The 55,888-nt window shown below is 64.2% G+C and carries 54 protein-coding genes, 1 other RNA gene and 1 pseudogene (1 of these 56 cut by a window edge); 22 read left to right on the top strand and 34 right to left on the bottom strand.

Features of this window, described 5'->3' with window-relative positions; genetic code table 11:
- Nucleotides 1-1,645: the 5' portion of a xanthine dehydrogenase family protein molybdopterin-binding subunit gene (locus ASC78_RS09930; RefSeq protein ID WP_055800155.1), read on the bottom strand. It extends 686 nt beyond the left edge of the window; only the first 1,645 of its 2,331 coding nucleotides appear in the window; the start codon lies at nt 1,643-1,645; its stop codon lies off the left edge, out of view.
- Between the two features lie 224 nt (nt 1,646-1,869).
- Here ASC78_RS09930 and aat point away from each other — a divergent pair, with 224 nt between their 5' ends.
- From aat to ASC78_RS09915, 3 genes are read left to right on the top strand one after another with little or no spacing between them, the layout of a single operon-like run.
- Complete coding sequence (gene aat / locus ASC78_RS09925; protein ID WP_055800151.1) at nt 1,870-2,625, top strand: leucyl/phenylalanyl-tRNA--protein transferase; 756 nt, start codon at nt 1,870-1,872, stop codon at nt 2,623-2,625.
- Entirely contained in the window at nt 2,622-3,455 is an 834-nt protein-coding gene (locus ASC78_RS09920; protein WP_055800097.1) for an arginyltransferase, read from the top strand. Before aat ends, ASC78_RS09920 begins: the two co-directional genes overlap by 4 nt.
- Nucleotides 3,456-3,485: 30 nt before the next feature.
- Nucleotides 3,486-4,325: an IclR family transcriptional regulator gene (locus ASC78_RS09915; protein ID WP_055800095.1), complete on the top strand. Its 840-nt coding sequence runs from the start codon at nt 3,486-3,488 to the stop codon at nt 4,323-4,325.
- Between the two features lie 53 nt (nt 4,326-4,378).
- Here ASC78_RS09915 and ASC78_RS09910 read toward each other — a convergent pair whose 3' ends face one another.
- The 7 genes from ASC78_RS09910 to ASC78_RS09880 form a co-directional block, all read right to left on the bottom strand.
- The gene (locus ASC78_RS09910; protein WP_055800092.1) at nt 4,379-5,548 is read right to left on the bottom strand and encodes a serine hydrolase; all 1,170 of its coding nucleotides are present in this window, start codon (nt 5,546-5,548) and stop codon (nt 4,379-4,381) included.
- A gap of 108 nt (nt 5,549-5,656) precedes the next feature.
- Nucleotides 5,657-7,195 (bottom strand): 2-isopropylmalate synthase, encoded by a 1,539-nt coding sequence (locus tag ASC78_RS09905; RefSeq protein WP_055800088.1) that lies wholly within the window; start codon nt 7,193-7,195, stop codon nt 5,657-5,659.
- Between the two features lie 59 nt (nt 7,196-7,254).
- Complete coding sequence (gene leuA, locus ASC78_RS09900) at nt 7,255-8,961, bottom strand: 2-isopropylmalate synthase (protein ID WP_055800086.1); 1,707 nt, start codon at nt 8,959-8,961, stop codon at nt 7,255-7,257.
- 184 nt (nt 8,962-9,145) lie between these two features.
- Entirely contained in the window at nt 9,146-9,970 is an 825-nt protein-coding gene (gene pssA / locus ASC78_RS09895; RefSeq protein ID WP_055800083.1) for a CDP-diacylglycerol--serine O-phosphatidyltransferase, read from the bottom strand.
- Between the two features lie 181 nt (nt 9,971-10,151).
- Complete coding sequence (gene ilvC / locus ASC78_RS09890) at nt 10,152-11,168, bottom strand: ketol-acid reductoisomerase (protein ID WP_055800079.1); 1,017 nt, start codon at nt 11,166-11,168, stop codon at nt 10,152-10,154.
- A 45-nt stretch (nt 11,169-11,213) separates the two neighbouring features.
- On the bottom strand, nt 11,214-11,705 hold the full coding sequence (ilvN, locus tag ASC78_RS09885; protein WP_055800077.1) for an acetolactate synthase small subunit: 492 nt from the start codon (nt 11,703-11,705) through the stop codon (nt 11,214-11,216).
- Nucleotides 11,706-11,809: 104 nt separating this feature from the next.
- A complete protein-coding gene (locus ASC78_RS09880; RefSeq protein WP_055800074.1) occupies nt 11,810-13,594 on the bottom strand; it encodes an acetolactate synthase 3 catalytic subunit in 1,785 nt (594 codons plus the stop codon).
- Between the two features lie 283 nt (nt 13,595-13,877).
- Here ASC78_RS09880 and ASC78_RS09875 point away from each other — a divergent pair, with 283 nt between their 5' ends.
- Genes ASC78_RS09875 through ASC78_RS09850 form a run of 6 tightly spaced genes read left to right on the top strand, consistent with a single transcriptional unit; the run spans nt 13,878 to nt 17,358 of the window.
- Nucleotides 13,878-14,444, top strand: a complete 567-nt coding sequence (locus ASC78_RS09875; protein ID WP_055800071.1) for an RNA polymerase sigma factor — start codon at nt 13,878-13,880, stop codon at nt 14,442-14,444.
- On the top strand, nt 14,441-14,863 hold the full coding sequence (locus ASC78_RS09870; protein ID WP_055800067.1) for a DUF3619 family protein: 423 nt from the start codon (nt 14,441-14,443) through the stop codon (nt 14,861-14,863). Before ASC78_RS09875 ends, ASC78_RS09870 begins: the two co-directional genes overlap by 4 nt.
- Before the next feature lie 12 nt (nt 14,864-14,875).
- On the top strand, nt 14,876-15,751 hold the full coding sequence (locus tag ASC78_RS09865; protein ID WP_055800065.1) for a DUF3106 domain-containing protein: 876 nt from the start codon (nt 14,876-14,878) through the stop codon (nt 15,749-15,751).
- Between the two features lie 14 nt (nt 15,752-15,765).
- Nucleotides 15,766-16,332: an RDD family protein gene (locus tag ASC78_RS09860; protein WP_055800062.1), complete on the top strand. Its 567-nt coding sequence runs from the start codon at nt 15,766-15,768 to the stop codon at nt 16,330-16,332.
- Entirely contained in the window at nt 16,329-16,736 is a 408-nt protein-coding gene (locus tag ASC78_RS09855; protein WP_055800059.1) for a diacylglycerol kinase, read from the top strand. The genes ASC78_RS09860 and ASC78_RS09855 overlap by 4 nt, the downstream gene beginning before the upstream one ends.
- Before the next feature lie 31 nt (nt 16,737-16,767).
- Nucleotides 16,768-17,358: a TIGR00730 family Rossman fold protein gene (locus ASC78_RS09850; protein WP_055800056.1), complete on the top strand. Its 591-nt coding sequence runs from the start codon at nt 16,768-16,770 to the stop codon at nt 17,356-17,358.
- A 42-nt stretch (nt 17,359-17,400) separates the two neighbouring features.
- On the opposite strand, the gene ASC78_RS09845 is transcribed toward ASC78_RS09850, so the two are convergent.
- On the bottom strand, nt 17,401-17,739 hold the full coding sequence (locus ASC78_RS09845; RefSeq protein WP_055800053.1) for a P-II family nitrogen regulator: 339 nt from the start codon (nt 17,737-17,739) through the stop codon (nt 17,401-17,403).
- A pseudogene (locus tag ASC78_RS09840) lies at nt 17,736-17,963 on the bottom strand (NAD+ synthase); the annotation flags it as partial. The pseudogene ASC78_RS09840 and the gene ASC78_RS09845, both read right to left, overlap by 4 nt.
- A 125-nt stretch (nt 17,964-18,088) precedes the next feature.
- On the opposite strand from ASC78_RS09840, the gene ASC78_RS09835 reads away from it, so the two are divergent.
- Nucleotides 18,089-19,270, top strand: coding sequence for a GNAT family N-acetyltransferase (locus ASC78_RS09835; protein WP_055800048.1), 1,182 nt, complete (start codon nt 18,089-18,091; stop codon nt 19,268-19,270).
- A gap of 69 nt (nt 19,271-19,339) precedes the next feature.
- On the opposite strand, the gene ppa is transcribed toward ASC78_RS09835, so the two are convergent.
- A complete protein-coding gene (ppa, locus tag ASC78_RS09830; protein WP_055800043.1) occupies nt 19,340-19,867 on the bottom strand; it encodes an inorganic diphosphatase in 528 nt (175 codons plus the stop codon).
- Between the two features lie 254 nt (nt 19,868-20,121).
- Here ppa and ASC78_RS09825 point away from each other — a divergent pair, with 254 nt between their 5' ends.
- Both ASC78_RS09825 and ASC78_RS09820 read left to right on the top strand, forming a co-directional pair.
- A complete protein-coding gene (locus ASC78_RS09825) occupies nt 20,122-22,323 on the top strand; it encodes a sodium-translocating pyrophosphatase (protein WP_055800147.1) in 2,202 nt (733 codons plus the stop codon).
- Nucleotides 22,324-22,336: 13 nt separating this feature from the next.
- Nucleotides 22,337-22,705, top strand: a complete 369-nt coding sequence (locus ASC78_RS09820; RefSeq protein ID WP_055800039.1) for a nuclear transport factor 2 family protein — start codon at nt 22,337-22,339, stop codon at nt 22,703-22,705.
- A 15-nt stretch (nt 22,706-22,720) separates the two neighbouring features.
- On the opposite strand, the gene ASC78_RS09815 is transcribed toward ASC78_RS09820, so the two are convergent.
- The gene (locus ASC78_RS09815; protein ID WP_055800036.1) at nt 22,721-23,356 is read right to left on the bottom strand and encodes a TetR/AcrR family transcriptional regulator; all 636 of its coding nucleotides are present in this window, start codon (nt 23,354-23,356) and stop codon (nt 22,721-22,723) included.
- A gap of 110 nt (nt 23,357-23,466) precedes the next feature.
- Between ASC78_RS09815 and ASC78_RS09810 the strand changes: the two genes are divergently transcribed.
- Complete coding sequence (locus ASC78_RS09810) at nt 23,467-24,309, top strand: metal-dependent hydrolase (protein WP_055800034.1); 843 nt, start codon at nt 23,467-23,469, stop codon at nt 24,307-24,309.
- Here the strand turns inward: ASC78_RS09810 and ASC78_RS09805 are convergent.
- The 8 genes from ASC78_RS09805 to ASC78_RS09770 form a co-directional block, all read right to left on the bottom strand.
- On the bottom strand, nt 24,306-24,887 hold the full coding sequence (locus tag ASC78_RS09805) for a hypothetical protein (RefSeq protein WP_055800031.1): 582 nt from the start codon (nt 24,885-24,887) through the stop codon (nt 24,306-24,308). The genes ASC78_RS09810 and ASC78_RS09805 overlap by 4 nt on opposite strands.
- 219 nt (nt 24,888-25,106) lie before the next feature.
- On the bottom strand, nt 25,107-25,337 hold the full coding sequence (locus tag ASC78_RS09800; protein ID WP_055800144.1) for a hypothetical protein: 231 nt from the start codon (nt 25,335-25,337) through the stop codon (nt 25,107-25,109).
- On the bottom strand, nt 25,324-25,692 hold the full coding sequence (locus ASC78_RS09795; RefSeq protein ID WP_055800028.1) for a hypothetical protein: 369 nt from the start codon (nt 25,690-25,692) through the stop codon (nt 25,324-25,326). Before ASC78_RS09795 ends, ASC78_RS09800 begins: the two co-directional genes overlap by 14 nt.
- 17 nt (nt 25,693-25,709) lie before the next feature.
- Nucleotides 25,710-26,609, bottom strand: a complete 900-nt coding sequence (locus tag ASC78_RS09790) for a DUF6999 family protein (protein ID WP_055800023.1) — start codon at nt 26,607-26,609, stop codon at nt 25,710-25,712.
- Nucleotides 26,593-28,545 carry a beta-ketoacyl-ACP synthase III gene (locus ASC78_RS09785; RefSeq protein WP_055800021.1) on the bottom strand — a complete coding sequence of 651 codons (1,953 nt, stop codon included), beginning with the start codon at nt 28,543-28,545 and terminating at the stop codon, nt 26,593-26,595. The genes ASC78_RS09790 and ASC78_RS09785 overlap by 17 nt, the downstream gene beginning before the upstream one ends.
- Before the next feature lie 3 nt (nt 28,546-28,548).
- Nucleotides 28,549-29,508: a fatty acid desaturase gene (locus ASC78_RS09780; RefSeq protein ID WP_055800019.1), complete on the bottom strand. Its 960-nt coding sequence runs from the start codon at nt 29,506-29,508 to the stop codon at nt 28,549-28,551.
- Entirely contained in the window at nt 29,492-30,280 is a 789-nt protein-coding gene (locus tag ASC78_RS09775; protein WP_055800016.1) for a sterol desaturase family protein, read from the bottom strand. Before ASC78_RS09775 ends, ASC78_RS09780 begins: the two co-directional genes overlap by 17 nt.
- 9 nt (nt 30,281-30,289) lie before the next feature.
- Nucleotides 30,290-31,864 (bottom strand): phospholipase D family protein, encoded by a 1,575-nt coding sequence (locus ASC78_RS09770; protein ID WP_055800013.1) that lies wholly within the window; start codon nt 31,862-31,864, stop codon nt 30,290-30,292.
- A gap of 151 nt (nt 31,865-32,015) precedes the next feature.
- On the opposite strand from ASC78_RS09770, the gene ASC78_RS09765 reads away from it, so the two are divergent.
- Complete coding sequence (locus tag ASC78_RS09765) at nt 32,016-32,570, top strand: peroxiredoxin (protein WP_055800009.1); 555 nt, start codon at nt 32,016-32,018, stop codon at nt 32,568-32,570.
- A 20-nt stretch (nt 32,571-32,590) separates the two neighbouring features.
- Here ASC78_RS09765 and ASC78_RS09760 read toward each other — a convergent pair whose 3' ends face one another.
- From ASC78_RS09760 to ASC78_RS09750, 3 genes are all read right to left on the bottom strand, one after another.
- Nucleotides 32,591-34,018 (bottom strand): HlyD family type I secretion periplasmic adaptor subunit, encoded by a 1,428-nt coding sequence (locus tag ASC78_RS09760; RefSeq protein WP_082517491.1) that lies wholly within the window; start codon nt 34,016-34,018, stop codon nt 32,591-32,593.
- Nucleotides 34,015-36,222 (bottom strand): peptidase domain-containing ABC transporter, encoded by a 2,208-nt coding sequence (locus ASC78_RS09755; RefSeq protein ID WP_055800003.1) that lies wholly within the window; start codon nt 36,220-36,222, stop codon nt 34,015-34,017. The genes ASC78_RS09760 and ASC78_RS09755 overlap by 4 nt, the downstream gene beginning before the upstream one ends.
- A gap of 212 nt (nt 36,223-36,434) precedes the next feature.
- A complete protein-coding gene (locus tag ASC78_RS09750; RefSeq protein WP_162246096.1) occupies nt 36,435-38,018 on the bottom strand; it encodes a DUF4214 domain-containing protein in 1,584 nt (527 codons plus the stop codon).
- 177 nt (nt 38,019-38,195) lie between these two features.
- On the opposite strand from ASC78_RS09750, the gene ASC78_RS09745 reads away from it, so the two are divergent.
- The 5 genes from ASC78_RS09745 to moeA all read left to right on the top strand — a co-directional run bounded on the left by ASC78_RS09745 (nt 38,196) and on the right by moeA (nt 43,673).
- Nucleotides 38,196-39,629 (top strand): aldehyde dehydrogenase family protein, encoded by a 1,434-nt coding sequence (locus ASC78_RS09745; protein WP_055799996.1) that lies wholly within the window; start codon nt 38,196-38,198, stop codon nt 39,627-39,629.
- An 84-nt stretch (nt 39,630-39,713) separates the two neighbouring features.
- On the top strand, nt 39,714-40,475 hold the full coding sequence (locus tag ASC78_RS09740; protein ID WP_055799994.1) for an SDR family oxidoreductase: 762 nt from the start codon (nt 39,714-39,716) through the stop codon (nt 40,473-40,475).
- A 77-nt stretch (nt 40,476-40,552) separates the two neighbouring features.
- Nucleotides 40,553-41,710: a GTP 3',8-cyclase MoaA gene (gene moaA, locus ASC78_RS09735; protein WP_082517488.1), complete on the top strand. Its 1,158-nt coding sequence runs from the start codon at nt 40,553-40,555 to the stop codon at nt 41,708-41,710.
- Complete coding sequence (mobA, locus tag ASC78_RS09730; RefSeq protein WP_055799991.1) at nt 41,707-42,354, top strand: molybdenum cofactor guanylyltransferase MobA; 648 nt, start codon at nt 41,707-41,709, stop codon at nt 42,352-42,354. Before moaA ends, mobA begins: the two co-directional genes overlap by 4 nt.
- Nucleotides 42,351-43,673: a molybdopterin molybdotransferase MoeA gene (gene moeA, locus ASC78_RS09725; RefSeq protein WP_055799987.1), complete on the top strand. Its 1,323-nt coding sequence runs from the start codon at nt 42,351-42,353 to the stop codon at nt 43,671-43,673. The genes mobA and moeA overlap by 4 nt, the downstream gene beginning before the upstream one ends.
- Before the next feature lie 113 nt (nt 43,674-43,786).
- On the opposite strand, the gene rnhA is transcribed toward moeA, so the two are convergent.
- Nucleotides 43,787-44,236: a ribonuclease HI gene (gene rnhA / locus ASC78_RS09720; RefSeq protein WP_055799984.1), complete on the bottom strand. Its 450-nt coding sequence runs from the start codon at nt 44,234-44,236 to the stop codon at nt 43,787-43,789.
- 52 nt (nt 44,237-44,288) lie between these two features.
- Nucleotides 44,289-45,035 (bottom strand): class I SAM-dependent methyltransferase, encoded by a 747-nt coding sequence (locus ASC78_RS09715; protein WP_055799980.1) that lies wholly within the window; start codon nt 45,033-45,035, stop codon nt 44,289-44,291.
- Between the two features lie 19 nt (nt 45,036-45,054).
- On the opposite strand from ASC78_RS09715, the gene gloB reads away from it, so the two are divergent.
- Both gloB and ASC78_RS09705 read left to right on the top strand, forming a co-directional pair.
- Nucleotides 45,055-45,834 carry a hydroxyacylglutathione hydrolase gene (gene gloB, locus ASC78_RS09710; protein WP_055799977.1) on the top strand — a complete coding sequence of 260 codons (780 nt, stop codon included), beginning with the start codon at nt 45,055-45,057 and terminating at the stop codon, nt 45,832-45,834.
- A complete protein-coding gene (locus tag ASC78_RS09705; protein ID WP_055799974.1) occupies nt 45,831-47,462 on the top strand; it encodes a transglycosylase SLT domain-containing protein in 1,632 nt (543 codons plus the stop codon). The genes gloB and ASC78_RS09705 overlap by 4 nt, the downstream gene beginning before the upstream one ends.
- Nucleotides 47,463-47,487: 25 nt before the next feature.
- Here the strand turns inward: ASC78_RS09705 and ASC78_RS09700 are convergent, their stop codons facing one another.
- From ASC78_RS09700 to dnaX, 7 genes are all read right to left on the bottom strand, one after another.
- Nucleotides 47,488-48,321 (bottom strand): ABC transporter permease, encoded by an 834-nt coding sequence (locus tag ASC78_RS09700; protein WP_055799971.1) that lies wholly within the window; start codon nt 48,319-48,321, stop codon nt 47,488-47,490.
- Entirely contained in the window at nt 48,318-49,133 is an 816-nt protein-coding gene (locus tag ASC78_RS09695) for an ABC transporter ATP-binding protein (RefSeq protein WP_055799969.1), read from the bottom strand. The genes ASC78_RS09700 and ASC78_RS09695 overlap by 4 nt, the downstream gene beginning before the upstream one ends.
- Nucleotides 49,134-49,208: 75 nt before the next feature.
- The gene (locus tag ASC78_RS09690; RefSeq protein ID WP_055800138.1) at nt 49,209-50,243 is read right to left on the bottom strand and encodes an ABC transporter substrate-binding protein; all 1,035 of its coding nucleotides are present in this window, start codon (nt 50,241-50,243) and stop codon (nt 49,209-49,211) included.
- Nucleotides 50,244-50,377: 134 nt separating this feature from the next.
- A complete protein-coding gene (locus ASC78_RS09685) occupies nt 50,378-50,770 on the bottom strand; it encodes an MAPEG family protein (RefSeq protein WP_055799966.1) in 393 nt (130 codons plus the stop codon).
- 51 nt (nt 50,771-50,821) lie between these two features.
- Nucleotides 50,822-51,412, bottom strand: coding sequence for a recombination mediator RecR (gene recR / locus ASC78_RS09680; RefSeq protein WP_055799963.1), 591 nt, complete (start codon nt 51,410-51,412; stop codon nt 50,822-50,824).
- Between the two features lie 7 nt (nt 51,413-51,419).
- The gene (locus ASC78_RS09675; RefSeq protein WP_012747441.1) at nt 51,420-51,752 is read right to left on the bottom strand and encodes a YbaB/EbfC family nucleoid-associated protein; all 333 of its coding nucleotides are present in this window, start codon (nt 51,750-51,752) and stop codon (nt 51,420-51,422) included.
- A 97-nt stretch (nt 51,753-51,849) separates the two neighbouring features.
- Nucleotides 51,850-53,700 carry a DNA polymerase III subunit gamma/tau gene (dnaX, locus tag ASC78_RS09670; protein WP_055799960.1) on the bottom strand — a complete coding sequence of 617 codons (1,851 nt, stop codon included), beginning with the start codon at nt 53,698-53,700 and terminating at the stop codon, nt 51,850-51,852.
- A gap of 122 nt (nt 53,701-53,822) precedes the next feature.
- On the opposite strand from dnaX, the gene ffs reads away from it, so the two are divergent.
- Nucleotides 53,823-53,919, top strand: an RNA gene (ffs, locus tag ASC78_RS26980) — signal recognition particle sRNA small type.
- 57 nt (nt 53,920-53,976) lie between these two features.
- Here ffs and ASC78_RS09665 read toward each other — a convergent pair.
- Both ASC78_RS09665 and ASC78_RS09660 read right to left on the bottom strand, forming a co-directional pair.
- On the bottom strand, nt 53,977-54,756 hold the full coding sequence (locus ASC78_RS09665) for a hypothetical protein (RefSeq protein WP_055799958.1): 780 nt from the start codon (nt 54,754-54,756) through the stop codon (nt 53,977-53,979).
- A gap of 24 nt (nt 54,757-54,780) precedes the next feature.
- Complete coding sequence (locus ASC78_RS09660; RefSeq protein WP_157634423.1) at nt 54,781-55,557, bottom strand: hypothetical protein; 777 nt, start codon at nt 55,555-55,557, stop codon at nt 54,781-54,783.
- Nucleotides 55,558-55,888: the final 331 nt, after the last annotated feature.

Below are 55,888 nucleotides of genomic sequence, written 5' to 3'. Positions count from 1 at the left end.
AGCCGCCGGTGAACAGCGAGCGGGAACCGGCGCTTCCGAAGCCGTCGCCGCGATCGGTATCGCCGAGCACCACGCGCACCTTCTCGATCGGCACGCCGAAGGCATCGACGGCCAGCTGTGCGAGCGAGGTGGCAATGCCCTGACCCATGGCGTTGACAGCGGAGAACACTTCGATCACGCCGTCGGCCTGCACCGAGACCGTGACGCGCTCTTCAAATACATTGCCGCCGGTCCACTCCAGAAAGGTCGCAATACCGAGGCCGCGATACCTGCCCCGGCCGGCCGACTCGGCCGCCCGGGCCTCGAAACCATTCCAGTCGGACAGCGCCATTGCCTGGTCCATCACCGACTCGAACTTGCCCGTGTCGTAGGTCTGCGCCATCGGGTTGGTGTAGGGCATCTGCTCGGGGCGGATGAAGTTGCGGCGGCGCAGTTCGACGCGGTCAATGCCGGTCTGGCGCGCGGCCTCGTCCATCAGCCGTTCGATGGTGAAGATGGCTTCGGGCCGGCCCGCGCCGCGATAGGCGCCCGTGGGAGCGGTGTTGGTAAGCACCGCCTTGAAATGGAAGTCGATGGTCTGGATGTTGTAGACGCTGGTCTGCACCCACGGACCGATGAGAAGCTGGATCGCAACGCCGGTGCCGGTGGCATAGGCCCCCACGTTGGCGAGCGTCTTGATGCGCAGCGCAAGAATTTTTCCGTCGGCATCGAGCGCGAGTTCGGCCTTGGCCTCGATGTCCCGGCCATGTGCGCTCGAAAGAAACTCCTCGCTGCGGTCGGCCACCCATTTCACCGGGCGCTTGACCTGCAGCGCGGCATAGGCCACCGCGATGTCTTCGGGATAGGCGCCGGTCTTCATGCCGAAGCCGCCGCCAACGTCGCCCACCACCACACGCACCTTTTCCTTGGCAAGGCCGATGGCGGCGCAGATCGAATCGCGCACGCCCGACGGCATTTGGGTGCTCATGCGGATGGTGAGGCGCCCGGATTCGGCGTCAGGCGCGGCCAGCACCGAGCGGGGCTCGATGGTGAGTGCCACGACGCGCTGGTTGACCACGTCGAGCGCCACCACGTGTTTCGCCTTGGCAAAGGCGGCCGCCGCGGCGTCGCTGCTGCCGTGGCGCATCTCGGCGGCGATGTTGCCCGTGGCCTCCTCGCACAGCAGTGGCGCCCCGTCGGCGGTTGCGCTTGCGAGATCGACCACCATGGGAAGTTCTTCATAGTCGACCACCACGGCCTCGGCGGCATCGCGCGCCTGCTGGACCGTTTCGGCCACCACCGCCGCCACCGCCTCACCCACGAAACGGGCTCTCTCGTGCGCCATGGCAAACCTCGGGGCGCTTGCGCAATCGCTGCCGTCGGCCCGCTTGAAGCCTGCGGCACCCGGCAGCGGCTTGACGCCTGCCTCGGCCAGTTCCGCGCCGGTGAGCACGCGCAGCACGCCGGGCATGGCGGCCGCGGCCGAGATATCGATCGAGACGATGCGCGCGTGCGGATACGGAGACCGCAGGAACACCAGATGCGCCTGGCCGGGAAAGGTGACGTCGTCTGTGTAGCGGCCTTGGCCTGCCAGCAGGCTCTCGTCCTCGAGGCGGCGCACTGCATGGCCGCTGCCGAAACGCGTGGGGTTGGATTCAGTGGTCAACGAGATGGTCCTCTTGGGCTGGCGGCGCCCGCCAGGCAACACCTGCCTTGCGGGGTGCCATGGAGAGCAGATGGAAGCAGCACTATATGGGCTCTGGAATATTCCTGTGCGCTTCGCGCGCGGAGCCTGCGGCTCGCAGGCGAAATCTGTCGCCGTCCCACTGAAGAACAGCCATTTTCTTCAGCCAGATGAAGCGCGCCGCGAAGCCGTGTATACCTACGGCCATGCAACAACTGCCTTGGCTCGAACCCGGCGACGCACTGCCTGATCCTTCATCCGCCTGGGGCGAGGCCGACCCCGTACCCGGCCTGCTTGCCGCCGGAGGTGCGCTCGACGTGGACACGCTGGTGCAGGCCTACAGCCGCTGCGTGTTCCCGTGGTTCAGCGAAGACCAGCCGATTCTCTGGTGGAGCCCGGACCCGCGCATGGTGCTCCAGGTGGCCGAATTCAAGCTCCACAGGTCTCTGCGCAAGACCCTCGCCCGCTTCGCACAAACGCCCGGCTGCGAGGTGCGCATCGACTGCGATTTTGCGGCGGTCATCAAGGCCTGTTCGCAATCACCGCGCACCGGCCAGTCGGGCACATGGATCGTCCCGGACATGGTGAACGCCTACATGGCGCTGCATCGGGCCGGCCACGCACACAGCGTGGAGACGTGGGTCGACGGCAAGCTTGCTGGCGGGCTCTACTGCGTGGGGCTCGGCCGTGCGGTGTTCGGCGAATCGATGTTCACCCGCCGCCCGGATGCCTCGAAGGTCGCCCTGGCGGCGCTGGTGTGCCTGTGCCGCCGCTTCCAGGTGCGCATGATCGACTGCCAGCAGAACACCTCGCACCTGGCAAGCCTGGGAGCCCGGGAGATGTCTCGCGCGAGCTTCGTCGCGCACGTGGCCAAGGCACGCGAACAAGAGGGCCCACAGTGGCATTTCGAGCCCGTATACTGGGCAGAACTCCTTTCCACGCGGCCTTCTGAATCGACGTGACGCACCTCAAGGATCTCCCGCTTCACACGCTGCAGTTCTACGCGACGGCGCCCTACCCCTGCAGCTACCTGCCCGATCGCCAGGCTCGGTCGCAGGTGGCCACGCCCAGCCACCTGATTCACAACGACGCCTACTCCGACCTCGTGCTCAGCGGCTTCCGGCGCAGCGGAATGTTCACCTACAGGCCCTATTGCGACGGCTGCCGCGCCTGCATCCCGCTGCGCGTGCTGGTCAACAGCTTCCGGCCCACTCGCAGCCAGCGCCGCGCCGCAAAGCAGCACAAGGAGCTGCAGGCCCGTGTGCTCAAGCTGTGCTTCGTTCCCGAGCACTACCAGCTCTACCTCCGCTACCAGAACGGCCGCCATGCCGGCGGCGGCATGGACCACGACAGCATCGACCAGTACACCCAGTTCCTGCTGCAAAGCCGGGTCAATTCCAGGCTGGTGGAGTTTCGCGAGACGCTGCCCGACGGCAGCGCCGGTGCGCTGCGGATGGTGTCGATCCTGGATGTTCTGAACGACGGCATCTCGGCGGTCTATACCTTCTACGAGCCGGGGAGCCGCGAAGCGCCGGGCCGCCCCAAGCAAGCGGACGCCTCCCTCGGGGGGCAGCGAGAGCACGCAGTGCCGAGCGTGGGGGCCTCGTCCACTGGCTATGGCACCTACAGCGTGCTCTGGCAGATCGAACAAGCGCGCAAGCTGGGCCTGCCGCACGTCTACCTGGGCTACTGGATCGAAGGCAGCGCCAAGATGAACTACAAGGCGCGCTTCAGTCCCCATGAACTGCTGATCGACGGACGCTGGCAAGCGTCAGACGATTTCACAAGGTAAAATGGCGCCCGGTCCACACCGCATCGCGCCATGAGAAAAACCCAATCCGACGTTCCTGCCGTTCCAGTCATCCAGGTGATCGAGCGCATGTTCGCGCTGATCGACGTGCTCGCCTCGCGCGAGGAGGCCATCTCGCTGAAGGAAATCAGCGAAAAGACCGGCCTGCACCCCTCCACCACGCACCGCATCCTCAACGACCTGGCGGTCGGCCGCTTTGTAGACCGGCCTGAGGCCGGGAGCTACCGGCTCGGCATGCGGTTGCTGGAGCTCGGCAACCTTGTGAAGGGGCGGCTCAATGTGCGCGATGCCGCGCTGGGACCGATGCGAGAGCTGCACAAGCTCACGCAGCAGCCGGTCAACCTCAGCATGCGGCAGGGTGACGAAATCGTCTACATCGAGCGCTCCTACAGCGAGCGGTCCGGCATGCAGGTGGTGCGAGCCATCGGCGGCCGTGCAGCCCTGCACCTGACGTCGACCGGCAAGCTGTTTCTTGCGGCGGACGATCCGCAGCGCGTGCGCAGCTATGCCACCCGAACCGGACTGGCGGGACACACACGCAACAGCATCACGCAGCTGCCCGCGCTGGAGCGCGAGTTGTCGAAGGCACGCCAGTACGGCATTGCGCGCGACAACGAAGAGCTGGAACTGGGAGTGCGCTGCATGGCCGCCGGCATCTACGACGACCAGGGCAAGCTGGTGGCGGGACTATCGATCTCTGCGCCTGCCGATCGGCTGGACGAAGGATGGCTGCCCAAGCTGCAGGCCACAGCAAACGAAATCTCGGGAGCGCTGGGCTATAAGGACGCCGCCGCGGTGGCGTCCAGGGGAGCTGCGGCGGACGGCAGCGGATCTTCTTCAGCCACGGCCTGACCCAAGCCTGCGGCGCATGCGGTCGACCGGCCCTTTTCAGGGCCGGTGTCAGATCAGCCAGCCACCTGGAAGCTGGGAGCGCGCGACGCGGCAGCCGGCGTGCCTGTGGAGGCATGCGTGGCCTCGACCCAGCGGCGAACGCGTTCCGCATCGGCGATACGGCTGAACTTGCCGGCCGAATCCAGGAACACCATGATGAGCTTGCGCCCGGCCACCTTGGCCTGCATCACGAGGCACTGGCCGGCTTCGGAGATGTAGCCCGTCTTCTGCACACCGATTTCCCAATCGGGGCTCTTCACCAGACGATTCGTGGTGTTGAACTGCAGCACGCGGTTGCCGACTTCGACCTGGTACTCGGGCGACGTTGAAAGCGAGCGCACCGTGGCGTCGGAATAGGCGGCATTGACGAGCAGCGCCAGGTCTTGCGCGCTCGACTGGTTGCGGCTCGAGAGGCCCGTAGGCTCCACGTATCGCGTGTCCTTCATGCCGAGCATCTTGGCCTTGGCGTTCATGATGCTCACGAAGGTTGCAAGGCCGCCGGGATAGGTGCGGCCCAAGGCATGCGCTGCGCGGTTTTCACTCGACATCAGGGCGAGATGCAGAAGCTCACCGCGGGGCAGCGTGGTGCCGACCGTCAGGCGCGAGCGGCTGCCCTTCTCGGTGTCGACATCGTCCTGGGTGATGGTGATCAGCTCGTCATTGGGAAGACGCGCTTCACTGATCAGCAGTCCGGTCATGAGCTTGGTGAGCGATGCAATCGGAAGCACCGCATGGTCGTTCTTGCTGAACAGCACTTCGTGCGTGTCCTGGTCGATCACCAGCGCAACGCTCGACTTCAGGTCGAGCACGTCGTCAGTTCCGTGCAGTCCGGCCAACTGGCCAAAGGACTGGCGCGCGGGCGTTTCGACGCGAACCACCGAACGACGCTGCACAGCGACCACGGTCCGGCCATTTTTCTGGCGGATGGAAGCCACGACATTGCGGCCACCGCGAACGACTTTCTCGCTGCGGTCGGCCTTGGCAGTTCGCCGTTTGACTTCAACCGGCACAGGACCCGCGGCCTTCTTGGTCAGCGAGGTCTTGGCGGCGCTTGGTTTTTGTTCCTTCTTGGCGGCCTGCGCTCCGGACAGCAAAAACGCCGTCGTGCAGAACGCGACGGCGATGAATTTGACTGCGGGTAGGAACCGCTGGCTGGAAACTCGGCGGAGACGGGCTTCGGGCATTTATAAATCTCCAGCGGCGAAAATGAGAACCGCAGTGTATCCAAATCAAAAAAGGCACGCAATATCAGTTACTTGCATCCCTTTCTTAACTTAGGATGGGCAGTAAACTTAACCCTGTGCCGCCACTCTCTCAGCTTGGCTCTGGAGCTTGTTGAGCGCACTCAAATAAGCCTTGGCCGACGCGACCACGATGTCCGGGTCTGCACCTACTCCATTCACCACCCGCCCTGCATTTTGTAACCGAACTGTAACTTCTCCTTGGCTTTCTGTCGAGCCACTTATCGCATTCACCGAGTAAAGAACCATCTCGGCGCCGCTCTTGACATGCGACTCGATGGCCTTGAGGGAAGCATCAACCGGGCCATTACCGTCCGACTCGCTGGTGACTTCCTTGCCCTGGGCAGTGAAAACAACCTTTGCATGGGGGCGTTCGCCGGTTTCGCTGTGCTGCGAAAGAGAAACAAAAGCAAACTGTTCGTCAACGTGCGAATGCTCTTCCGCGCTGACGAGCGCAAGGATGTCTTCGTCGAAAATTTCGGACTTGCGATCAGCCAGTTCCTTGAAGCGCAGGAAAGCGGCGTTGACGTCGCCCTCGCTCTCCATCGTCACGCCGAGTTCCTGCAGGCGCTGCTTGAATGCATTGCGGCCGCTGAGCTTGCCCAGCACGATCTTGTTGGCGCTCCAGCCCACGTCTTCCGCCCGCATGATCTCGTAGGTGTCGCGCGCCTTCAGCACGCCATCCTGGTGAATGCCGGAGGCATGTGCAAAGGCGTTGGCGCCCACCACGGCCTTGTTCGGCTGCACCACGAAGCCCGTGGTCTGGCTCACCATGCGGCTCGCAGCCACGATGTGCTGGGTGTCGATGTTGAGGTCGAGGCCGAAGTAATCCCTGCGGGTCTTCACGGCCATGACGACCTCCTCGAGCGAGCAATTGCCCGCGCGCTCGCCCAAGCCGTTGATCGTGCACTCGACCTGGCGCGCGCCGCCGATCTTCACGCCGGCGAGCGAGTTGGCCACCGCCATGCCAAGGTCGTTGTGGCAATGCACCGACCAGATCGCCTTGTCGCTGTTGGGGACGCGCTCGCGCAGCATCTTGATGAAGTTGCCGTAGAGCTCCGGAATGGCGTAGCCCACGGTGTCGGGCACGTTGATGGTGGTGGCGCCCTCATTGATCACGGTCTCGAGCACGCGGCAGAGAAAATCGGGGTCGCTGCGGTAGCCGTCTTCGGGGCTGAACTCGACGTCGGCCACGAGGTTGCGCGCAAAGCGCACGGCAAGCCTCGCCTGCTCGTGCACCTCGTCCGGCGACATGCGCAGCTTCTTTTCCATGTGCAGCGGCGACGTTGCAATGAAGGTGTGGATGCGCCCGCGCGCCGCGCCCTTGAGCGCTTCGGCCGCGCGCGAGATGTCGCGGTCGTTGGCGCGAGAGAGGCCGCAAATCGTCGAATCCTTGATGGCGTTGGCAATGGCCTTGACGGCCTCGAAGTCGCCGTTCGAACTGGCCGGAAAGCCGGCCTCGATGACGTCCACCTTGAGCCGTTCGAGCTGCTTGGCAATGCGCAGCTTCTCGTCGCGCGTCATCGAGGCGCCGGGCGATTGTTCGCCGTCGCGCAAGGTGGTGTCGAAAATAATGAGTTGGTCGGTCATCGTGGACTCCTTTGTTCCTTTAATCGTTTCGCACCTTGCGCGTACGGCGGCGGACAGCGTCAGGCGAGCTCAACCACCGATTGTGCGCTGTGCGCGCCACGGGTCCGTGCACGCTGCACGCCCGAGACAATGGCCTTGAGCGAAGCCGAGATCACGTCCGCATCGATGCCGACGCCGAACAGTGTCTGGGCCTCGTCCACGCGCAGTTCGAGGTACGCCACCGACTTGGCATCGGCGCCCGCGCCGATGGCGTGCTGGTGGTAATCCATCACGCGCACCGTGTGGCCGGTGGCCTGGCTCAGCGCCTGCGTGAAGGCGTCGATCGGACCGTTGCCGCGGCCTTCGATGGCGCGAATTTCGCCGTCCCAGGGCAGGTCGCCCCGCAGCACGACGGAAGCATTGGCGCCCTCGCCTTCTTCTTCCTGGAGCACGCGATGCTGCAACGAATGCGCGGCTTCGATGCCGTACTCGCGCACGAACAGCTGCCACAGGTCTGCCGCGGTGAGCTCCTTGCCGGCCACGTCCATCACGCGCTGCACGGTCTGCATGAACTCCATCTGCAGGCGGCGCGGCATCTCGATGCCGTACTCGCTTTCGAGCAGGTAGGCCATGCCGCCCTTGCCCGACTGGCTGTTGACGCGAATCACGGCCTCGTAGCTGCGGCCCACGTCCTTCGGATCGATGGGCAGGTACGGCATGTCCCAGATATCGCCGTCCTTGCGGGCTGCAAAGGCCTTCTTGATCGCGTCCTGGTGCGAGCCGGAGAACGAGGTGTAGACCAGGTCGCCAACATACGGGTGGCGCGGATGCACCGGGATCTGGTTGCAGTGCTCGACCGTCGCGCGGATCTCGTCGATGTTCGAGAAGTCGAGTTCCGGCGAAACGCCCTGCGTGTAGAGATTGAGCGCGACGTTCACGAGGTCGAGGTTGCCCGTGCGCTCGCCGTTGCCGAAGAGGCAGCCTTCGATGCGCTCGGCGCCGGCCATCAACGCCAACTCGCCGGCGGCGGTGCCCGTGCCGCGGTCGTTGTGCGGATGCACGCACAGCACGATGGAGTCGCGCCGCGCGAGGTTGCGGTGCATCCACTCGATCATGTCGGCAAAGATGTTCGGCGTGGAATGCTCGACCGTGGTGGGAAGATTGACGATGCACTTGCGCTCGGGCGTCGGCGCCCAGACTTCGGTGACCGCGTCGACCACGCGCTTGGAGAACACGACGTCGGTGCCCGAGAACATTTCGGGCGAATACTGGAAGGTCCACTTCGTTGCGGGCTGCTTGGCGGCAAAGTCATTGAACATGCGCGCATGGCTGCTGGCAAGCTCGACGATCTGGTCTTCGTCCATGCCGAGCACCACGCGGCGCATCACCGGGGCCACGGCGTTGTAGAGGTGAACGATGGCGCGCGGCGCGCCTTGCAGCGATTCGAAGGTACGGGCAATGAGGTGGTCTCGCGCCTGCGTCAGCACCTGGATCGTCACGTCGTCGGGAATGCGGTCTTCCTCGATCAGCTTGCGCACGAAGTCGAATTCGATCTGCGAGGCGGAGGGGAAGCCGACTTCGATTTCTTTGAAGCCGATGGCCACGAGCGTCTCGAACATGCGCATCTTGCGCGCAATGTCCATCGGCTCGACAAGCGCCTGGTTGCCATCGCGCAGGTCCGTCGACAGCCAGATAGGCGCCTTCGTCAGCACGGCATCGGGCCAGGTGCGGTCCTTGAGGCCGATCGGGGCGAATGCGCGGTATTTGGCTTGAGGTTGCTTGAGCATGTCGATTTCTCTGGATGGTTGGTAATCAACCAGCAACCCCAAAAACAAACGGCCCGTTGCTGGTGCGAACGGGCCGTGGTGAGGGATTTGCGCGTGCGCTACCGTCTCCGCCCGTGAGGGAGGGCTAGTAGGGCCAGCAGCGAAATCTTGGTCATGAGGATTGTGAATGTAGCACAAGCTGCCGTCAGTTATGCAAGCCCCGCTCGTCCGGCTCTTCGGTCGAGGTGCTGATCACGCTCGCCTGCTGGCCCTTGGCCTTGCGCCACGCGTAGACCACGTAGCCGCTCAAGCCATAGGCCACGAACAGGCCGAACAGCACCGTGGGCGGATGGATGTTGATGACCGCAATGCCCAGGGCAATCAGCACGATCACCACGAACGGCACGCTCTTCTTCATCTGCACGTCCTTGAAGCTGTAGAACGGCGCATTGGTGACCATCGAAAGTCCGGCATAGAGCGTGAACGCAAAGGTGATCCACGTGATCTGCGTCCACGAGAGGTACAGCACCTCGCCGCCCCGCTTGCCCCACTCGGTCATGAGCCAGATGAAGCCTGCCACCAGCGCGGCAGCGGCCGGCGACGGAAGCCCCTGGAACCAGCGCTTGTCGACGACGCCCGTGTTGACGTTGAAGCGCGCAAGCCGCAGCGCCGCGCAGGCGCAGTAGACGAAGGCCGCGATCCAACCCCAGCGGCCCAGGCCCTTGAGCGACCACTCATAGGCGATGAGTGCCGGTGCGGCGCCGAAGGACACCATGTCGGACAGCGAGTCCATCTGCTCGCCGAACGCACTTTGCGTGTTGGTCATGCGGGCCACGCGGCCGTCGAGGCTGTCCAGAATCATGGCGGCGAACACGCCGAGCGCCGCGAGATCGAAGCGCCCGTTCATTGCCATCACGACCGAATAGAAGCCGCCGAACAGCGCGGCAAGCGTGAACAGGTTCGGCAGGATGTAAATGCCCTTGCGGCGCTTGCGCGGCGGCACTTCGTCGGGAACCGTGTCGTCATGCATTGAGTTTGCCTTCGTCCCTCGTGGACACCGGGCGAACGGCCACCCGGTCGATAGCGTCTTGATCTGTAATTCGCATGGGTTCGCAGTGTAGTTCAGGGGATTGTTCGCCCCCTCCATGAAAAAGGCCACCCAGCGGGTGGCCCTCGTGAAATGGGCGCCGCGGCGCCCACTTCCTGGTGGATCAGTTGCGGGTCTGGTCGACCAGCTTGTTCTTCTTGATCCAGGGCATCATCGCGCGCAGCTTTTCGCCGACCACTTCGATCTGGTGCTCGGAGTTCAGGCGGCGGCGGCTGATCAGCGTCGGTGCGCCGGCAGCGTTCTCGAGCACGAAGCTCTTGGCGTATTCGCCGGTCTGGATGTCCTTGAGCACTTGCTTCATGACCTTCTTGGTCTCTTCGGTCACGATGCGCGGGCCGGTGACGTACTCGCCGTATTCGGCGTTGTTCGAGATCGAGTAGTTCATGTTGGCGATGCCGCCTTCATAGATCAGGTCGACGATCAGCTTGAGCTCGTGCAGGCATTCGAAGTACGCCATTTCGGGCGCGTAGCCGGCTTCCACCAGCGTTTCGAAACCAGCCTTGATCAGTTCGACCGTGCCGCCGCACAGAACCGCTTGTTCGCCGAACAGGTCGGTCTCGGTTTCTTCGCGGAAGTTGGTCTCGATGATGCCGGCCTTGCCGCCGCCGTTGGCGGTGGCATAGCTCAGCGCGAGATCGCGCGCCTTGCCGGTCTTGTCCTGGTGCACGGCCACGAGGTGGGGCACGCCGCCGCCTTGGGTGTAGGTGCTGCGCACGGTGTGGCCCGGGGCCTTGGGAGCCACCATCCACACGTCGAGGTCGGCGCGGGGCTGCACGAACCCGTAGTGCACGTTGAAGCCGTGCGCGAAGACGAGCGAAGCGCCTTCCTTGATGTTCGGGGCCACGTCGTTCTTGTAGACGTTGGCGATCTGCTCGTCGGGCAGCAGGATCATGACCACGTCGGCGGCCTTCACTGCGTCGGCCACTTCGGCGACCTGGAGGCCGGCCTTCTCGACCTTGGGCCATGAAGCGCCGCCCTTGCGCAGACCGACCACGACCTTGACGCCGCTGTCGTTCAGGTTCTGCGCGTGTGCGTGACCTTGCGACCCATAACCGATGATTGCGACCGTCTTGCCCTTGATCAGGCTCAGATCCGCGTCCTTGTCGTAATAAACCTTCATGTCATGCTCCTTCGTTGATTCGGGGGTGGTAATTGCTGAGAAAAACTAGACGCGCAGGATGCGCTCGCCGCGTCCGATGCCGCTGGCACCGGTGCGTACCGTCTCGAGAATTGCGCTGCGCTCGATGGCCTCGAGAAACGCGTCGTTCTTTCCGTGGTCGCCGGTCAGTTCGATGGTGTAGCTCTTGTCCGTGACGTCGATGATGCGGCCGCGGAAGATCTCGGCCATGCGCATCATTTCTTCGCGCTCCTTGCCGACCGCGCGCACCTTCACCATCATGAGCTCGCGCTCGGTGTAGGCGCCTTCGGTCAGGTCGACGACCTTGACCACTTCGATCAGGCGGTTGAGGTGCTTGGTGATCTGTTCGATCACGTCGTCCGAGCCCGCGGTGACGATGGTCATGCGCGAGAGGCTCGGATCCTCGGTCGGCGCGACGGTCAGCGATTCGATGTTGTAGCCGCGGGCCGAGAAAAGGCCCACGACGCGGGAAAGAGCACCGGGCTCGTTTTCCAGCAGCACTGCAATGATGTGTTTCATGTTTGCGTGACTCCTCTTTTCGCCGCCCTCCCCCGTGCACGGTAATGCGCGGGCTTGGCGGGCAATAGATTCGTCAGTGAAGAGTTAAGCGAATGCGCCGTGGATCAGAGATCTTCGGCACCCAACAGCATCTCGGTGATGCCCATGCCGGCCTTGACCATCGGGAACACGTTCTCGGTCGGGTCGGTGCGGAAATCCATGAACACCGTGCGGTCCTTGAGCTTGCGTGCTTCGCGCAGCGCCGGCTCCACGTCTTGCGGACGCTCGATCAGCATGCCGACGTGGCCATAAGCCTCGGCCAGCTTCACGAAATTGGGGAGCGCATCCATGTAGCTGTGGCTGTAGCGGCCGGAGTATTCGATCTCCTGCCACTGGCGCACCATGCCCAGGTAGCGGTTGTTGAGCGAGCAGATCTTGATCGGCGTGTTGTACTGCAGGCAGGTGGAGAGCTCCTGGATGCACATCTGCACCGAACCCTCGCCCGTGATGGTGAACACTTCCGAATCGGGCTTTGCGAGCTTGATGCCCATGGCGTATGGAATGCCCACGCCCATGGTGCCTAGGCCGCCTGAATTGATCCAGCGGCGCGGCTCGTCGAAGCGGTAATACTGCGCGGCCCACATCTGGTGCTGGCCCACGTCCGACGTGATGTACGCGTCGGCGTCCTTGGTCATGTTCCAGAGGGTCTCGACCACGTACTGCGGCTTGATCACGTCCTTGTTGCCGCGGTCGTACTTGAGGCAGTCGCGCGAACGCCAGGCCTCGATGGTCTTCCACCAGTCGGCCAGCGCGCCGGCATCGGGCTTGGTGGTGCTCTCGCGGATCATCGAGATCAGCTCGGTCAGCACGTCTTTCACGTCGCCGACGATCGGAATATCGACCTTCACGCGCTTGGAAATGCTCGACGGGTCGATGTCGACGTGGATGATCTTGCGGTCGTTCAGCGCGAAATGCTTCGGGTTGCCGATCACGCGGTCGTCGAAGCGCGCGCCCACCGCCAGCAGCACGTCGCAGTTCTGCATCGCGTTGTTGGCTTCGATGGTGCCGTGCATGCCCAGCATGCCCAGGAACTTGCGGTCGCTCGCCGGATAGGCGCCCAGGCCCATCAGCGTGTTGGTGACCGGGTAGCCGAGCATGTCGACCAGCGTGCGCAGTTCGTTGCAGGCGTTGCCGAGCAGCACGCCGCCGCCGGTGTAGATGTAAGGGCGCTTGGCGTTCAGCAACAGCTGCAACGCCTTGCGGATCTGCCCGCCATGGCCCTTGCGCACCGGGTTGTACGAACGCATCTCGACTTTGTCGGGATAGCCGGCGTACGGTGTCTTCTTGAAGGAGACGTCCTTGGGCACGTCCACCACCACTGGGCCCGGCCGGCCGCTGCGTGCGATGTGGAAGGCCTTTTTCATCGTCATGGCCAGATCCTTGGGATCCTTGACGAGGAAGTTGTGCTTCACGATGGGACGCGTGATGCCCACGGTGTCGCATTCCTGGAAGGCATCGAGGCCGATGGCCGCCGTGGGTACCTGGCCCGAGATGATCACCATCGGGATCGAGTCCATGTACGCCGTGGCGATGCCGGTGACCGCATTGGTCAGGCCGGGGCCGGAGGTGACCAGCGCAACGCCCACGTCGCCCGTGGCGCGCGCATAGCCGTCGGCCGCGTGGACGGCCGCCTGCTCGTGGCGCACCAGCACGTGCTGGATGGTGTCCTGCTTGTAGAACGCGTCGTAGATGTACAGAACCGCGCCGCCAGGGTAGCCCCAGACGTACTGGACGCCTTCGGCCTGCAGTGCCTTGACCAGCACTTCAGCGCCCATGAGTTCTTGCGTTTGGTTGCCGGCGCCAGAGGACGCGGCTGCTGCGGAAGCGAGTTCCGCCTTAGAGATTTCCATGATCAACCTTTGGAGTTTTTTCGGGAACGAAAAACCTTGGGTGCCCCTTGCCAGCCCTTGTGGGGCCGCGCCAGGACTTGAGGCCAAAGCCATGAGCGGACTGATGTTCCGCCGGACCGTGACCCGTTTGCCTTTTGACTTGCAGCGCGGATTATGACATTGATGCGGCCGCCGCCGCGCCGAAATCCTCGCGAATAGGCCCCGGGGCATAATCCGCGGCAGAAAAACACAAGCGCTCCCCAGACACCATTTCCCACGCGGCGCCTGTGGCGCCCCCTCTCGCTTGGCCACTGAACAAGAACTTTCCGACTTTCTGAAGAGCGTCGAACGGCGTGCTTTCAAGCGCTCGGTCTATCACGTGCGGGACGAGGAAGCGGCACTCGACATCGTGCAGGACAGCATGATGAAGCTGGCGCAGCACTACGGCGACAAACCGCCGGAAGAGTTGCCAATGCTGTTCCAGCGCATTCTCTCCAATTGCACCCTCGACTGGTTTCGCAGGCAGAAGACCCGCCGCGCCCTGTTTTCGAACCTCGGCGACTTCGAGGCCGCCGGCGACGAGGGCGATTTCGACCTTCTGGAGAACTTCGTCTCGCCCACCGACTCTAGGGAAACAGAGAGCGCGGAGGACACCACCCGACGCGCCCAGGTGTTCCACGAGATCGAAGAACAGATAGCCGCTTTGCCGGGACGTCAACGCGAGGCTTTCCTGATGCGTTACTGGGAAGAAATGGATGTGGCGGAGACGGCCGCTGCAATGGGCTGCTCCGAAGGCAGCGTCAAAACCCATTGTTCGCGGGCCGTACACGCCCTGAGCAAGGCGCTCAAAGCCAAGGGAATTTCGCTATGAACACTAAGGTTCCAACTTCTTCTTTTGCCGTCGAAGATCAATTCGGCCAGCGAGTGGCTGCGCGGCTTTCGGCCGGCACCCAGGAGCTGCCGCATGACATCGGCGAACGGCTGCGCGTGGCACGGGCGCAGGCGGTCGCCATGCGCAAGCAGGCTCCTCAGTTGCGGGCGGCCCCGGTCATCATGCAATCGGGTCATGTGGCCACCATGGGCGGCGGCTGGTGGACACGCATCGGCTCGGTGGTCCCGCTGATCGCGCTGGTCGCGGGGCTGATCACCATCAGCGTCATGCAGGACGAAGACCGCGCCAGCGAGCTGGCCGAAGTCGACTCGGCCTTGCTGACCGACGACCTCCCCCCCGCCGCGTACACCGACCCGGGGTTCGCGCAGTTCCTCAAGGCTGACAGCGCCTCCGACTGATCCGCCGAAAGCATGCGACGCTCTTCCGTCTTCCGCACCGACGCGTCCTATCCGCTGCGCCCGCAACCGTCGGGCGCAATCATTTGGGCGCTTGCGCTTGCCATGGCGGCCTTCGGCCTGACGCTTGCCAGCGCCCAGACCACCCACTTCCCGCCGGCCAAGTCAGGCGAGACGGCTGCCCCGGCGGCTGGTTCGAGCCCCTCCGCGCCCAAGGCGACCAAACCTTACTGGAGCGAGCTCACTGCTGAGCAGCAGCAGGCGCTCCAGCCGCTCGCGTCCCATTGGCACACCCTGAATGCGGGCCACAAGCGCAAATGGCTCGCACTGTCACGCAACTACGCCAACATGTCGGCCGATGACCGAACCACGCTGCACAGCCGCATGATCGAATGGGCCGCCCTGAGCAACCAGCAGCGCGCGCAGGCTCGCCTCAACTTTGCCGAGGTCAAGCGCGTGCCTGTCGACGAGCGCAAGGCCAAGTGGGAGCAGTACCAGGCATTGAGCGAGGAAGAAAAGCGCCGGCTCGCGGAGCGCGCGCCCGCCAAGCCGCGCGGTGCGGCCATTCCGGTGCGTCCCATTCCCGCCCAGAAGCTCGTGACGGTGCCTGCAGTCACGCCGGCTGGGCAGCACACGCCCCGCATCATGCTGGCCCCGCCTCCATCTCTCTCGGCCGTGCCGGCCACGTCACCTGCGGCCGCCGTCATGGTGGCGTCGCCGCCGGAGCGCGTTCCAGCTCTTGTGACCGCGCCCGCCCCGTCCGGCACGTCCAGCGTGGCGTCGCAGCCGGTTCCCCCGGCCGAGGCCCAGGTGCTGGTGCCGCCGTCTGGCCCCGGTCCGTCGTCTTCCAATCCTTCAGGCCGGACTGCCGAGCAGCCCCTGCCCCCCTGATTCCCAAGGTTTCGATGGTTTCAAATGCGTCCGAGAGTTCGGAATCGGATCCCACTACTTCGTCCGCAGAACCTCAAAACAGCGCTCCTCATTCGATAGTGCCTGGCCTGTGGCGGCGCATGGCTTGTTGGATGTATGAAGGCATGCTGCTGTTCGCCGTGGTGTTCGTCGCGGGCTGGCTGTTCAGTACGCTCGGACAGATGCGCGACGCCATGGACGCCCGTCGGCATCTGCTCCAGGCATTTCTCTTCGTGGTTTTCGGCGTCTACTTCGTCTGGTTCTGGACCCGGGGGCAGACGCTGGCCATGAAGACGTGGAACATCCGCATCGTCGACCTGCATGGGCGCCCCCTCACTCAGCGCCGCGCCCTGGTGCGCTACCTGCTGAGCTGGATCTGGTTCCTGCCGCCCTTGGCCGCCATCTCACCTTTCAAGCTGTCGGGCGGAGAATCGGCTGTGCTGATCTTCGGATGGGTCGCCGTCTGGGCATTGCTGGCGCGCTTTCACCCCGAGCGCCAGTTCTGGCACGACGCCTGGGCCGGCACGCGGCTCATCACCTCCAAGCCCATGAGCCGCCAATGAGTGCCTTGCCCAAGCTTCCTGATCCCGCCGTCAACCCGCAGAAAACCCGCAAGGGCCTGGACCGCGTGTGGCATGCCACGCTGATTTCGCTGCATGGCCTTCGCGCGGGATGGAGCGAGCCGGCTTTCCGCCAGGAAGCCGTCATGGCCATTGTGATGATTCCGGCGTCGTTCTGGCTCGGCCGCGGCTGGGTCGAAGTAGCCCTGCTCGCGGGCAGTGCCATCCTGGTGATGATCGTCGAGTTGCTCAACACGGCGGTCGAAGCCGCCATCGACCGCATCGGGCCCGAGTGGCACGACCTCTCCAAGCGCGCCAAGGACATGGGCAGCGCCGCCGTCTTGTTGTCGCTCGCCCTGTGCGGCGGCATCTGGCTGGCGGCTTTGTGGCAGCGCTTCGCGTCATGAAGACGCCCGCCGCACGAGGCATGATGGCGGCATGAATCCTGAATTTTCGATCTGTGTGTATTGCGGCTCGCGCCCCGGCGAGCGGCTTGAGTTTTCCAGGGCCGCGGAAGCGGTCGGCCAGTGGATCGGCGCGCACCGCGGCCAGCTGGTCTACGGTGGCGGACGCACCGGACTGATGGGCACCGTGGCCGAGGCCACTCGCAACGCCGGCGGCCGAGTCGTCGGCATCATTCCCAAGGCGCTGGTAGACCGCGAACTGGCCAATCCGCTGTGCGACGAACTCCACGTCGTCGACACCATGCATGAGCGCAAGGCCATGATGGGCGAGCGCGCCGATGCCTTCATCGCGCTGCCCGGCGGCATCGGCACCTTCGAGGAATTGTTCGAGATCTGGACCTGGCGGCAGCTCGGCTATCACGACAAACCGACCGGCATTTTGAACACCGCCGGCTACTACGACAGCCTGCTCGGCTTCCTCGCCCACAGCGTGCGCGAAGGCTTCATGGGCGAATGGCAGATGGAGCTGATCCGCACCGGCACCGACGCCACCGAACTGCTCAGCGCGCTGCGCGCCGAAGTACCGCTCCACCCTCGCGGCGACAAACTGGCCGAAAACCTCTAGTCCGGCAGTCAGTCCATCCGCGCGACGATTGGCGGCGAGCCGTCAGACGGCGTTTTCGTTCTCTTCGCCGGTGCGGATGCGCACGATGCGATCCACGCTGGTGACGAAGATCTTTCCGTCGCCGATCTTGCCGGTGCGCGCCGAATTGACGATGGCTTCGATGCAGCGCTCCACGTCGTCCTCGTTGACGACCACTTCGACCTTCATCTTCGGCAGGAAGTCGACTACGTACTCGGCACCGCGATAGAGCTCTGTGTGGCCTTTCTGGCGGCCGAAACCTTTCACTTCGGTCACCGTGAGGCCGGTAACGCCCACTTCGGCCAAGGCTTCGCGCACGTCCTCGAGCTTGAAGGGTTTGACGATGGCGGTGATCTGCTTCATGGTTTTTGCGCTCCGGCGGTTTCGTTGAATTTGCTGGTGATAGGGTAACGCCAATCCTCGCCGAAGCTTCGATGTGTCACCCGGATACCCATTGGCGCCTGGCGCCGTTTGTATTCATTGATCTTTTCGGGCCGTGCACCCTGCTCGACCACCGCTTGTTCGCAGCCCTCCGAGATGGTCTCGCCGATGCTTTCATGGTGCTGCACGTAGCGTGCCAGGATGCCGTACCCGATGTTGGCTTTCACGGCATCATCACAGCCTTCGGTGAAGGCGCCGGCGAGGTCGCCCACCACAAAATCGAATTGCGCGACGGCGCGCTTGAGCGTCATTACAGAAGGAAGAAAAAGGCTTGAACGATTATGTCATTCGGGTGGCGGCGTCGCTGTCGGACCTGAGCCCGAAAGCATGGAACGCACTGCTCTCGGCCGAAGCGGACCCGTCGCCTTTCATGCGCTACGAATACCTCGCGGCGCTGCACGAGAGCGGCAGCGCCTCGCCCGAGAGTGGATGGACTGCGCAATTCATCACCCTGTGGCGCGGCGACGAGTTGCGAGCGGCCTGCCCCGCGTACATCAAGACCCACTCCTACGGCGAATACGTTTTCGACTGGGCCTGGGCCAATGCCTACGAGCAGCATGGGCTGGCCTACTATCCCAAGGCCGTGGTGGCAGTGCCCTTCACGCCGGTGCCCGGCACGCGTTTGCTGGCACGCGACGCGCAAGCCCGCACGCTGCTGGTGCAGGCCTTGGTGGCCTGGTGCAAGAAGGAAGAACTTTCGTCCCTTCATTTGCTGTTTGGCGCAGAGGCCGACATCGCAGCCTGCACCGAAGCAGGCCTCATGCTGCGCAACACGGTGCAGTTTCACTGGACGAACGCGGCGCCGGATGTGCCGGATGGAACAACCGGCTACAGAGACTTCGAATCCTTCCTTGCCAGCCTGTCCCACGACAAGCGCAAGAAGATCCGCCAGGAGCGCCGCAAGGTGGCCGAGGCCGGCGTGACCTTTCGCTGGTCGCGCGGTGCGGACATCGCCCCTTCAGACTGGGATTTTTTCTACCGCTGCTATGCGCGCACCTATCGCGAGCATGGCAACCCGCCTTATCTTTCGCGAGACTTCTTCCGTCGCATGGCCGACACCATGCCGGAGGCGTGGCTGCTGTTCATTGCCGAACGAGCGGGCAAGCCAATCGCAGCAAGCCTGATTGCGCTGTCAACGCACGCGGACGACGCGCTGGTGGCGTATGGCCGCTACTGGGGCGCTCTCGAACGCGTCGACTGCCTGCATTTCGAAGCCTGCTACTACCAGCCACTGGCCTGGTGCATTGCACACGGCGCCAGGCGATTCGAGGGGGGCGCGCAGGGCGAGCACAAGATGGCGCGTGCATTGATGCCGGTGAAGACCACCAGCGCCCATTGGCTCGCGCACCCCGCGTTCGCCGACGCGGTCGAGCGCTTTCTCGAACGCGAGGGCGAAGGCATCGAGAACTACATGGACCACCTGGGCGAACGCAGCCCTTTCAAGGCCGGTTGAGAGGCGGTTCGCGCGACCGCCATTTCAAGGCGCCGCCGCTGCGGCCCGCCTTGCGGGCTGAAGCTTTTCTTACTTCTTGTAGGCAGCAATGCCGTCGACGACTTCCTTCTTGGCTGCGTCGATGCCTTCCCAGCCCAGCACCTTGACCCACTTGCCGGCTTCCAGGTCCTTGTAGTGCTCGAAGAAGTGGCTGATCGCCTTCAGGCGCATCGGGTTCACGTCGTCGACCGACTTCCAGTGGCTGTAGATCGGCAGCACCTTGTCGGTGGGCACGGCCAGCACCTTGCCGTCCACGCCGGCTTCGTCTTCCATCAGCAGGATGCCGAGCGGGCGGCACGGCACCACGACCCCGGGCAGCAACGGATACGGCGCAATCACCAGCACGTCGACCGGGTCGCCGTCGCCCGACAGCGTCTGCGGCACGTAGCCGTAGTTGGCCGGGTAGTACATCGCGGTCGTCATGAAGCGGTCCACGAAGATCGCGCCCGATTCCTTGTCGACTTCGTACTTGATCGGGTCGGCGTTCATCGGGATTTCGATCACGACATTGAAGGCGTCGGGGATGTTCTTGCCGGGGGAGACTTTGTCGAAGGACATGACGTTTTCGGGTAGTTGAAAAGTATGAGGGGAGATGGGGACAAACCCGGAGTTTACTTTCCGTGTCATGGCACGGTCGCACACGCATGCGTTTTTGCCTGTAAATTGCAACCGTTGGCCAATCGGCTCCGCACTTCGGTGCAGCGAGCTTCGAGGAAGCAACGCGACGGAAAACCTGGGTCCCGTACGCGTTGCGCGCAGGATCCATGCTGTCCGTCTCCACAAGTCACAACGAACGAATGGAGAAGCAAAGCATGATCGGCAACACCCCCCTGATACTCGCCATCGTCTGCGGCCTCGTGGCCGTCGGCTACGGTTTCTGGGCGCGAAGTTGGATTCTCGCCAAGGACCCCGGCAATGCGCGAATGCAGGAAATCGCGGCAGCCATCCAGGCCGGCGCCTCCGCCTACCTCGCCAAGCAATACACCACCATCGCGGTGGTCGGCCTGGTGCTGGCCATCCTCATTGCCATCTTTCTCGACGCGACCACGGCCGTCGGCTTCGTGGTGGGCGCAGTGCTCTCGGGCGCCTGCGGCTTCATCGGCATGAACGTTTCGGTGCGCGCCAACGTGCGCACCGCGCAGGCGGCCACGCAAGGCATCGGCCCGGCGCTCGACGTCGCGTTTCGCGGCGGCGCCATCACCGGCATGCTGGTTGTGGGCCTGGGGCTCCTGGGCGTCTCGGTCTTCTACTGGTTCCTGGCGGGCAACGGCAACCTCACGCCGGACCGCAACCTTTCGAACATCCTCAATCCGCTGATCGGCTTTGCCTTCGGCTCCTCGCTGATCTCGATCTTCGCGCGGCTGGGCGGCGGCATCTTCACCAAGGGCGCCGACGTGGGCGCCGACCTGGTGGGCAAGGTCGAAGCGGGCATTCCCGAAGACGACCCGCGCAACCCCGCCGTGATTGCGGACAACGTGGGCGACAACGTGGGCGATTGCGCCGGCATGGCGGCTGACCTGTTCGAGACCTACGCCGTCACGCTCATCGCCACCATGGTGCTGGGCGCGCTGATGGTCACGGCGGCACCGGTCAACGCGGTGCTCTATCCGCTGGCATTGGGCGGCGTGTCGATCATCGCGTCGATCATCGGCTGCTTTTTCGTCAAGGCCTCGCCCGGCATGGTCAACGTGATGCCGGCGCTCTACAAGGGTCTGGCGGTGGCGGGCATCCTGTCGCTGATCGCGTTCTGGTTCGTCACGGCCTGGCTCATCCCCGATAACGCCATTGCCCCGAGCGGCAGCCAGCTGAAGCTGTTCGGCGCCTGCTTCGTGGGCCTGGCGCTCACGGCCGCGCTGGTGTGGATCACCGAGTATTACACCGGCACGCAGTACAAGCCGGTGCAGCACATCGCGCAGGCCTCGACGACGGGCCATGGCACCAACATCATCGCGGGCCTCGGCGTCTCGATGCGCTCGACGGCATGGCCGGTGATCTTCGTCTGCATCGCGATCATGTCGTCCTACATGCTTGCGGGCCTGTTCGGCATCGCGGTAGCCGCTACGGCCATGCTCAGCATGGCGGGCATCGTGGTGGCGCTCGATGCCTACGGCCCCATCACCGACAACGCCGGCGGCATCGCCGAGATGAGCGAAATGCCTGCCAGCGTGCGCGACATCACCGACCCGCTCGATGCGGTCGGCAACACCACCAAGGCCGTGACCAAGGGCTATGCCATCGGCTCGGCCGGCCTGGCCTCGCTGGTGCTCTTTGCCGACTACACCCACAAGCTGGAGAGCTTCGGGCTGAACATCAGCTTCAACCTGAGCGACCCGATGGTGATCGTCGGCCTCTTCATCGGCGGCTTGATTCCCTACCTGTTCGGCGCCATGGCCATGGAAGCCGTGGGCCGCGCGGCCGGCGCGGTGGTCGAAGAGGTGCGCCGGCAGTTCCGCGAGATCCCCGGCATCATGGAAGGCACCGGCAAGCCAGAGTACGGCAAGGCCGTCAGCATGCTCACCGGCGCGGCCATCAAGGAAATGATGATCCCATCGCTGCTGCCAGTGGTGGTGCCGATCGTCGTCGGCCTGGTGCTCGGGCCCAAGGCGCTGGGCGGCCTGCTGATGGGCACCATCGTCACCGGCCTGTTCGTCGCCATCTCCATGTGCACCGGCGGCGGTGCGTGGGACAACGCCAAGAAGTACATCGAGGACGGACACCACGGCGGCAAAGGCTCCGAGTCGCACAAGGCGGCCGTCACCGGCGACACCGTCGGCGATCCCTACAAGGACACGGCCGGTCCGGCGGTGAACCCGCTGATCAAGATCATCAACATCGTGGCGCTGCTGATCGTTCCGCTGGTGGTCAAGTTCCACGCCGGCGACGCGGGCGCGGCCGTACCGCACAAGATCGAGACGCCCCCCGCCGCGACCGCGCCGGCTGCTCCTTCGGTGAGCGCTGCTCCGGTTGCCCCCGCTGCACCGCCGGCAGCGGTTGCTTCAGGCGCCGTGAAGTGAAGAGCACGACCTGATGCCGTCTGCCGAAAGACTCGAGGCCTTCATTGCCGCCGTGGAAAGCGGCGCGCATGCCAGGGCCATCGAGAACTACTACACCGAAGACGCAAGCATGCGCGAGAACCAGTCCGAACCCCGGCGTGGCCGCGGCACGCTGGTTGCTCACGAGCAGGCGGTTCTGGACGGCACCGACTCCGTGGACTCGACGTGCGTGCGCCCCGTGTTCGTGAATGGCGACCATGTGGTGATCCGCTGGGTTTTTAGCTTCCGCTTCAAGGGCGGCAAGGCCATGCGCATGGAAGAGCTCGCCTGGCAGCGCTGGGAGGGCGACCGCATCGCCGAGGAACAGTTCTTCTACGATCCCGCGCAAAGCAAACCGGCCTGACGCGCGTCCGGCGCGCTACCTGAGGCTCTCGGCGGCCACCGCGCGCACCAGGCGCGTGGCCGGCGAGACCAGCTGCCGCAGATCGCCGACGCGGTCTTGTTCGATGGCCTGGAGCACCAGTTCGTTGACACCGCCCACGACCGTCATGGCCATTTCACTCGTCAGGTGCGCGGCAGGTCCCTGTGCATCGCTGCTTGTACTGCTGTTGATGGCCGTCTGGATGAAGCTGGCGATTTCGCCGTTCACCCGTCGCCGAGCCGCAAGCCCTGGCATTCCAAGACCCAGGATCTCGACGAACAGCGTGCGCAGCAGCACCGGATCCTGCGCAAGATAGTCGAGGTACGCCGTCATAGCCTGCTCCACTTGCCGGTGCCAGGGTTGCCCCGGATCGAAGGCCTCGGCAACCGCTCGCAGCGCCCGCTTGCTGGCCGCCTCATAGAGCGAAACCAGGCATTCGGCCTTGGTCGTGAAATGCTCGTAGAAGGTGCGCCGCGAAACGGCCGCCTCGCGCACGATGTCCGCGATGGTGGTGTCCGCGTAACCCTTGGCCGCCACCGCCCGCGCCATGCCTTCCAGCAGTCGGGAATAGTGCTCATGAGTCAGTGGCGCGGTGGAGTTGGCCACTGCCGGGCTTTCAGTCGCTGTGTTCATGGGGCGCACATTTTCCTACGCATTGGTACTTGACGGTACCGACTGTAGTGCGCATCATCCGATCAATCGGTACGAATGTGTACCAACCGACTTCCTCGAGGACCGCTTTCATGACCGACCTTGTCGTGCGTCGCCTTCTGATCGACCTGCAAACGCCGTTCGGCCGCAACTGGTGCGGCGGCGATGCATTCTCGACCGCCTTCTTCAACGCACTGTCGATGAGCTTTCCCTTCGGCGAGCAGTTCTTCATCGATGCCGTGCGCGACGGCATGGCCACGCTGCCCGCCAATGTCGAGGAAAAATACCGAGCCGACGTACGCGGCTTCATCGGCCAGGAAGCGACCCATCGGCGCATCCATTCGCTCTTCAACGGGCATCTCGAGAGCCAGGGCCTGAAGGACGCCTGGTCCCCACGTGCCGCCAGGCGCATGCAACTCATGGAAGGCGCGGATCCTCGCCACGCGCTGGCAATCACCGCGGCCACGGAGCACTTCACCGCCATGTTCGCCGAATGGCTGCTGGCCCACCCTGAAGTGCTCGAGGGCGCCGAACCCCGGCTGCGGACCATGTGGTTCTGGCACAGCGCCGAGGAGCTGGAGCACAAGGCCGTCGCCTTCGATCTCTACAAGGCCGCCGGGGGTTCGGACCCGTGGCGCACGCGATGGTTTCGCCGCGTGACGCTCATGTTCCTGGGCGATTTGATGCGACAGACAGTCGCAAACCTGCGCCACGAGCGGCAGTTGTGGCAATGGGCGACCTGGAAGAGCGCCGCGCGGATTCTGCTGGGCCGAGGCGGCCTGCTTCGGGGCAACTGGAGTGCGTGGCGCAGCTATTTCCGCGCCGACTTCCATCCGGCGCAGCAGGACAGCAGCCTTTCAGTGCGCTGGCTCGAAGACAACCGCGCGCAGTTCACCCTTGTGGGCTCGGCGCAGGAGGCGGCCGCCGCGCTTTAGTAGAACGTTGCCCGGTGCGCAGTTGTGCCCGCGCCTGCGCGCTGCTCGGGCCGCAGCGTCAGTTCGTGCAGGGTGTCGAAGTCGGACGGTGCGTCCGGGATGCGCATCACCGTCTCCTCCTCGGTCAGCGAGGCAACCCACAAGCCCGCGGGCGAATCGGCGGGCTCGTCGTTGGCGAAGTTGCCATCGCGGATGTAGAGGGTTTCGCCCTCTGGCCGTTCGGTATGCAGTTCGACCAAGCGCGAAATCGAGAAGTTGTAGGTCACGAGTTTTTCGCGCGTATTGCGGTCTTTGCCGCCGCAATTGAAAGAGCCTTCCGAGGCAATGACGATGCAGGAGCCCTCGACGCCATGGTCGACCTGGCTGCCAGTGCGCCAGATGGCGTTAGGCAGCCGCACGCGCACCTTGTCGATCACCAGGTCGCGCTGCCTGTTGAGACTTCCGAGCGGCGGAACCAGCGAGCGCAGCTGGCGCAGCCGCTCGGCAAAGTTGTCGTCCATGAGGAATTCGACATGGTGCGTCGCGCTGCCCGAGGAGCGCTTGACCACCTGCATCACGACATGACGCGGCTTACTCATTGCAAGTCCTTCCGCAGATCGCCCGGCGCTGGACGTCTTTGCCTGTGTACAAAATCATTTGTCGTCGACTACAAATTAAAACTTTTTAATTATGCAAACAGATGCATCATTTGTTTCTAACTGTATATCGATTCCAAGCGCTTTGGAAAGAAAAATCTGCAATGCACGCGCGGCCATGTCGCGAAAGCGACGCGCGCCTCAAACGGTAATGAATACGATTTATTCGAGCGATTCGTCCAGCGCCTTGCATGAAGGCGCGCACACCGTCTGAGACTTGCCGAGCACCTGGCGGGTACGCAATTGCGAGCGCACCCGGTGCTTTCCACACATGAAACAGGACATCGTGGCGCCGCTGAACGACGCCGAGGCGCGGAACGGCGAACCCGGTGTTTTCGACTTGTAACGCAGGCCGTCGGCCACTACGGCAGTCTTGACCTCAGCTTTGGCCATCGGCTTCATCCTTTTTGGGTTCGGTAATGCGCATTGCGCGTTCAATGGCTTTCCTGGCGCTGACTTCGGCGGCAAGCGCCGCATCGAGCGCCGAGCGGCACAGGCCAGCGTGCTGGTAGTTGAGATTTTCGTACACCTCGGCAGCAGCCGGGTACGCATCGAGCAGGCGGCCGAGATCGGCACCCGGTTCGACGTCGCTGAATTCGTGCACCAGGTGCTCGACCACCGAGCGGTATTGCTCGGCGCTGACGGGGACGGCGCTGTGCTCGAGCCGTTCCAGCAGTTGAGCCAGCACGTGGGTCACTGCCAGATCAGTCTTGGGAGACGAATGGTCGGTCGTGTTCATGGTTTGCATCTGGGGGCAGCATACGCCTATGCAAGTGGCTGCTCCGGCCGTGGGGCCGTCTCCTGGGCGGTACGCATGCGCTGAAGCAGGCTGTGGAGCATTTCTGTCGACAGCCCGTGGATCACCAGCCGGTGGCCGGCGCGCAGGGTCGACAGCGGTACCAGCGGATGCTTGTTGTTCACCAGGATCAGGTGCTCCGGGGCGCCCAGCAAGGTCGCCGCATAGATGCCGATCGTTTCATCCAGTTGCAGGGAATTGGCGGCGCGCCAGAAGTCGTTGTCCGTCAGCATCAGTTGGTACAGCGGCGTGAACAGTTCGATAGCGCTCTGCAGGTCCAGAAAGTTGAACCGGCCGCGCGGCATGTCCGAAAGCCTCAACCCAGGGTCCTTGATCATCGAAAAGTCGACATCCGGCGATTTGCCCAGCACCAGCCCCTGGTCGCGCAGCGCCTGGTTCAAGCGGATCACGAAGTTGAAGAGGTTCAGATCGTGCTTCAGGAACATCTCATCCTTGAGCGCATCGATGTCGACCGGCTCCAGCGGCGAGGTGCCCACCGGCGCGGGCGAATTGCGGCCAATGAAACCCAGTACCTGCGACCCGAGGTGAAAGTGCCGCAGGATCAGCCAATTGGCTTCCGGCGACACAAAGCGTTTCAGGCCCCAGGCCAGCAACCGGTGCAGCAGCTTCGAGTGCGACCAGTTGCGCGGCACGAACACCTTCACCACCTGGATCAGGACGATCGTCAGCCGCGCCACCGGCCGCAGAAACGGCAGCAGGTACTGGCGTGAACCCGAACTGGAATCGGCGAGCCATGCCGCCTTGACCTCGTCCGGCAGCGGCGTGCTCTGATCGAGATAGAGCGCGAGCCAGGGACTGGGATCGCGTTCGTCGTGCCCCTGCGTGAGGAAATCAGGCATTCGACTCATGTGGCATTCGCTCCGTGATGTGCTGAAACTGCATCAGGTACAGCGCCGCCGTATGGCGCGCGGTATCGATAATCTGGCGAGCCGCCCTGCTCCGTCCGGTCGCATCTTGGCCGTCTTTGCCCGCCTCCACCGCCATCACCATCTCGACCGCGGCGAGCCAGCGGTTCAGGTGGTTCTCGTCGTTGTGGCCGTGGTACTCGAGAAAGCGGAATGCATCGGGCGGCAGCTTCAGGCCGGCCTTGATGAGCGGCAGCAGCGCGGGCACGATGCGCTGGCCCGTCCCTTCGATGATGTAGATGGCACCCAGCAGGCCAATCGGGTCGCGCGTAGCCGCCAGCCCGTGCAGGTAGGCGTTGAGCGCCTCCCCGCCGGGGTTGCGGCGCAGGTCGTCGATCCGCGCCACGGCGCCCCCCGCTTTCCTGTAGTCGCTGAAGAGAATGTTGAAGTCGTCCTGCTCCTCGCCTGCATGCACGTCGATCAGTGCGGCGAGCGTCTTGTACGGACCGGTCAGCGAAGCAGCACCCTCGCGCATCCAGCGGCTGCCTTCACGCACCTGCGGAACCCACTGCTCCATCCAGTTCAGATAGTCGGGCAGTGCAAAGCGGCGCTCGCGAATCTGGCGGATCAGCGGCGTGCGCCAGACGTTGGAGCGGTAGTCGTGCCAGATGCCAGCCAGCTCGGTCAGCAGTGCGCCCAGGCCTTCAGGCGCGGCGGCCGGATCGTGCGGCGGTGCAATTGCAATCTCGTCGTCGGACGCTGCCTCGGCCGCCTTGTGAGATACGGCCACCGCTCGGGCAGGCGCATCTGCCGCCTCGACCTCCAGCAGCATGTAGGCGGCCATGAAGCGCCCCGATTCCGGTACATAGCAGAAGATCTGCTCCCCAGGCTTCAGCGCCTTGGTGTGCAGAAACTCCGACAGCATGATCAGGATCGACGCCGCACCGGTGTTGCCGCGCCAGGCCAGATTGCTCCACCACCGCTCGCGGGGAATCGCGAGGTCGGCCTTGGTCATCAGGTCTTCGACCACTGGAATGAATTTTTCCGACGAGTAGTGGCACAGGAAATGGTCGACCCGCTTCGGATCGACCCATCCGTCTCGCACCAGCGTCGCGTATTCATGGATGCCGATGTCGAACAGGTGTGGCAGCAAGCGAATGTCCTGCCGCAACGACAGGGCGCCGGCCGCTTCCGCCTCTGCCCAGGAGCCGAAATCGAGATGGCCGCGGGCGCGGTCCTCGGTCAGCCCCAACTGCATGCACACGGGGTAGTCGCCCGAGAACGCGCGCTGGTGCACCCATTTCAGCCTCAGGCGCAGCCCCGGGTTGCCGGCCATCGCGGGCATGCCGTCGGAAAGCAGCAGTGCGCCCGCGCCGTCGGAAAGCATCCAGCGAAGAAAGTGCGAATCGAAGTCGGTTTCGTAGCCGCGCGCCGCGAAGCGCGAGCGCTTGAAAAGGCGCGACGGCATTTCGCTGGCCACCGCAAGCGCGGTGCGGTGCGCGCCCAGTTCGATGCCCTGCGCGGCCGACTGGATGGCCGACACGCCCGCGGCGCAGATGCCGTGCACCGACAGCGTTTCCATTGGGGGCGCCGCCAGGTCGCCCTGGATCATGTTGGCAAAGCCCGGCATCAGCGTGTCGCCGCCCGAAGAACCGCTGGCCAGCAGCGACACGCGCGACAGCTCGGCCCCGCCGCGCTGAAGGCAATCGCGAATCGCACTTGCGGCCAGTTGTGCATTGGTGTGGCGCGTCACGCCCTCTTCGTCGATCGCATAGTGCCGCGTGAGAATGCCGTTCTCGGCCAGGATGCGCCGCTTGATGCGCTCCGACATGCGGTTGAGCGGCGCGATGTAGGCATCCATGCGCTCGTTGGGAATGGGCTCGCCGGGCATGAAATAGCCGGCGCTCTCGATGTAGACGCGTTGAAATGGAACAGGCATGGTTCAGTGGGTTGAAGACTCCGGCGGCACGGACGGCACGGGTGACATCAGCGAGCAGCTGCGAAAACGCGGCCACAGGGCTCCCAGCACAAACACGCGAACCATGTAGGGCACCAGCCCTTGCTCGTTGAGCGCGGGATCGACCCGCGCGCGGTAGCGCGTGCGGTGCAATTGCGTGAGCTCGGACCAATGGACATGCGGGTTCTCGTGATGTGCGGTGTGCAGGCCGATGTTGAACAGCAACGGGTTCACCAGACCCTCGAAATTGCGTGCGTAGTTCAGGCGTGTACTTGCGGTATCGCGCGGCGCCTCCGCATCGGCCGCGGGCCGGCGTCCGTCGGCGTGCGCATGCTGCAGATAGTTGGTCGCCAGCAGCCAATGCAACCCGTGCAACTGCGGCAAGATCACCAACAACAGGGCCTTGCGCCAGTCGAGCAGCAGCAGCGCGCTCCAGCTGCCGAGCCACAGCGCGTACTGCGCCATGCAGTAGCGCCACGGGCCCGGCCGGTGCCTGCGAAGCCGCCCCAGCCAGCCAAGGAACACCGGCAAGAGCACCCACACGGCCTGGAACGGATGCAGCAGGTAGCCGCGCAGGTGATTGGTGTCGCCGCCGAAACGGTAGGTGCGCGCTACATCGCGCGGCCCGTGCCGGTGGCGATGGTGATTGGCCACGTGCGCGGGCCAGAAAACGAAGGTCGGATGCCCTTGCAGCAGCGTGATCCAGAAGTCGGTGAGCCGGTTCATGCGCCGCCCCCGCCACATGCGCAGATGCACGTGGTTGTGGTGGATCACGCCCACGCCAAGCGTGAGGAACAGCATCGACCCATAAAGCAGCACGGAGAAGCCATGCGTCCATTGCCATGCCGCCAATGCCGGAAGCGCCGCCAGATACGCAAGGCTCTGCCAGTCGCGCCAATGGCGCAGCCGTGCCAGCCGGCGGGGCTCCTCAGGCCGGCGTGCCATGCTGTTGCCGGCGTTGCTGCTTCGAGCGAAATGCCTGGAACTGCGGCTCCGCCGCATCGGCGGCAATGCGCGTGCCGAACAGCCGGTCCATGAAAGTGAACTGGAATCCGTAGTTGCCGCCGTGGCAGGCATGGTGCAAATGGTGGCGGCGGCTGGCGGCAAACCAGTGGCTGTAAGAGACCCGGGGAAAGAAGTCGTAGTTCGAGTGCCCGACGCTGTTGAAAAACAGGCTGAACAGCGGCACCGAGGCGAGCGACCAGAAGCTGAAATCGTGCAGCAGCATGGGCAGCAGGATCACGTTGCCGAGCATTGCCGCTTCGATCGGATGAAAGCTGTACGTTGCCCAGGGTGTGGTCACGACCGAGCGGTGATGCGGCCCGTGAAAGCGCCGCAGCCAGCGCGTGTGCAGCAGGCGATGGTTCAGCCAGAAATGAACGTCGTTCCAGATCGCGAGAACCAGGACTTCAGCCACGATCTGGCGCCAGCCCGCGTCGGCGTCGAGCCGCGCCCACCCCAATTGAAGCAGGCCCCAGGGAAACACCATGCCCAGCCCGAATACGAGCACCGACACCCCCGACTGCGCCAATTCGCGGCGTACCTGCCCGGGCTGCAGCGGCCGCGGATCGAGCACGCGCCCGATGCCCAGCGCCGGCAGCACGCGATGGGTCAGCAGCCAATTGAGAGCGCCGAACCCTAGATAGATGCCGCCGAAAAACACCAACCCCCACAACATCACCTGGAGTGCCGACAACGAAGTAAAGGTTTGCGCCATCCCCCGAGGCTACAGCAGCATTTCGGGAACCAGGGGTGCAAGGATCAGGTTGTGGAGCCGTTGAAAAAAGCTCGATTCAGGCTCCGACGTCAGGATGACTTCTTTTTCGCCATCGTTCGTGAGCCATTGCAGCACGCCGGTGTCCTTGGCGAGGCGCAGGCGGTAGGAGTTCTGCAGCTTGCTGATGTTGATGACGCGCAGCATTTCGCGCGCCAGTTGCGGGCTGTCGACCACCACGCCCATCTCGGTGTTCTGGCTCGCCGAGCGCGGATCGAGGTTCATCGAGCCGATGAAGATGCGCCTCTTGTCGATGGCAGCGGTCTTGGAGTGCAGCCGCCCCAGCGACTTGCCGAACATGCCAAAGCGCTCGCCTGCGGTGGTGCGCTTCGGACTCAGTTCGTACACGTCGGCGCCGCCTCGAAGGAGGCGCTCGCGGTAACGCGCATAACCCGTGTGCACCAGCGGCTCGTCGTTGGCCGCCAGCGAATTGGTCAGCAGCGTGAGCTTCACCTTGCGCTTTGCCAAGTCTTCGAAAGCCGCCATGCCGCGCTCGCCCGGCACCAGATAGGGAGAGGTCAGGTCGACTTCGAACTTGGCGTCCATCAGCAGGGTCCAGACCTTCATCGTGACGCTGGTGGCAATGGCCTCGTCGGCCGTCATCGTGGTCGGCTTGGTGGGCGGATCGGCGATGGCCTGGGCCTCGCCCCACAAGAGCCCCATGCGGCCGCCGTCGAGCTCCTCGGCAACAGGCCCGTACCCCAGCACGTCGGAAGGCGGAAGCACGATCTTCGGCGGCGCGGCCGCCATGCCGATCCAGGAATCGAAATCTGCCGCGGTGGGCGTCCGGCCACCCTCGCCCCGGACGATGTCGGCCACCGGCCAGACCTGCTCGCTGTTCCAGTAGGCATCGAAGATCGACTCGAGCTGCGGCAGCACCTTGCCGACCACCAGCGCGTCCATGTCGATGAAGTTCTGCGCCTCGCTGAGCACGAAATACTCGTCGGCAATGTTGCGCCCGCCGACCACCGCCATCACCCCGTCCGCGATGAAGAGCTTGTTGTGCATGCGGTGGTTGAGCCGCCTGATTTCGTGCGGCGACGCTGCGAAGCGCGACAGGAACCCATTGCGACCGCAACAGAAGGGATTGAACAGCCGCACGTCCACGTTGGGCGTATTGGAGAGCGCCAGCAGGAGTTGCTGGCTCCGAGCGGTGTAGAGGTCGTCCACCAGCAGCCGAACCTGCACCCCGCGCGCCCCGGCCTCGCGCAGTGCGCGCATCAAAAGCCGGCCGGTGGCGTCGTTTTCGAACTGGTAGTACTGCACCACCAGTGAGCGCTGAGCGCGCTGCGCAAGCTGCACGCGAGCGTCCAGCGAATAAACGCCGAGTGGCATCAGCCGGAAGCCGGAGTGCTCGCCGGGCGGAGTCGACGCCGCCGCGATCTTGGCCAGCGTGGTGGTCGGATCGACTGCAGCCGCATTCACCGCCGCCCGCTCGCGCGCCGGTGGCAGCGAGCCGCAGGCCGCCAGCGCTGCGAGCATGGCGCCAGCAAGGCAGATTCGCAGAAGTTGAGTCCAGGCGTTCATGATGGATCAATCTCGCACACCAGTTTGTTTTTCCGGCTCCCTGCCATGGATACGCCCGCCGGCGCATGCCGGATTCGCTTTCAGCCAGGCTGCAGTCCAAAAAATTGCTCTCCGTCCTAGAATTCGTTCCACCCCTGTCCGGAGTTACACCATGGCAAGACCGATCCTCTCACGCATCGCACCGATGCTGGTCGCAGCCGGGCTGGCACTCCCCGCCTCGGCCGCACTGGACATCGGCGATCCGGTACCCAAGTTCACCGCCAATGCGGCGCTCGCCGGCAAGACCTTCCGCTATTCACTCGCCGACGCGCTGGCCAAGGGCCCGGTGGTGTTGTACTTCTTTCCAGCAGCCGACTCCAGCGACTGCTCGATAGAAGCCCATGCCTTTGCCGAAGCCATCGACCAGTTCGCGGCACTGGGCGCCACCGTCATCGGCGTATCGGCCGACGACATCGACACCCTCGCGAAGTTTTCGGTCAAGTCCTGTCAAAGCCGGTTTCCCGTGGCCTCGGACGAATCGAAGGCGGTGATCAACGGTTTCGACGCCCTGATGCAGACCCGGCCGGACTTCGCCAACCGTCTCTCGTACGTGATCTCGCCAGACGGCAAGGTGGCGTACTACTACCAGAACCTGAATCCGGACAAGCACGTGGAACGCATGCTGAATGCGGTGCGGGCGCTGCCGAAAGCTGCTGCGTCAAGGTAATGCATCGCCGCGCTGCGACTTCACCGAACACTGACGCCCTCGGTCCAACCCTTCTCCAGCGGATTCAGGAGCAGTTGGATCAGCTTGCGCCGGTCAGTCTGGATGTCGGCCTGGAGGCTCATGCCCGATTGCAAGGTTTGCGGTCGGCCCTTGACGAGGATGCTCGTATCGCTTGACGTCAGGGCAATCTGGACCCGGTAGGTCAGGCCGCCCGCCCGCTGGTCTGGCGCGTCGCCGCCCAGGATCTGGCTCGACGGACCTGACCGCCCGGATCCGCTCTGCCGGTCGAGCGCCTGCGGATTCTGGAATTCCGCATCGGCGCTGATCCACTTGACAGTGCCGGCGACCATGCCGTACTGGGTGAACGGAAAACTGTCCAGCTTAAGCTCGACGGCTTGGCCGACTCTGACATAGCCGATGTCGTTGTTGCTCAGGGAAATCTCGGCGATCAACGGCGTGTTCTCGGGGACGATCGTCAGCAAGGGCTGATTGGCCGAAACCGCGCTACCCAACGTGGTAATGGCGATACTTTGAACTATCCCTGACACAGGTGCGCGCAAAGTCTTCAAGGAGTTCAGCTGCTGCGCCTTTGCGAACTCGGCCTGCAGGGCCATGCCCTCCTTGCTGGCCTGCTCGGCCTCGGCCAGTATCTGGACCTTACGCTCCTGCTCCACCGCCGCCTGGCGATGGCGCGCCTCCTGCAAGCCGGCGCGCAGCTGCGCGAGCGTCTGGACTTGGGCCGCCAGGTCATGCTCGAGCGTGACCACCTCCTGCTGCTGCTTCAGCCGCTCGGCTTCACTGAAAAAGCCTTCCTTCACCAAAGCAAGGCTCTGTTGGTACCGCTTGCTAGCCAGTTCGAAGTTGATCCGAAGCTTGGTGTGCGTCGCCTCCGCCGAGGTAATGGCCTTCGTCTTTTCCTCGACGGCGGCCCTCGCTTCTGCCAGCTTGGCTTCATAGGCGGCCTCGCGTGCCTGGATGGTGGCCAATTGGCCGGCTGTCAAATTTGCCGGCGGCGTCTTGGATTGCGTTTCTCCTGCAAATCCCTGAGGCAGGTGCTGACTTTTCAACTCCATGCTCAAGCGCGCCATTTGCTGCTGGTTCTGCTGCAGGCGCTGCTGACTGCTGGAGAGGTCAGCCTGGGACAACGTAGGATCGAGCTCGATCAGCAGATCCCCCTCTTTCACTCTCTGCCCCTCCCTCACATGCACAGCGCGGACGAGCGCCGGCTCGATGGTCTGCAGCACCTTTACACGTCCGTCTGGGATAAGGCGACCCGGCGCGGTGGCTACGATCTCTATCTCGCCAATGCAGGCCCAGGCGATCGCGCTTAGCAGCAGCGCCGCGATGGCCCACAGTAGGCCCGAGGCCCAAGGCGCGACCGGGGTTTCGACGATCGCCAGTGCCGGAGAATGAAAGGTCCGCTCCTTTGCGGAGAGCAGCATTGTCATGCCGCGGCTTCCCTGTGCTCCGTGGCGCGCCCCTGCAACGGATGGAGGTTGGGTGTCCGGTGCGCCCCGTCCTGCTGCTGCATTGCCCACATCCTTGCAAAAGTACCGCCCTGCTCCAGCAATTCGTGCATGGCGCCTTGCTCCACAATGCCGCCACCGTCAAGCACGATGATTCGACCGCAATTGCGCAAGGTCGACAAGCGGTGGGCGATCATGATCACGGTACGCCCGCGACAGATCTGCGCCATGTTGGCGTGGATGGCCATTTCGCTCTCCACGTCCAGCGCGCTGGTCGCCTCGTCGAGCAGCAAGATGCGCGGATCACCGATCAACGCCCGCGCGATTGCGATGCGCTGCCGCTGGCCTCCGGATAGCAGCGCCCCGCGCTCTCCTACAGGCGTGCCATAGCCTTGCGGAAGGCCCGCGATGAAGTCGTGGGCGCCGGCTTGGCGGGCCGCGTTGACGATACGCTCCAGAGGCATGCCCGGCTGCGCGACAGCAATGTTCTCTGCCACTGTGCCGCTGAATAGGAAGCTGTCCTGCAGCACCACGCCGATCTGGCGGCGCAGGCTTTGCGCGTCGCCCTGTGCAATGTCTTGTCCGTCTATCAACACCCGACCAGACTCCACGCCATACAGTCGCTGGATCAGTCGCGTGAGCGTCGATTTGCCGCATCCCGACCGACCCACGATACCCACCACCTCCCCCGGTTCGATGGCCAGGCTCAGGTCGCGCAGGACCAAAGGAGCTTCCGGCTGGTAGCGGAAATGAAGCGACTGCAGCTCGATTCGCCCGCGAAGCATGGGCATGGCTTGGATTTCGATGCCTACGGACTCGGGCCGCGCATTCATCAGGTCGCCCAGCCGATCGACGGAGAGCTTGACCTGTTGGAAGTTTTGCCAGAGGCCGACCAAACGGGCGACCGGCTGAAGCACTTGGCCGGAAAGCATCTGAAACGCAATCAGGCCGCCGACCGATAGTTCATTCTCCATCACCAGCGTCGTGCCCACCCACAGGATGGCGAGCGTCATGGCGCGCTGCACGGCCTGCGAGATGCTCTGGGCCGCGTTGGCGATCTTCTGCACATCGAAGCCAGCAGTGACTTGCCGGGCCGCCAGCAGGTCCCATTTTCGCTGCCAGATGGCGCCAAGCGCGAGGCTCTTGACGGTATGCACGCCCTGGATGCTCTCGACCAAAAAGTTGCCCGCCTCGGCTCCACGGTCAAACTTGGCTTTCAGGGCCCTCTCGAAAAGTGGCTGCGCTGCCAGGCTGATCAATGCGAGCAGAGGCAGGCCGACCAGTGCGACGATAGTTAGCTTGATGCTGTAGAGCAGCATCACCGCAATAAAGATGCCGATGAACAAGCCGTCCAGCAGCGTGGTGAGTGCGCTCCCGGTGAAGAAGCCGCGAATATTTTCCAGTTCACGTGTGCGTGCCAGCGTGTCGCCCGCCTGGCGCTGCTCGAAGTAACGCAGTGGCAGACTGAGGAGGTGTCTGAAAAGGTCGCTAGATAACCCGGCGTCTAGTCGCGCTGAGGTGTGCGCCAGCATATAGCCGCGCAGCAGGCTGGTCACCGCCTCGAACACGATGAGCCCGGCCATCCCGACACCGAGCACGTGCAGCGTCGAGAGGCTCTTGTGCATCAGCACCTTGTCGATAATGACTTGGCTGAACAGGGGCGTCGTCAGGGCGACGAGCTGAAGCAGGAAGGCGCCGAGCAACACTTGACCGAGGGGCTTTCGGTAGCGCCACAGCAGCGGAACGAACCAAGCGAGACCAAAGCGAGGCGGAGCTCCGCCCGGCTGAGATCCCAGGCGCAGCGGCTGATGAAACACAAGCGCGGTGAGCATGTCGTGCTCGCCGTACTCGCCAGCGAGTTCCTCCAAGCCGACCCAGCGGAACCTCGCGTTTCCGGGCTCCCACAGCAGGAACTCCTCGGCGGCACCGGACGACGGCTGCGACCTCACGTCGACAATACCCGGTCGCTCGATGGCAATCGGTTTGGCAGGGGGTTTCAAGCGCCGGGCAACAAGGGTAGCGATTTTCTCGTCATGTCCAAGAAGCAGGCTTGGAACCGGAACGCCCGCGTCCCCGCGGGCTCGTTTCAGTCCGGCCCATCGCCCGGCGCGGCGCTGGACTTCGACCGGCCTGGCCCTGAGGCCGAGTGCCTGGGCGGCCAGCCGAATATCCTGCAACGTGACCATCGTCGCCGGCTGCCATCCCAGTGACTGTCCGATGGCTCGCGGCGTAAGCCCAAGCGAAAAATGCGCCGCGATGGGTTCCAGCGCAGAGAGAGCCAGGCGCGCGGGAGCGGAGGCAGCAGGATCGTTCACTCTGGATTTCGGTGCTTCGAGGGTTGCACACGAAAAGGTTGCTGCTTGCGCAGCCGCTCTCCGCGTGGCGATCACCCGGTATGCTATGTCGTCGAGGTCAGGAAAATGCTGGATTGCGCGACCTGGGCCATCGTGACATTGTGGAAGGTGATGCTCTGGCTCGCATCGGAGAACACGACGTTCTGTCCATTCTGAGTCATGTGCGACAGTGCGTCGGACGCGCTGTTGTAGCCATAGCCGTCGAACCAGAGCCGGTCGATGTTTTCCAAACCGTAGACATCATTGCTGCCGCCACCATCCGCGAAGCTGAACGAAAAGTCGTCGGCGCCGCGGCCGCCGATCAGCACGTCGTTGCCGGGCCCACCTTCAATCCAGTCATTCCAGCTGCCGAAGCTGTGCGACATGTAGTTCTTGAACCCGTCCAAGCTCGTAGAGCGAAACTCGGCGGAGTCCGAGAAACCTACTACGACATCGGCCCGGCTCATGCCGTTATTCAGTGCATTCACCCAGCTCGACAGGCCGCCAGAGTCTGGTGCGCGCCCAAGGACGTTCGTATACATGAGTGTGGCGAACTGCGTATTGTTCAGCGACCCATAGGTCGACTGGAATTCCGTCGAACCTACGAAGCCCGCAACCACCGTCTTCAGCGACTGGGCGCCAGTATCCAGCACGTTCATCCAGTTCAGGAAGCCCTCGGCATCGGGATCGCGACCCAGCGTCGCCTGATAGATCCGGTAGATCTGCCCTTGGTGTTCGTTGCTTACCTTCGAGGTCGCGAAAGCGTCCACGTCAATCGAAGTGTTGTTCTTGAATTCGGTCGAATCGGAAAATCCAACGACCACACTTGCCCGAGAGGTGCCGGCATTGAGGGCTCCCACCCATGCGGACAAGCCGCCTGCATCGGGTGTACGCCCCAGGACATTCTGGTAGAGGAGCGTGACGAACTGAGTGTTGTTGAGCGCGCCATAGACGGCCTGGAACTCCGGCGAGGCCAGGAACTGCGAGGCCGCGCTCACCACGGACGTGCCATGGCCGAGCGCATTCGCCCAGCTCTCGAATCCCACCACGTCAGGCTCACGGCCGAGTGTCGCGCGATATAGGCGGTACGTGGAACCCCAGGCACCTTCACGGAGACCGGACATCCCGTCGCCACCATCGATCGTGTCGTTTCCGTCGGAGCCGAAAAGCACGTCGCCAGCCCATCCCCCGGTTAGCGTGTCGTTGCCCTTGCCGCCCACGAAACCAATCATCGAGGTCGTGCCTTTGGCGTCGAGCGTGTCGTTGTAGTCAGAACCTACAACCGAGTAGATCTTCGACAGAGTGTCGGTCCCACCCCAGCCGTCGGTGACCAAGCCTACCCCGTCGACCCGCATGCTCAGGCTAATGGGGCCGGGGTCGAAGTCATAGCGCGCCCATACGCTCCAGCTCCCGTTGCCATAGATGGAGTCGGAGCCTGCACCGCCCCATATCAGGTCCGCGCCGGCATCGCTGTAGAGGCTGTCGTTGCCGCCATCGCCAAACAGGAAGTCATTGCCGTCGCCGCCGCGGATGATGTCGCTGCCGTCAGAGCCTGAGATCGTGTCGTTGCCCTCTATGCCGTCAATGCTGTCGCTTGCCGTGGTCCCGGCTAGAAAGTCGTTGCCCACCGTCCCGTTCACAATCGCCATCGTCCATTCCTCCAAGAGTTGGTCTTTTTTCCTTCGAGCGCCCCGCTCGAATGAGCGCACAAAGTGTAACGTTTCACACATCACCAAATAACGTGCGAAGGCAGCTATAGATGGCAATTTTTCTCACATCTAAGAGTTAAATCACAAGCTCGCTTGTCCCGCACCACCGTTAGAACCATGCAACTCAACTTCATTGCCAACGCCGACGTTCCGTCATCTTCCGGCCGCACCCTGCAGGTGCTCGACCCGTCCGACGGCCAGCCTTTCGACGAGATCCAGCGCAGCAATGCGGCCGACATCGATTCGGCGGTGCGTGCGGCGCGCGATTGTTTCGATGGCGTCTGGCACAAGGTAAGCGCGGCCGACCGTGGCCGCCTGCTCTTCAAGCTTTCGCAGAAGATCGCCGAGCACGTCGACGAACTCGCGCTGATCGAACAGCGCGATTGCGGCAAGCCCGTGAAGCAGGCGCGCGCCGATGCGGTGGCGCTGGTGCGCTATTTCGAGTTCTATGCCGGCGCCTGCGACAAGCTGCACGGCGAGACCATTCCCTACCAGGACGGCTACAGCGTGTTCACCTGGCGCGAGCCGCACGGCGTCACTGGACACATCATTCCCTGGAACTACCCGATGCAGATCTTCGGGCGCAGCGTGGGCGGTGCGTTGGCGGCGGGCAACGTGTGCGTTGTGAAGCCGGCCGAGGACGCCTGCCTGTCCCTGATCCGCGTGGCGCAGCTAGCGGCTGAAGTCGGCTTTCCGGCCGGCGCGCTCAACATCGTGACAGGATACGGCCATGAAGTGGGCGACGCGCTCGCCCGGCATGAAGGCATCGACCACATCAGCTTCACCGGCAGCCCGAAGATCGGCACGTTGATCCAGCAGGTGGCGGCCGAGCGGCATTGCCCGGTTACGCTCGAGCTGGGCGGCAAGAGCCCGCAAATCATCTTTGCCGACGCCGACCTGGACGCGGCCATTCCGGTGATCATCAACGCCATCGTGCAGAACGCCGGCCAGACCTGCTCGGCCGGCTCACGCGTGCTGATCCAGCGCGGCATCTACGAGCCGCTGCTCGAGCGCCTGGGCCAGGCCTTCGCGGCCCTGCGCGTCGGGCCGGCAGCCATGGACCTCGACGTCGGCCCGCTGATCCGCCAGACCCAGCAGCAACGCGTGTGGGATTTCCTGAGCGATGCCCAGGTCGCCGGCATTCCCATGGTGGCCCACGGCGTCGTGGTCGACGAAGCGCCCGAAACCGGCTTCTACCAGGCGCCCACCCTGCTGCGCGACGTGCCCGTCAACCATCGTCTTGCGCAAGAAGAAGTGTTCGGCCCGGTGCTGGCCGCGATGCAGTTCGCCGACGAAGACGAAGCGGTGGCGCTGGCCAATGCCACCCAGTTCGGCCTTGTCGCGGGCGTGTGGACGGCCGATGGCGGGCGCCAGTTCCGCATGGCCAAGCGACTGCGCAGCGGGCAGGTGTTCATCAACAACTACGGCGCCGGTGGCGGCGTGGAACTGCCGTTCGGCGGCGTCAAGTCGTCCGGCTATGGCCGCGAAAAGGGTTTTGAGGCGCTGTACGGCTTCACCACCCTCAAGACCGTCGCCATCAAGCACGGCTGAAGCCGAATCGGCAGCCGCTTCGCGGGGCGCTCGGCGCCGTGGCCCGATACACTGCCCCGCTGTACCTTTCCAGGAGACAAGACCGTGCGCGTCAAGGACAAATCCATCATCGTGACCGGTGCCGGCGGCGGCATCGGCGAAGGCATCGCCAAGCGGCTTGCGGCCGAGGGCGCCCAGGTGCTCGTGAACGACATCAACCCGGCGGCGGGCCAGCAGGTGGTGGAAGGGATCCTGCGTGACGGCGGCAAGGCCTCTTTCTTTGCGGCCGACGTCACCAAGTCGGCCGAGGTCAAGGCGCTGGTCGAGGCCGCGGTGGAGCGCCACGGCAAGCTCGACGTCATGGTCAACAACGCCGGCTGGACGCACCGCAACCGCCCCGCCCTTGAAGTGGGCGAAGACGAGTTCGACAAGTGCTATGCCGTCAACGTGAAGAGCATCTATCTGGCCACCGTGCACGCGGTGCCGGCGTTCCGCGCCAATGGCGGGGGCTCGTTCATCAACATCGCGTCGACGGCCGGCGTGCGCCCGCGCCCGGGCCTCACCTGGTACAACGGCTCCAAGGGCGCGGTCATCACGACCAGCAAGTCGCTGGCGGCCGAACTCGGCCCCGACAACATCCGGGTCAACTGCATCAACCCGGTGTTCAACCCGGACACCGGCCTGGCCGCCGAATTCGCGGGCGGCCCGCTGACCGAAGAGCGCAAGGCCAAGTTCCGCGCCACCATTCCGCTCGGCCGCTTCTCCACCGCCCTGGACGTGGCCAATGCCGCGCTGTACCTGGCCAGCGACGAAGCCGCCTTCATCAGCGGCGTGTGCATCGAGGTCGACGGCGCGCGCTGCGTCTAGTCCAGGCAAGGCCGCCCCGCCGAGTAGCCCTTTCCGGGTCGACCCTTGCGCCATGGAGTAAATTGGCCGCTGCCCCCATGAACAGCAAAAGCACCACCGTCATCCCGCTGTCCGAGGTCGGCCGCGCGCGCCCGGCCGTCTCGGTGCCGGAGACTGCCGTGCCCGCCACGGGGAGCCTGCTCGACCGCCTGGGCCGCCCGCTGACCGACCTGCGCATCAGCGTGACCGACCGCTGCAACTTCCGCTGCAGCTACTGCATGCCGAAGGACGTGTTCGACAAGGACTACCAATACCTGCCGCACAGCGCGCTGCTGAGCTTCGAGGAAATGACCCGGCTCGCGCGCCTGTTCGCCTCCCATGGCGTGCGCAAGATCCGGCTCACCGGCGGCGAACCGCTGTTGCGCAAGAACATCGAGGGGCTGATCGAGCAGCTCTCCGAGCTCCGCACCCCGGCCGGCGAGCCGCTCGCGCTCACGCTCACCACCAACGGCTCGCTGCTGCAGCGCAAGGCGGCCGCGCTGCGTGCCGCCGGCTTGCAGCGCGTGACCGTGAGCCTCGACAGCCTGGACGATGCGGTGTTCCGCCACATGAACGACGTCGATTTCCCGGTGGCCGACGTGCTCGCCGGCATCGACGCGGCGCTGGCCGCCGGCCTCGGCCCCCTGAAGGTGAACATGGTGGTCAAGCGCGGTACCAACGAGCAGGAAATCCTGCCGATGGCGCGCTACTTTCGCGACAACCACGGCGGCAAGGTGGTGTTGCGCTTCATCGAATACATGGACGTTGGCGCCACCAACGGCTGGCGCATGGACGAGGTGCTGCCCTCGGCCGAAGTCATCGCGCGCATTGGCGCCGAGTTTCCGCTCGTGCCGCTGGAGCCCAGCGCGCCGGGCGAAACAGCCCAAAGGTGGGCCTATGCCGACGGCGGCGGTGAAATTGGCGTAATCAGCAGCGTCACGCAGGCCTTCTGCCACGACTGCAGCCGCGCTCGCCTGTCGACCGAGGGCAAGCTCTACCTCTGCCTTTTTGCCAGCGCGGGCCACGACCTGCGGCCCCTGCTGCGCGGCACCGCCACCGACGAAGACATTGCCTCGGCCATCGGCCACATCTGGCAGGGCCGGGCCGACCGATATTCCGAATTGCGCGCACTCCGTGGCCCCGACAGCGCTGAGTCCGACGGCAACGACAACAACAAGGCGCCGCGCCGCGTCGAAATGAGCTATATCGGCGGATGACCTCCACACAAGATTCCATTTCCCCCAGCGAGATCACCGGCCTGCTGCTGGCCGGCGGACGCGGCTCACGCATGGGCGGCATCGACAAGGGCCTGCAGAACTTCAATGGCTCGCCGCTTGCCATGCATGCCGTGCTGCGCTTGGGCATGCAGGTCGGCGAAGTCATGATCAACGCCAACCGCAACCTGTCCGCCTACGAATCATTCGGCGTTCCGGTCTGGCCCGACAGCCTGGCCGACTATGCCGGTCCGCTGGCCGGCTTCCTCACCGGTTTGGAACGCTGCGAAACGCCCTATCTCCTCACCGTGCCGTGCGACACGCCCCTGTTTCCGCTCGATCTGGCCAGCCGTCTGGCCGAAGCGATGGTGGCCGACAACGCGGAGATCGCCATGGTCAGCGCTCCCGAGGCTGCCGCCGAACCCGGCGAGGCGCCGGTGCTGCGGCCGCAGCCGGTGTTCTGCCTGCTGCGCACCACCCTGCTCGAAAGCCTGGTGAACTTCACCCAGTCCGGCGGCCGCAAGATCGACGCCTGGACCGCGCAGCACCGCACGGTGCTCGTGCCCTTCGACCGGCCCGGCGATGCACCCGACGCCTTTTTCAACGCCAACACGCTGGCTGAACTGCACGCCCTTGAGAACCGATGAGCCGCATCGCCGACATTGCCGCCGCCCTTGCGGGCTATGACCCCCAGGCCCTGAGTGTCGGCGGCGTGCAGGCTTTTCTGGCGCAGCTCGTGGGCCCGGCCGTGGTTGCGGAAAGCGAAATGGTCGGCGTACGCGAAGCACTGGGCCGCGTGCTGGCCGAAGACATCATCTCGCCCGTCAGCGTACCGCCGCACGACAACTCGGCGATGGACGGCTTTGCCTTCGATGGCACCATCCTGCGCGACGATGCACCCACGGACGAGTCCATCGTGCTGCGCGTGGTGGGCACGGCCCTGGCCGGCACGGCCTGGCGTGGAACCTTGGCGGTTGGCGACGCGGTTCGCATCATGACGGGCGCCGTCATGCCCCAGGGACTCGACACCGTGGTTCCTCAGGAGTTCTGCAAAGTCGACGGCGAACGGGTGAGCTTTCCGGCCAAGGTGCTTCGCCGCGGCGACAACCGCCGCTTTGCCGGCGAAGACCTGATGCAGGGACAACCGGCCCTGAAGCGCGGCGAGCGCCTGTCGCCTGCCGCGCTCGGCATGGTCGCGAGCCTGGGGCTGCCCTCGGTGCTCGCGCTGCGACGCCTTCGCGTGGCCTACTTTTCGACCGGCGACGAAATCCTGAGCCTTGGCGAGCCGCCGCGCGAGGGGGCCGTGTACGACAGCAACCGCTACACGGTGTTCGGCCTGCTCACGCGGCTGGGCTGCGAGGTCATCGACCTGGGCCTGGTGCGCGACGATCCCGCCACGCTCGCCGCCACGCTGCAGCGTGCCGCAAGCCAGGCCGACGCCATCATCACCAGCGGCGGCGTGAGCGTTGGCGCTGCCGACCATACGCGCGCCGTGATGCAGCAGTTGGGCGACATGGCGTTCTGGCGCATTGCCATGCGACCAGGACGGCCGATGGCAGTCGGGCTGGTTCAACGCGACCAGGCTTCCTCACCTCAAGCAGGCGCTGCGGTGCTCTTCGGCCTGCCAGGCAATCCAGTGGCCGTGATGGTGACTTTTCTTGCCTTCGTTCGGCCCGCACTGCTGCGCATGATGGGCTGTCACGAAATCGCCGCGGCACCGCCCCCCCTGCTGCGCGCGCGCAGCGTGAGCGCCATCCGCAAGAAGCCCGGCCGCACCGAATACCAGCGTGGCTTCGTGCAGGCCGTGTCCGGCGCGCTGCCCGAGGTCCGCATCGCGGGCAACCAGGGCTCGGGCGTGCTGAGCTCGATGGTCGAGGCGAATGGGCTCGTCGTGCTGCACCACGATCAAGCCAGCGTGGCTGCAGGCGATGAAGTCGACGTGATGATGTTCGACGGGGTTATTTAGCTCGCCTCCAGTCTTTGCGCACTTCGTGTCGCTTCGCCAACCCCCTACCGGGGGCAACACCAGAGGCCCGGCAAAGCCGGTTCCTCGGTGTTTCACGAATGGGAACCAAGGGCTCAGATCCGACCCAGCGCCTTGTCCACGCCCTTGTTCGCCAGCATGTCGGCGCGTTCGTTGCCGGGGTCGCCGGAGTGGCCCTTGACCCAGCGCCATTCGATGACGTGGCTGCCCTCGGCCACCAGTTTGTCGAGTTTCTGCCAGAGTTCGACGTTCTTCACCGGCTGCTTGGTCGAGGTGCGCCAGCCCTTGGCTTTCCAGCCGCGGATCCACTCGGTGATGCCCATGCGCACGTACTGGCTGTCCAGGTAGAGAATGACTTTGCAGGGCCGCTTGAGGGCGGCCAGGCCCTCGATCACGGCGGTCAGTTCCATGCGGTTGTTGGTGGTATCGAGCTCGCCACCGAACAGTTCCTTTTCGGTGGCACCCGACTTGAGCCAGGCGCCCCAGCCGCCCGGGCCGGGGTTGCCTTTGCAGGCGCCATCGGTGTAGATCACGACTTCGTTCAAAACTTACTTTTCCTTCTTCTTTCGATCCATCGATCATTCATTCATCAAACAATCAGTCGCGGTGGTCGGCCTTGTGCACCTTGCCCGCAATCGACACCGGAGCCGTCGCGCGCGCCGCGGCGCGCCGCCAGTCGGCACTCAGCAGACGCATGCCGCGCACCCGCTTGACCGCCACAACGAAATACACGGCACCGAAAATCGGCCACCAGCGCTCGCCGGCAGTGTCCATCCAGCGGCAGCGCTCCAGCCAGGCTTCGCTGCGCACCGCGGGTCGGTAGACACCAAAGCGCCCCGACTCCACTTCGAAGCTCAGGAGCCGCAGCCAGTCCCGCATGCGCCAATAGCCGATGAACTCGCCGCCTTCGGGCAAAAACAGGTCGCCGAACCCGAGCTTGCGGTACAGGTGCGCGCGGCGCTGCCGCATGCCCCACAGGCTGGCTGGGTTGAGCCCGCAGATCACCACGCGTCCTTCAGGCACCAGCACCCGCTCCACTTCACGCAAGGTGGCGTGGGGGTCCTGGCTCAGTTCCAGCGCGTGCGGCAGCACCACCAGATCCAGGCTGTTGGCTGCAAACGGCAGCGCCGCAAAATCGGTGAACAGCGCAGCCTTGCCGCCCTGCACAAGCTCAGGCAGCGCCAGCCAGCGGTGCGGCATGCGGTTGGTACGCAGTCCGTCGACCCCGGCGGCGCCAAGTTGCAACGCGTGATACCCGAAGATGTCCGCGACCGCCTGGTCGAACTGGGCCTGCTCCCACGCCAGGAGGTACCGTCCGGGGGGGGTCGCGAACCAATCCTGCAAACCTATAATTTGACCGCTCATGACCCTCGTTCCGCTGCCCGCTTTCGCTGACAACTACATCTGGATGCTGCAGGACGGCTCCAACGCGATCGTGGTGGACCCGGGCGACGCTCAACCGGTGTTCGACGCGTTGGCGCGCAACAAGCTGCAGCTCGCCGCGATTCTAGTCACGCACCACCATCACGATCACACGGGCGGCGTCGCTGCGCTCCATGAAGCCACTGGTGCGCGCGTCTTCGGCCCGGCGCGCGAGCGCATTCCCGAGCCCTTCACCCCGCTCTCGCACGGCGACAGCGCCGAAGTGCTCGGCAAGCGCTTCATGGTCATCGACGTGCCCGGCCACACTGCCGGCCACATCGCGTACTTTCTTCCCGCGGGCGAAGGCCAAGCGTCTCTGCTCTTCTGTGGCGATACGCTGTTTTCCGGCGGCTGCGGCCGGCTGTTCGAAGGCACGCCCGCGCAAATGCTGGCCTCGCTCGATGCGCTCGCGGCGCTGCCGGGCGACACCCGCGTATGCTGTGCGCACGAATACACACTTGCTAACTTGCGTTTCGCCCAAGCGGTGGAACCCGGCAATGCCGATCTGACTCACTACACAGCGCGCTGCGAAAGCCTGCGCGCACAAGGGCAGCCCACGCTGCCCTCGCAACTGGCAACCGAGCGCCAAATCAATCCCTTTCTTCGCAGCCGCGAAGCCACTGTCCTTCGAGCGGTGCGCGAGCACGCCGAGCTTTCTGCCGACGCGGCCGAAGCCGACGTGTTTGCTGCGCTGCGCCAATGGAAAAACGACTTCCGATGAAACTTATCGCCGCTGTCTGCCTTGCAGGCTCACTGCTACTCGCGGGCTGCGCGGGCACCGCGACCGGCCCCTCCGCGTCAACTTCCGCATCCACTTCGACTTCTACCGCGCAGCCCACCGCGGGAGGCACCGGCTCCAAAGCCGCAAGCAGCGCCGCGCCGGTCTACCCGGGCGGCCCTCTCACCCCGATCACCAGCAGTGAAGCGCATTCGCAAAGCGTCGTCACGCTGGCACCGCCCGCCGACATGTGGGACCGCATCCGCCGCGGCTTCAAGATGCCGAACCTCCAAAGCGACCTGGTGCGCGATCGCGAGCAGTGGTATGCCAGCCGGCCCGACTACATCCAGCGCATGACCGAGCGCTCGAACAAATACATCTTCCACATCGTCGAGGAGCTCGAGCGGCGCAATATGCCCACCGAGCTCGCACTGCTGCCGTACATCGAAAGCGCGTTCAACCCGCAGGCCATCTCCAGCGCGCGTGCCGCGGGCATGTGGCAGTTCATGCCCGCCACCGGCACCGACTTCGCCCTGAAGCAGAACATCTTCCGCGACGACAGGCGCGACGTGCTGGCCTCGACCCGCGCCGCGCTCGACTACCTGCAAAAGCTCTACGGCATGTTCGGCGACTGGCAACTTGCGCTCGCGGCCTACAACTGGGGTGAAGGCAGCGTGAGCCGCGCCATCGCCAAGAACCAGCGCCTGGGCCTGCCCACCACCTACAGCGATCTTTCCATGCCGGCGGAAACGCGGCTCTACGTGCCCAAGCTGCAGGCCGTAAAGAACATCGTCGCAAATCCGCAAGCGTTCAACACCGAACTGCCGCTGATCGCCAACCACCCCTACTTCCAGACCGTGACGCTGACGCGTGACCTCGACGTCGAGTTGGCCGCCAAGCTGGCCGACGTTCGGCCCGAAGACTTTCGCGCCCTCAACCCTGCCGCGCACAAGCCGGTGCTGCTTGCCGCCGGCACGCCGCAGATCCTGCTGCCCTGGGACAACGCGGCCGTGTTCCAGCGCAACTTCGACGCCTACTCGCAAGGCCAATACGCCAGCTGGACGGCATGGGTCGTTCCCAACACCATGACGGTGGCCGATGCCGCCCAGCGCTCGGGCATGAGCGAAACCGACCTGCGCGCGCTCAACAGCATTCCGCCGCGCATGCTCATCAAGGCCGGCTCCACGCTCATCGTGCCGCGCGGCGCGCGCGTCAAGGAAGACGTAACGGCGCTCGTGGCCGACAGCGGCCACCTGAGCTTCCAGCCCGAGATCGTCAATCGCCGCACCACCATCAAGGCAGGGCGCAACGACAGCGTGGCCAGCATCGCGCGCCGCTACAAGCTCAAGCCGGACAGCGTGGCCGAGTGGAACGACGTCAATCTCAACCACTCGTTCAAGCGTGGCTACAGCGTGGTGGTTTATCTGCCGGTTCGTGCGGCATCCGCGGCGCGCGTGGGCTCGGGCGCGGCGCCGACGCGCGGACACGCGGCCGTTGCCGGCAAGCGCGGAGGCGGCGCGGTAAAGGCTGTGGCTGCGCGCGGCACCACGATCGTGAAGTCACCGGCTGGCAAACAGCAGCAGGTGGTGCGCGAAAAGCGCGGCGGCACGCCGGTAAAGAAGAAGCGCTAAGTAGCGCGGGGAAGCCCCCGAAGCGCTAGAGCTTTTCGGTTTCTCCGCTGCGCGGCTGCCATTTCATCAGGCGTTTTTCGATCAGGCCGACAAGCCCGTCGAGCAGCAACGCGAAGGCCGTCAGCACCACGATGCCGGCGAACACGGTGTTCACGTCGAAGGTGCCTTCGGCCTGCAGAATCAGGTAGCCCACGCCGCGCGCCGAGCCCAGGTATTCGCCGACCACCGCGCCAACGAAGGCCAGCCCCACCGAGGTGTGCAGGCTCGAGAACACCCAACTGGTGGCACTTGGCAGATACACGGTGCGCAGCAACTGCCGCTGGTTGGCGCCGAGCATCTTCGCGTTGGCCAGCACCACCGGGCTCACCTCGCGCACGCCCTGGTAGACGTTGAAGAACACGATGAAGAACACCAGCGTGACAGCCAGCGCCACCTTGCTCCAGATACCCAAGCCGAACCAGAGCGCGAAGATCGGCGCCAGGATCACGCGCGGCATCGAATTGGCGGCCTTGATGTAGGGATCGAGAATCAGGCTGGCCGTGGGCGCCAGCGCCAGCCAGAGCCCGCACGCCAGGCCGAGCACGGTGCCAATGCCGAAGGCCAGCACCGTTTCAAGCAGCGTGGTGCCCAGGTGCCGGTAGATGTCGGCATTGCCCTTCAGCCCCTCGGGGAACAGCAGGTTCGGCGGCACTTCGAAAGGCAGGAACCAGCTCCAGATGCGCCCCGTCACTTGTATCGGCTCGCCAAGAAAAAACGCGATTTGCTGATTGCGCGAGGCCACATGCCAGCCCACCAGAATGACCGCCAGCAGCACCAGCTGCCAGAAGCGCGCATTTCGTTCGTTGAGGCTGGGCATCATGCGGCCTTCCTCAGTTGCTGTGCGTAGCCTTTGAGTACCTCGTCGCGCAGCACTTCCCAGATTTGCGTATGCAGCTCGACGAAGCGCGGTTGCGTGCGGACCTCGGCCACGTCGCGCGGGCGAGCGAGGTCGATGGCGAACTCTCCGATCGGATGCGTGGCCGGCCCCGCCGAGAGCACCACCACGCGGTCGCTCATTGCAATGGCTTCGTCGAGGTCGTGCGTGATGAAGAGCACCGCCTTCTTCTTCGCGCTCCACAGCTCGAGCACCTCGTTCTCCATCAGCTGCCGGGTCTGGATGTCGAGTGCGCTGAAGGGTTCGTCCATGAGAATGATGTCGGGGTCGAGCACCAGCGTCTGCGCCAATGCCACCCGCTTGCGCATGCCACCCGAGAGCTGGTGCGGATAGCGGTCGCCGAAGCCCGAAAGGCCCACGCGCGAGAGCCAGACCTCGGCCTGCTCGCGCGCCTCGGCATCGGGCACGCCGCGGTATTGAAGTCCAACCATCACGTTGGCAACAGCGCTGCGCCACGGCATCAGCGCCTCGGTCTGGAACATGTAGCCCGCGCGCGCATTGACTCCTTGCAGTGCCTGACCGAAGACCTTGACGGTGCCCGACGACGGCTCGAGCAATCCGGCGCCGACATTCAGCAACGTGGACTTGCCGCACCCCGTGGGGCCCACCACAGAGACGAACTCCCCGGCCCGCACCCGCAGCGTGGTGTCGGCCACCGCGGTGTAGCGCTGGTCCGGATCGTTCTTCGAGCGAAAGGTGCAGCTGATGGAAAGAAGTTCGAGTGCGTAGTCGGACATGTCTGGGCAGGATTTCTGGCATCGGCCGCGACAAGAAAAAACCCGGCCGAAGCCGGGTCGCGGGGACGTTCGGAGTCAGGCTTTGAACCTGTCTTTCGCGCGCCTAGCAAAATCGTTGGTGTAGGTTTTGGTGAGGTCGATCTTGTCGGGTTTCACGGCCGTGTCGAAGCTGGCAATGGCCGCGAGCGCGGTCTTGGGTCCCTCGGCTGGCACAAGGCCGTCGGTGGCGATGGATTCGCGCACCTTGTCGAAAGACGCAAGGTACAGCGCGCGGTCGCCCAGCAGATAGGTTTCGGGCACCGTCTTGATGATGTCGCCCGGCCCTGCCGTTTGCAGCCACTTGAGGCCATGCACGATGGCGTTGGCCAGCGCCTGGCAGGTGTTGGGATTCTTCTGGATGAAGTCCGTCGGCGCATAGAGGCAGGCTGCGGGCATCGGCCCGCCGAACACCTGCTGCGTGCCCTTGAGCGTGCGCGTGTCGCTGATGATCTTCACGTCGCCCTTCTGCTCGAGCATGGTCATCACCGGGTCAGTGTTGCTGATGGCGTCGATCTGGCCCGATCGCAGCGCCGTGAGCGCGCCAGCTGCCACGCCCACGCCGATGTAGCTCACATCGCTGGCCTTGAGGCCTCCGCGCGACAGCACGAGGTTGGCCACCATGTTGGTCGACGAACCCGGCGCCGACACGCCGATCTTCTTGCCCTTCAAATCCTGGATGCCGGTGTAGCCCGCCATGTTCTTGGTCGACACGCCGACCGCGATCTGCGGTGCGCGGCCCTGCAGCACGAAGGCCTGGAAGAACTGGTTCTTGGCCTGCAGGTTGATGGTGTGTTCGTAGGCGCCGGAGCACACGTCCGCCGAACCGCCAACCACCGCCTGCAGTGCGCGCGCGCCGCCGGCAAAGTCGGAGATCTCGACATCGAGGCCCTCGGCCTTGAAATAGCCGAGTTGCTCGGAGATGGTGAGCGGCAGGTAGTAAAACGCCGCCTTGCCACCAACGGCAATGGAAATCTTTGTCTTCTCGAGCTTGGCTTGCGCAAAAACCCGCGGCAGCGCGATCGATGCGGCAGCGACTGCGGAGGCGGTGAGAAGGGTTCTTCGAGGAAGCATGGAACGGACCTGCGGGCTCATTGATTCTTTAGACCGAATCGAGCTTAGGGGTGCGCCCCTGTCGGGTGCATCGGGGTCATCCCGTGCGGGTTTTCACGTAAGCATGAAGGCCTCTTCGGCCTCTGCCAAACGGCTTAACGCGCGACGAAAAGAATCGCGATGTTGACCAGAAATCCGAGGGCCCAGAGCGCACTGCGTACGCTGCCAATGCCCTTGATGTAGGCCGCGAGATAAAGCACTCGCAATACGACATAGGCCACCGCCAGCATGTCGAGCCGCGCCTGGTTGGCGCCCAGCTGGTGCGCGATGATCACCGCGCCAATGAAGAACGGCAGCCCCTCGAAGCTGTTGGCTTGCGCACTGTTGGCGCGCGCGCGCCAGCCGCTCTGCCTGGCGGCCCAGTCGCGCGGATGCGTGTTGTCGCGCGGACCGAAGCTGCCGGTCTTGGCGATCCACGCCGCGAGATACGGCAGCCCGCAGGCGATGAACACGCACCAGTAGGCAACGGTGAGCAATGAGAAAGTCATTCGGTTTTCTTGTTGGCTGCGTTGGGTAGCGGCCGCACCGGCCGCTGTGCGCTAGCGACGGTCGACCAACGCATGCGCGATGGTGCCGAGGTCCACGTATTCGAGTTCGCTGCCGGCCGGTACGCCGCGCGCAAGGCGCGTCACATTAAGGCCGCGCTGCCTGAGCGCTTCGCCGATCACGTGTGCGGTGGCCTCGCCCTCGGCCGTGAAGTTGGTGGCCAGGATGACTTCGCTCACGATGCCGTCGAGTGCACGATCAAAGAGTTTCTGCAGGCCGATGTCCTTGGGGCCGATGCCATCGAGCGGGCTGAGCTTGCCCATCAGCACGAAGTAGTAGCCGCGAAAGGCCCCCGTGCGTTCGAGTGCGGCCTGGTCGGCGGGCGTCTCGACCACGCAGAGCTTGCTCACGTCGCGGCGCGCATCGAGGCACACGTTGCACACAGGTGCTTCCGTGAAGGTGTTGCAGCGCTCGCAATGGCGCACGTTGCCGGCCGCCTGCTGCAACGCGCGCGAGAGCAGCTGCGCGCCGTCACGGTCGTGCTGCAGCAAATGAAACGCCATGCGCGAGGCCGACTTGACGCCGACCCCGGGCAGGCGGCGCAATGCATCGACCAACGCGTCGAGCGAACTGGCGTCGGCCATCAATGGCTCAGAACGGCAGCTTCATGCCGGGCGGAAGGCCCGGCATGCCAGCCGTGAGCTTGCCCATCTTCTGTTCACTGGTTTCCTCAGCCTTGCGCACCGCGGCATTGAAGGCGGCGGCCACGAGGTCTTCGAGCATGTCCTTGTCGTCGGCCAGGAGGCTCGGGTCAATGGTGATGCGCTTGACGTCGTGCTTGCAGGTCATCACGACCTTGACCAGGCCGGCGCCCGATTCACCTTCGACCTCGATGGTGGCCAGCTCTTCCTGGGCCTTCTTGAGGTTGTCCTGCATTGCCTGCGCCTGCTTCATGAGGCCGGCCAGTTGTCCTTTGTTGAACATCGTTGGTCCTGATTGGTTGGAATGGGGGAAGGATAAGAGAGATGGCGGTCGAACCGGAATGCCGCAAGTGCAGGCACGAGTTTTCAGTAGCGTTCTGTCAGGCCGGCTTGAGCGTTCCGGGCACGATCTTCGCATCGAATTCGCGCATCAGCATCTGCACTTCGGGATCGTTGCGGATGGCGTCCTCGGCCACGCGCTGGCGTTCGTCGGCGGCCTGTTTGTTGCGGCGCGCGGGGCTGTCGACCACGCCGCCGATTTCAATGGCGAGTTTCACGCTGTGGCCGAGCGCAGCCAGCGCGTCGCTGAGCTTCTCACGGGCCGAAGGCTGGTTGAGCAACTCGCGCTCCACCCGAAGTATCCACTGGTCGACGTCGCGCGCCACCAGTTGCGACTGCAGCGCGAGCTCGCGCGCCAGGGCATTGATGCTCTCGGCCGCAATCATCTGCGTGACCGTGGCGTGCCAGAAATCGCCGTCTTCGCTGGGCGGAATGGGCGGTGCCGGGCTGCGCTGCTCGTCGGGGCGCGGCACGTCGCGCTGGCTCGGAGGCGGCTGGACGCGCATTGGAACGGCAAGCACCTTGGCGCCCGTTTCCCACGGCGGAGCTTCTGCCGTGGCGGGTGGCCTCGCATCGCTCTGCCGGACGGGCTCGCTGACAACGGCAAGACGCTGTCCCGCCGGCGCCGAAGGGGTCTGCCGCGCCACCGGAGCGGCGGCTGGAACAGGCGGCTCGGCGACCTCTGCAGTCCGAGCCGGCGCTACGGCCGCAGGGGCCGAAACCGTCTTCCGGGCTTCATTCAGAGTTTTTTTTTCCGTGGAGGCCGAGGAAGAAGCCGCGTTGGAAGGCTTGAAGGCCAAAAGCCGCAACAGCACCATCGTGAGCGCCGCGTATTCGTCGGGCGCCAGGCCCAGCTCTCCGCGGCCGTGCAGGCACAGGCTGTAGAGCAATTGCGTTTCGTCGGCCGGCATCAGCGCGGCAAGGCGTGCCGTGTCGGCCGCATCGGGATCGGTGGCCGAATCGGCCGACTCGGCCCGCGAAGGCACCGCCTGCAGCACCGCCATGGCCTGCAGCACGGCCGTCATTTCTTCCAGCGTGGAGGCGGCGGACATGCCGTCGCGCCGCAGCGCCTCGGAGGTGTCGACCACTGTCTTGCCGTCGCCCTCTGCCAGCGCCTCGATCAGCTTGAACACATGGCCGCGGTCCACGCTGCCGAGCATCTGGCGCACACCGGTTTCCAGCAACTCGCCATTGCCGAAAGCGATGGCCTGGTCTGTGAGCGACAGCGCATCGCGCATCGAGCCGCGCGCGGCACGGGCGAGCAGACGCAGCGCCTGCGGCTCGGCCGGCACCTGCTCGGTCTGCAGCACGCTCGTCAGGTGCTCCAGCACCGTTTCTGGCGCCATTGGCCGCAGGTTGAACTGCAGGCAGCGCGACAGCACCGTGACCGGCACCTTTTGCGGATCGGTGGTGGCGAGCACGAACTTGAGGTATTCCGGCGGCTCCTCGAGCGTCTTCAGCATCGCGTTGAACGCGGTGTTGGTGAGCATGTGCACTTCGTCGATCATGAAGACCTTGAAGCGCCCCTGCACCGGCTTGTACACCGCCTGTTCGAGCAGCGATTGCACCTCGTCCACGCCGCGATTCGATGCCGCGTCCAGCTCGGTGTAGTCGACGAAGCGGCCCGAATCGATGTCCTTGCAAGCCTGGCACACCCCGCAAGGCGTGGCCGTGATGCCGCCCTGCCCGTCCGGGCCCTGGCAATTCAGCGACTTGGCCAGAATGCGCGAGACCGTGGTCTTGCCCACGCCCCGCGTGCCGGTGAAAAGATAGGCGTGATGGAGGCGCTGCGTGGTCAACGCGTTCTCGAGCGCCTGCACCACGTGCCCCTGGCCAACCATCTCACCAAAGGTTTTAGGACGGAACTTGCGAGCGAGCACGAGATAAGACATTGCGGGCATTCTAAAAGGGGCCGAGCCGGTCCTCAGCCCCATCCGCAAATCAAAAAAGACCCGTCTTTTCGAGGGACACCAGTGACCCGGCCCTGCCGGGCCGCCGGGTTACAATGCAAGCTGACGGGCCTCCCTGCATGGTGAAGTGGCCAACCGGGTCAGGTGGGGAACCAAGCAGCCCTAACTGCGTAGTCAGTGCCAGGGGTAAGGCTCGTCAACCTAACATCAACAGCGGTGAGTTCTCAAGAACTTACGCGCCGACAAGAGGTCCGGCTATCAGGACGCACCGGCCGCGCCAAGGTAGTTGAGATAAGCGTCGATGAGTACCTGCGCTACTCGGCGACATTCGTTAAGTTCTTCGGCAGTCGCGCTCCGAAGTTCCCCGATAGTTTTTCCTCGATGACGTCCTTCGCGGACAGGTTCATTGTTGGCAAACCTCCCCAAGCTGCTCCAATCCGCATCAATCACCTTAAGGATGCGTCTGGCTTTGTGATCCCCGTTGAATCTCGTTGCCAGCGTTTCGATGATTTCGTAGAGGTGTATCAGTTCATTGGCGCCGTCCAACTGCGCAGCGCGATATGCAAGCAGCATCTTGCGAAGGATGGGGTCACGAGCATGCAGTCCTACTCGCTCCATCAGCGCCCTCTCTCGATCCCGTCGTTCCTGTAGTGAGTCGCGCACCACATTGCCATCGGCATCTACGAGTCGCCATTCCACATGATCTGAAATGATGACGGTGGAGTGGATTTCCGCGTACATGATGCGCCGCCCGTCCGATCGCACCTCTGTCAACGATGGTTCAGCAAGCGAGATCACCGCTTGTCGCATCATCCCGAGCGCAAACAGCGCGCCCTCAAGCTCGACTTGGATCCGCTCTTGAATCGCCGGTTCCTTCGTCCATTGGTCCGCCTCTATGTGAGCCCGGACTGAACCCTCTGCGAACGTCAGCGCGTAACCGCTGCAAGGCGGCGGAGAGTGGCCGACGAGAGCGCTTGGTGGCATAAAGGTCCACTCAACGAGAACGTGGGATAGCGGGGAGTTGGTCGCGTCGGCCATCGGTGCTTAGAGCGCCGCTGAGGGTCAGCCGCCGCCGAGTTGCTTGGCCGCGTATGGCAACACCACCGCACCAACGGACTGAGCGATGCCCCAGGCGCCTTCTCCAAACTTCTTAATCTTGTCAAGATTGTCACAGACCTTGGCTGTCTTCTCCACTACGCCAGCGGTCTTCGCCAGTAGCCCTTTGGCTTCGGCGGGTGCGATAGCTTGCTCTTGCTCCAGTCGCCCCTTTTCAACGGTGTAGCTGCCTGCGACTTGCTTCAGCGCATCTTGCAGTGGCTTCGCCCCGCGAATCGGATATACCCGCAGGGCGGCTCGAATCGCATCTATCTGATGCGCAACGAAGTCGCGAAGGTATGGCGATATCTCGGCGCCTGCGAGACCACCCTCCAGTTCCGCGAGTTCCGCATTGAGTGCCTGCATTTCCTCCGCGGGCATCTCCTCCTCATCCTCATCGCGCAAGGTCCAGGCCGCCCAGGCAAATTCCGCCCCGCACTCAGGCGCAACTAACTTCGCTCGATGCGAATTCCACCCACTAGGCAATTGGGCTGGTGAGGCGGTTTGGTTGAGGCGCTGAAATCCGTAGCGCAGCAACTGTTCAGGAACGCCCCTTGCTGTAAGACGTGCCCGCGCAAAGTCGATCTGACTCCTTAGTGCTAGGAGGCACACATACAGGTCGTTTTCGTGGTGGTTTTCGTCGAGCTTGAACACCTGCGCCCATACCTTGGCCATTGAAAGTTTTTCGTCTGAAATGGACTTCAGGGCGTTGTGTGTGGCGAGAAGACGGGCAGCGGGATTCATAAGGCGGGATTGTGAGGGGTCGGCGACATTGTGCCGATGTAACGCTTTACCGTGGCGTCTTCGGTGGTGGGGTAGTTGATCGCTAGCGCGTTAACCCATATGTGTTTCCTTGGAGATTGGTTGGTTGAGAGCGAAGAAAAAGCCTCGCCACCAGAGAGGCGAAGGGGCTCGGGACGAAGACGTAGAGAGGCACCCTATCGGCAGCAACTTAGGGTCACGTCGAGATCGAAGGATGAATCGCCCCGGATTTTGTGGAGGCTCAACACTCTGAGAGGATTGAGCCATGAAGAAGTCAAACAAGTTCTCACCCGAGGTGCGTGAGCGCGCGGTG

The organism is Variovorax sp. Root318D1, from assembly GCF_001424835.1.
Classification (GTDB): Bacteria; Pseudomonadota; Gammaproteobacteria; order Burkholderiales; family Burkholderiaceae_C; genus Variovorax.
The sequence above is the reverse complement of the archived record's forward strand: the minus strand, read 5'-3'. Positions and strand labels throughout refer to the sequence as shown.

Coding starts and splice junctions, on each gene's coding strand:
- recR (WP_055799963.1), bottom strand. CDS start 51,412: ATGGCCGACGCCAGTTCGCTCGACGCGTTGGTCGATGCATTGCGCCGC.
- ASC78_RS09915 (WP_055800095.1), top strand. CDS start 3,486: ATGAGAAAAACCCAATCCGACGTTCCTGCCGTTCCAGTCATCCAGGTG.
- ASC78_RS09785 (WP_055800021.1), bottom strand. CDS start 28,545: ATGCCTGTTCCATTTCAACGCGTCTACATCGAGAGCGCCGGCTATTTC.
- ASC78_RS09775 (WP_055800016.1), bottom strand. CDS start 30,280: ATGGCGCAAACCTTTACTTCGTTGTCGGCACTCCAGGTGATGTTGTGG.
- ASC78_RS09760 (WP_082517491.1), bottom strand. CDS start 34,018: ATGACAATGCTGCTCTCCGCAAAGGAGCGGACCTTTCATTCTCCGGCA.
- ASC78_RS09690 (WP_055800138.1), bottom strand. CDS start 50,243: ATGCTTCCTCGAAGAACCCTTCTCACCGCCTCCGCAGTCGCTGCCGCA.
- ASC78_RS09880 (WP_055800074.1), bottom strand. CDS start 13,594: ATGGAAATCTCTAAGGCGGAACTCGCTTCCGCAGCAGCCGCGTCCTCT.
- aat (WP_055800151.1), top strand. CDS start 1,870: ATGCAACAACTGCCTTGGCTCGAACCCGGCGACGCACTGCCTGATCCT.
- ASC78_RS09675 (WP_012747441.1), bottom strand. CDS start 51,752: ATGTTCAACAAAGGACAACTGGCCGGCCTCATGAAGCAGGCGCAGGCA.
- pssA (WP_055800083.1), bottom strand. CDS start 9,970: ATGCATGACGACACGGTTCCCGACGAAGTGCCGCCGCGCAAGCGCCGC.
- ppa (WP_055800043.1), bottom strand. CDS start 19,867: ATGTCCTTCGACAAAGTCTCCCCCGGCAAGAACATCCCCGACGCCTTC.
- ASC78_RS09750 (WP_162246096.1), bottom strand. CDS start 38,018: ATGGCGATTGTGAACGGGACGGTGGGCAACGACTTTCTAGCCGGGACC.
- ASC78_RS09870 (WP_055800067.1), top strand. CDS start 14,441: ATGAACACTAAGGTTCCAACTTCTTCTTTTGCCGTCGAAGATCAATTC.
- ASC78_RS09765 (WP_055800009.1), top strand. CDS start 32,016: ATGGCAAGACCGATCCTCTCACGCATCGCACCGATGCTGGTCGCAGCC.
- ASC78_RS09905 (WP_055800088.1), bottom strand. CDS start 7,195: ATGACCGACCAACTCATTATTTTCGACACCACCTTGCGCGACGGCGAA.
- ASC78_RS09665 (WP_055799958.1), bottom strand. CDS start 54,756: ATGGCCGACGCGACCAACTCCCCGCTATCCCACGTTCTCGTTGAGTGG.
- ASC78_RS09770 (WP_055800013.1), bottom strand. CDS start 31,864: ATGAACGCCTGGACTCAACTTCTGCGAATCTGCCTTGCTGGCGCCATG.
- ASC78_RS09865 (WP_055800065.1), top strand. CDS start 14,876: ATGCGACGCTCTTCCGTCTTCCGCACCGACGCGTCCTATCCGCTGCGC.
- ASC78_RS09790 (WP_055800023.1), bottom strand. CDS start 26,609: ATGAGTCGAATGCCTGATTTCCTCACGCAGGGGCACGACGAACGCGAT.
- moaA (WP_082517488.1), top strand. CDS start 40,553: ATGAACAGCAAAAGCACCACCGTCATCCCGCTGTCCGAGGTCGGCCGC.
- ASC78_RS09805 (WP_055800031.1), bottom strand. CDS start 24,887: ATGAGTAAGCCGCGTCATGTCGTGATGCAGGTGGTCAAGCGCTCCTCG.
- ASC78_RS09755 (WP_055800003.1), bottom strand. CDS start 36,222: ATGGTCACGTTGCAGGATATTCGGCTGGCCGCCCAGGCACTCGGCCTC.
- ASC78_RS09815 (WP_055800036.1), bottom strand. CDS start 23,356: ATGAACACAGCGACTGAAAGCCCGGCAGTGGCCAACTCCACCGCGCCA.
- ASC78_RS09820 (WP_055800039.1), top strand. CDS start 22,337: ATGCCGTCTGCCGAAAGACTCGAGGCCTTCATTGCCGCCGTGGAAAGC.
- mobA (WP_055799991.1), top strand. CDS start 41,707: ATGACCTCCACACAAGATTCCATTTCCCCCAGCGAGATCACCGGCCTG.
- ASC78_RS09800 (WP_055800144.1), bottom strand. CDS start 25,337: ATGGCCAAAGCTGAGGTCAAGACTGCCGTAGTGGCCGACGGCCTGCGT.
- ASC78_RS09910 (WP_055800092.1), bottom strand. CDS start 5,548: ATGCCCGAAGCCCGTCTCCGCCGAGTTTCCAGCCAGCGGTTCCTACCC.
- leuA (WP_055800086.1), bottom strand. CDS start 8,961: ATGCTCAAGCAACCTCAAGCCAAATACCGCGCATTCGCCCCGATCGGC.
- dnaX (WP_055799960.1), bottom strand. CDS start 53,700: ATGTCTTATCTCGTGCTCGCTCGCAAGTTCCGTCCTAAAACCTTTGGT.
- ASC78_RS09685 (WP_055799966.1), bottom strand. CDS start 50,770: ATGACTTTCTCATTGCTCACCGTTGCCTACTGGTGCGTGTTCATCGCC.
- ilvC (WP_055800079.1), bottom strand. CDS start 11,168: ATGAAGGTTTATTACGACAAGGACGCGGATCTGAGCCTGATCAAGGGC.
- ASC78_RS09660 (WP_157634423.1), bottom strand. CDS start 55,557: ATGAATCCCGCTGCCCGTCTTCTCGCCACACACAACGCCCTGAAGTCC.
- ASC78_RS09855 (WP_055800059.1), top strand. CDS start 16,329: ATGAGTGCCTTGCCCAAGCTTCCTGATCCCGCCGTCAACCCGCAGAAA.
- ASC78_RS09860 (WP_055800062.1), top strand. CDS start 15,766: ATGGTTTCAAATGCGTCCGAGAGTTCGGAATCGGATCCCACTACTTCG.
- ASC78_RS09850 (WP_055800056.1), top strand. CDS start 16,768: ATGAATCCTGAATTTTCGATCTGTGTGTATTGCGGCTCGCGCCCCGGC.
- ASC78_RS09780 (WP_055800019.1), bottom strand. CDS start 29,508: ATGGCACGCCGGCCTGAGGAGCCCCGCCGGCTGGCACGGCTGCGCCAT.
- ASC78_RS09705 (WP_055799974.1), top strand. CDS start 45,831: ATGAAACTTATCGCCGCTGTCTGCCTTGCAGGCTCACTGCTACTCGCG.
- moeA (WP_055799987.1), top strand. CDS start 42,351: ATGAGCCGCATCGCCGACATTGCCGCCGCCCTTGCGGGCTATGACCCC.
- gloB (WP_055799977.1), top strand. CDS start 45,055: ATGACCCTCGTTCCGCTGCCCGCTTTCGCTGACAACTACATCTGGATG.
- ASC78_RS09795 (WP_055800028.1), bottom strand. CDS start 25,692: ATGCAAACCATGAACACGACCGACCATTCGTCTCCCAAGACTGATCTG.
- ilvN (WP_055800077.1), bottom strand. CDS start 11,705: ATGAAACACATCATTGCAGTGCTGCTGGAAAACGAGCCCGGTGCTCTT.
- ASC78_RS09695 (WP_055799969.1), bottom strand. CDS start 49,133: ATGTCCGACTACGCACTCGAACTTCTTTCCATCAGCTGCACCTTTCGC.
- ASC78_RS09810 (WP_055800034.1), top strand. CDS start 23,467: ATGACCGACCTTGTCGTGCGTCGCCTTCTGATCGACCTGCAAACGCCG.
- ASC78_RS09825 (WP_055800147.1), top strand. CDS start 20,122: ATGATCGGCAACACCCCCCTGATACTCGCCATCGTCTGCGGCCTCGTG.
- ASC78_RS09745 (WP_055799996.1), top strand. CDS start 38,196: ATGCAACTCAACTTCATTGCCAACGCCGACGTTCCGTCATCTTCCGGC.
- ASC78_RS09845 (WP_055800053.1), bottom strand. CDS start 17,739: ATGAAGCAGATCACCGCCATCGTCAAACCCTTCAAGCTCGAGGACGTG.
- ASC78_RS09700 (WP_055799971.1), bottom strand. CDS start 48,321: ATGATGCCCAGCCTCAACGAACGAAATGCGCGCTTCTGGCAGCTGGTG.